The sequence below is a fragment of the Acidobacteriota bacterium genome (genome assembly GCA_028875725.1).
Lineage (GTDB): Bacteria > Acidobacteriota > Thermoanaerobaculia > Multivoradales > Multivoraceae > Multivorans.
In genome coordinates, this window is record JAPPCR010000023.1 from 399,941 (window position 1) to 457,611 (window position 57,671).

The following is a 57,671-nucleotide window of genomic DNA, read 5'->3' on the forward strand; positions in this document are numbered from 1 at the left end:
GTCCTGATCTCGACGAAGATCTACCCGGGCGAGTTCGATGACGAAACGGGGCTGGCGCGCGTTGAGCACGTTCCCGGACAGAGTCCGAACGAGCAGGGGCTGTCGCGCGCCGGCATCCTGAACGCCTGCGACGCCGCGCTACGCCGGCTGCAGACCGACCACATCGACCTGTACCAGACCCACCGGCCCGACTTCGGCATCCCGATCGACGAGACGTTGCGCGCGTTCGACGACCTCGTGCGGGCCGGCAAGGTCCGCTACATCGGCTGCTCGACCTACCCCGCCTGGGGCGTGATGGAAGCGCTCATGGTGAGCGAACTGAAGGGCTACGTTCGCTTCTCCTCGGAGCAGGCGCCCTACAACCTGCTCGACCGGCGGATCGAGAACGAGCTGATCCCGCTGTGTCGGAAGCACGGCCTCGGCATCCTCGCCTGGGCGCCGCTCGGAATGGGCGTGCTGGCCGGCCGGTACTCGGATGCCACGGAGTACCCGGAAGGCTCACGCGCCGAGCTGCTCGGAAAGTACTACGCCCGCCGGGTCACCGAGCGCGCCGTGAAGGTCGGCATCGAGTTCGCCAGACTCGCGGCGGAGGCCGGCATCACGCCGGCCCAGCTTGCGATCCTCTGGTGCAAGGACCAGTCGGGGATCACCGCTCCGTTGATCGGCCCCAGGAAGCTCGAACACGTCGACGAGCTCGTCGCGGTCCAGGAGATGACGCTCGACCCCGATATCGCCGCCGCCTGCGACGCGCTGGTCCCGCCCGGCAGCGCCGTGTCGGACTTCCACAACACGTCGGGCTGGATGAAGACGCGCCTCACCTGGTAACCGGCCCGCGCACCCTCGCCTGCTAGGCCCGCCGCTCAGGCAACCGCTCCCGAAGGCGCCGCACCTGGTCCGGCTGCCAGGAGGCCAGGTTCCGCGACTCCTCCGGGTCCGCCAGCAGGTCCCACAGCCGCCACTCCTGGTCGCGGTAGCCGCGGACCAGCTTGTAGCGGCCGTCCCAGGCCATCCGGAAGTCCCGCAGGCCCGAGAGGACGACCTCACGGTGGCTATCGGTCGCGCCTTCGAGCACGGGCCGGAGGGAGCGGCTGTCCATCTCACCCGGGACCTCTACGCCGCCGTAATCGAGGAAGGTTGCCGCGAGGTCCATGATCGAGACCGGAGTGCCAGTCCGAAAGCCGCGACGGACTCCGGGCCCGGCCACGAGCAGCGGCACGCCGACCGAGGCCCGGTAGGGCACGCCCTTGCCCCAGCGCCCGTGCTCACCGAGCATCTCGCCGTGGTCCGAGGAGTAGACGATGATCGTGTTCTCGAGTTGTCCCCTCTCCTCCAGCCAATCGATGTAGCGGCCGAGCCACATGTCGATGTTCTCGATCATCGCGGCGTAGTTCCGGCGTGAGCCCAGGTGCTGCTCAGCCGTGAACGAACCGGTGTAGTTGTGCGGCAAACCAAGTCCCTCGAGGACGCGGTCGGGGCCGCGCACCGTCCGGTCCATCTCCCGCGTGATGTCCATCGGCGGATGAGGACCGACGAAGTTCACGACCAGGTGCCAGGGCTCGTCTGCCGGCGCCTGTTCGAGCAGGTCGAGGCCGTTGCGAGCAATCCAGTTGTCGCAGTACGCCTCGGGGCCGAGGGGTGAGGGGGTCGTGTCTCCCCACCAACCCTCCGGCCTGCTCGCGTTCCGCCTCGTCATGTCCTCGGCGCAGATCCGCCCCTGCGGCGGTTCGAGAGAATCCAGGTAGGCGTAGTACGGGTCGCTCGGGCCGAACGGCTCCCGGAGGTAGTACATGCCGGCACCCTTGCCGGCGTTGTTGATCATCGCGGAGAAGCCCCAGGCGTCGGCGCGGTTCGTGCCGTCGAGGCCCCAGTCGCTGCTGCCCTTCGACAGGTCGAGCTTGCCGCAGGCCATCGTGTGGTAACCGGCCTCGCGGAGCAGACGATGGTAGGTCGGGCGGTCGGCCGGGTAGTCGTACCGGTTGTCCGGTACGCCGCAACGGTCGTACTCCATTCCAGAGGCCAGGCAGGACCGCGAGGGAGCGCAGGTCGGCGCCGCGACGACGGCGGAAGTGAAGTTGACGCCGGTGTGTGCCAACCGCGCCATGTTCGGCGTGGACAGCGGCACCGCGTAGTCGTCGAGGCCGATCCAGTCGTACCGGTGCTGATCGGGAAAGAAGAAAAGGAAGTTCGGCCGGCGTCCCGCCGCGTCGGCCGGCGTCCGCGAACTCGGACCCGCGCAAGCGCCAGCGAGGCCCGCCAGACTGCTTCCGGCGACCAGGCTCGACGACTGCCGCAGGAACTCGCGCCGAGTGCTCTTATCGGTCATGCTGCCTGCCTCCAGCAACGGCGCCGCACCTCCGCCAGACACGACCGCCGCCTGCTAACATTGTAGGAACTTCCAACAAGCATAGACAGGCCGCAGCGGTCGGGCAAGGAGCAGTCATGAACCGTCGAGACCACCTTCTCTCTCGCCGCGAGGTTCTCGTCTCCGGCGCCGCGGCGACAGCGGCGGCTCTCACCGGCTGCGGCGACGCCCAGATCCCCGGCCCGCGCGCGATCAGGCGGCCGAACATCCTGCTGCTCATCTCCGACCAGCACCGGTTCGACTGGGTGGGGCGGAACCCGGACATCCCGGTTCCAACGCCTCACCTGGACGCGTTGGCGGCGCGCGGCGCCGACTTCACCCGCGCGATCGTGTCATCGCCGGTGTGCGGCCCGTCGCGGTCGTGCCTGGCATCCGGCATGGAGTACGAGAACTGCACCGTCGCGAGGAACCGCGACGAGTACAACGCGGCGCTCCGGCCGACCTTCTACAAGCACCTCTACGACAGCGGCTACCACACGATGGCCTGCGGCAAGATCGACCTGCACAAGGGTCCGGCCGGCCGGCGGCCGGACGGCAAGCTCCACATGGAGGAGTGGGGCTTCTCCGACATGTTGATCACCGGCAGCAAGGGTGGCGACGACAGCGAGCCCTACGGGTTCTGGCTCGATTCGCTCGACCCGCCGCTCAAGGACATCCACAACGCGGACATCGAGGCGCGGCGAGAGCCCCGGCACGTCAACTGGTGGGGGATGACGCAGGCGACGCCAATCGGCGACCACGCCTACAAGGACAACTACACCGCTCGCACCGGAATGGAACTGCTCGACGGCGTGCCCGAAGGCAACCCCTGGTTCCTGATCGTCAACTTCAACGGCCCCCATCCGCCGATGGACATCACGGAGCGGATGGAGCGGGAGTATCGCGGGCCCGACCGGGTGATCGAGGACTTCCCGCAGCCGCACAACTACCACGGCATCGCGCGCGCCGGACAGATGCTCGCGCCACCGTCACCGTTCACGCCGGAGCATCACGTCCGCATTCGCCAGAACTACGCGGCGATGATCGAGAACATCGACCGCTGGATCGGCCTCTACGAGGAGCGGCTGGCGGAGCGGGGCGAGCTGGACGACACGATCGTCATCTACACCAGCGACCACGGCGAGATGCTCGGTGACCATGACTACTGGGGCAAGGGGCTTCCCCACGAAGCGTCATGGAAAGTGCCCCTGGTGATGGCCGGGCCGGGCATCGCCGCCGGCACACGCAGCGACGCCCTCGTCACGAACATGGACCTCGCCGCGACCAGTCTCGACTACGGCGAGACCGGCGTTCCCGAGGAGATGCAGAGCCGGTCGCTGCGGCCGCTGCTCGACTCCGGGGGCGGCGAGCACCGGGAGCACATGCGCTCGGCGCTCAACTCGGGGAGCGCGGCGAGCGGCCGCTTCCGGGTCGTCCAGGACCACCGCTACAAGCTGGTCGACGGCTTCCTGGAAGAGACGGAGCTGTACGACCTGGAAGTGGATCCGTGGGATGACGAGAACATCGCGGCCGCGAAGCCGGACGTGGTGGCGCGGCTGGAGAAGCTGCTGGTCTGATCAGCGAATCAGGATGAGTTCCCTCTGCGGCGGCGACAGGAACTCGATGCCGTCATCGCCTGCGAGCGCCTCCTCGTGGGCCCACCAGAACAGGTACTGGTCCTGGCCTTCCGGGCCCGGCGAGGGCAGGTAGAAGAAGTACTCGATGACGAAGTGGTGGTACGGCGCGAGGGGAATGTCCTTCGACCAGTCCGGGCCCAGCGAGCCGATCCGGGGGCCGAAATAGGTCTCGACCGACTGCGGCCGGGCGCCCTTCGTCTGTCCGTGGGAGTCCATGGAAATGTGGGTCTTCGTCGTGTCGAAGCCGGCGACGTAGGCCGGGAAGTCGTTCTTGGCTGACACCATGTGGAGCTGGTTGTCGCGGACGATGATGCCGACCTCCTCGAACCTGGCCGTGTAGTCCTCGATGATCTCGCGCGGAGTCCGGCCCGCCTTGATCGTCTCCGCCAGGATCGCGTCGACCTTCAGGTACTCGGCCCAGAGCTCCTGGATCTCGGGCGGCGGCTCCGTCTCGCCGTCGCGCAGCACGTAGGCATACATGCCGATGCTCGGGTTCGTGACGATGTCGCCGCCCTGAACGACGGCGTCCTCCCAACCCTCGCTGCGGCCGCGCTGCGACTGACCGGTTCGCATGCGGCGCATGATGGTCAGTTCGGTCTCGTCGATCCCGGTGACGCCAGGCTCGATCGCGTCCAGCGCGTCCTCGAACAGCCAGAGCTCGTCGCGCCGCAGCCGCTTGAGCAGTTCGACCTCGCTCGGCACCTGGTGGTTGATGTAGTCCATCATCAGCCACTCGGACGAGATCAGCCGGCTCGCGTACCTGTCGCCGAGCTCCTCGGAGAGCAAGAGGTAGTCGGTGTGCGAGAGGCCGTCGATCTCGCCCCGGTAGGTCGGCCACGGACCCAGCTCGTGCTTGAAGTTGACCGCGATGACGTCCGGGTCGCGCTCGGCGACGAAGTCTCTGAGCCCCTCGAAGCGGTAGTCGTACTCCGTCAGCGGGCCGCCGACCGGCTCCTGGACCCGGACCGCCGGGGCGACGATGTCGTAGGCGCCGCTCTCTTCGACGTACCGGTAGTCCGTCTCGCCCCAGCCGCGCTGGGTGGCGCCCCAGCGACGTCCGAGGATGGCCCGCTCGATCCGGTCGCCGCCCCGGTCCGTGAACACGAAGACGCCCGAGGCGCTGCCGAGTTCGTCGATGCCGAAGGCGTCGGGGATCGACTCCCTCATCACGTGGATCCACATGTCGACGCCGCGCTCCCTCATGATCTCCGGGAGAACGAGATCGAACTTGTCGCGGCGGACCTTCCGGTTCGCCGCTTCGTACGGAGAGCGCAAAGTGTACGGCTCGATCTCGAGCGACGCGCCCTCGTAGTTCCCGTCCGGGATGACCATGGGGATCCGGTACTCGGGATCGCTCAGGATCTCGTACAGGACCGGCTCCCCCTCCTGCAGCTTCTCCGGCGTGTTGAGCGGCCACTCGTGCCCAATCTGTTCCAGACGGCCCGGCAGGTCTTGCGCCCCGATCATCGACGTGTAGACCCAGTAGATGTACTCGGACGCCATGCAGCCGTAGTCGCAGGTCACGTCGTCGTAGGTGTACCAGGCGCCCTCCGGGTACTCGTCCGGCGGTCCGTCGAAGGCGCCGCCGCGAGCGATGTCCATCGCGTCGGTCAGGGCGGTGCCCGGTTCCGTACCGAACACGTCCGGGTAGGCCACGCCGTAGCCGTTGTCGGTGACCATGTGCCAGACCTCTTCGATTGCCGCGTCGAACACGCCGCGGGCGCGGGCGTCGAGTTCGGTCTCCTCGTCGTAGAGGCCCTGGCCCCGGGGCGCGTTGGCCCAGTCCATGTACTCGGCTTCTCGCTGGGTGCCGGTCATGACGATCGTGCCGCCGGTGTCGAGCATCGCCTGGTGGACCCTGGGGTTGTCGATCTCACCGTCCTCGTCGTTGTCGAGGAACTGGGCGAGGACGCCCGCCGCGTGGAGGAGCTTGTCGTCGCCGGTCGTGTTCGTGGCGTAGATCGGCACGCCGTGGACCATGACCTTCTTGACCCAGGCGATCTCGTTCGCCGGCTCGCCCGCGTCGGGCACGCCGGCGCAGGCGACGATGATCAGGCATCCCAGCGGCCCAAGAGCGGTCTTCATGGTTCGTCCTCCTGGCCGCCCCAATGCGGCGAACTCAGGGAGCCAGGAGTTCGCGCCGGACGGCGTCTTCGATCAGTTCCTCGGCGTAGCGCCAGAGCTCGGGCGCGCCGTCCTCGATGCAGCCGTTGATCTCGCGCACCTGGTCTGCCCGGACGCCGTGCTCCTGCCAGGGCCCGCCGCCGTTGATGTAGTTCAGGACCATCGGCTGCAAGCGGTCCAGGGCCCTCGCGAACTTCGCTTCGGGGCTCCGCCGGGCCTCGAACTCGTCCCAGATGGCGCGCAACTCGGCCCCGCTCTCGGCCGGCAGCAGTCCGAAGATCCGTTTCGCCGCCCGCTGTTCGCGCTCCTCCTGGTCCTTCAGACCGGCCTGGTCGTAGACGAAGGTATCGCCCGCGTCGATCTCGACCAGATCGTGCACGATCAACATCTTCAGCACCTTGAGTTGATCGAGCCCGGGGGCGGCCGCGTGCTCCGACAGAACCAGCGCCATCAAGCTCACATGCCACGAGTGCTCCGCGGAGTTCTCGAGGCGTTCGTTGCCGACGATGGACGTGCGCCGCAGCACCTGCTTGAGCTGGTCGACTTCGACCAGGAAGCGCATCTGCTGCGCCAGGCGTCCGTGCCGTTCCGCCGCCCGCGGCCGGGCGTCGGAACCCGTACGCGTCTGGCGCGCGGACGCGCCGTCCGGGTTCCGTTCCTGCATCATGCAACGGTATCCAACTCATCCGGTCGCTCTACTCTTCCGACTGGTCCAGTTGCACGACGCCGTCGCTGAACTGCAGGGACTCGACGCCGCTCAGCGTGTCGACTCCGTCCCGGTCCGGCTGCGAGTCCGTCACCGTCGCACCGTCGCCGTCCGGCGTCACCTCGTAGTCGGCCGCCGGGCCGCTGAACACCGCGGTGTCGTCGCCGTCGCCACCGTTAAGCGTGTCGTTGCCGCCGCCGCCCTCGAGCCGGTTCGCGCCGGCGTTGCCGGTCAGCACGTTGTCATGAGCGTTTCCGCGGAGGCCCGCGTCGCCGTCGCCGGTGAGCGCGACGTTTCGCAGATGCTGCGTCTTCATCGTGTAGCGCACGTCCGGGTCGAACGTCATGGAGAAAGTGCCGCTGAAATCGAGCGGCAGCTCCGGCGTGTAGGCCAGGTGCGGCGGCACGAACTTCCCGATCAGGGCGAAGCCGAGTGGGTCGTCGTCGAGCATGGCGGACCTGCTGCCTGCGAAGTAGCGCCCGAAGTGCGACTGCCCATCGGGAATCTCGCCGGGTTCGATGTCCACGGCCTCGTACATGGTCGGCGGCACGGTCCAGAGGTCGTAGTAGTTGTCGATCAGCACGCCGACGTACTCGTTCGGGTGCTCCTGCGGCTCGTCGTCGGGCCAGCCGCGCCAGCCGTTCGCCTCGGCGACGTCGTTCGCCGCCCGCATCTCGGCGATCATGTCCGGCAACGTCGGCTTGATCCCGTAGTCATGGATCAGGTGCCAGATCTCCTCGTACGAGGCATCGCGGGTGACGTGGGCCATGTAATCCGCGTCGCCCGGGGCCGGGCACTCGTTCGCCCGGAGGTCCTGCATGCTGAGATCGGTCGCCCCCGCCAGCCCGGATCGCATCGCGGCATTCAGTTCCTCTTCCGTGTTGAAGAAGACCATCGTCGCCTTGCGGTCCGCCATCGCGCTGGCGATGCCGCTCTTGTCGTCGCCGTACTCCGAGCCCGGGAAGTCGGTCAGCAGGTGCTCCATCACGTTCAGGCCGTGCTTGATCTGGTCGCGGGTCCAGATATCCGAGACCAGGAAGTGGATCCGCCTCCCGTCCGGCGTCGGCACGTAGGCGTAGCGGTTGAAGTGCTCGTGGAAGACCTCCGGCACGTCGGCCGGCAGGTCGACGATGCCATCAGGCGAACCCGACGTGTCGATGTCCGGCAGGGTGACGAGCTCTTTCGGAGCGCATGAGACCGCAAGCAGCGCTAGAACCGCAATCAGAACGCATGTACGAACCAATCTCACATCGGTCCGAGTCGACCTCACATAGGTCCGAGTCAACTTCATCTGTCTCTCCTACTGTTCCAGTTGGACCGTCCCGTCGCTGAACTGCAGAGACTCGACGCCCCGCAGCGTGTCGACGCCGTCCCGGTCCGCTTGCGAGTCGGTCACCGTCGTTCCGTCCGCGTCGGTGGTGACTTCGTAGTCGGCCGCCGGGCCCGAGAAGACCGCCGTGTCGCTGCCTTCGCCGCCGTCCAGGGTGTCGTTGCCGCCGCCGCCCTCCAGCACGTTCGCGCCCCCGTTGCCGGTGAGCACGTTGTCGTAGGCGTTGCCCTGCAGGTCCGCGTCGCCGTTGCCGGTCAGCGCAACGTTTCGCAGATGCTGCGTCTTCATCGTGTACCGCACCTCCGGATCGAACGTCATCGAGAACGTCCCGCTGAAGTCCAGCGGCAGTTCCGGCGTGTAGGTCAGATGCGGCCCGACGAACCCCGTGACCAGCGCGTAGCCGGGCGGGTCCTTCTCCGGCATGGCCGCCCGGCTGCCGGCGAAGTACTGCCCGAAGTGAGAGTAGCCCTCGGGAATCTCGTCCGGCTCGATGGGGCGCCCCTCGTACACGGTCGGCGGCACGGTCCAGAGGTCGTAGTAGTTGTCGATCAGCGCGCCGACGTACTCGTTCGGATGATCGTCCGTCACCTCCCGGGGCCACGCGTACCAGCCCTTCTCCGCGGCCGCATCGTTCGCGGTTCTCATCTCGGCGATCATCTCCGGCAGCGTCGGCTTGATCCCGTAGTCGTGAATCACGTGCCAGATCTCCTCGTAGGCGGCGTCCCTGGTGACGTGACCCATGTAGTCCGCGTCGCCCGGGGCGGGACACTCGTTCGCCCGCAGGTCCTGCATGCTGAGGTCCGTCGCCTCGGGCAACCCCTCGCTCATCGCCTGGCGCATGTCGGGTTCGGTGTCGAAGAAGACCATGGTCGCCTTGCGGTCCGCCATCGCGGCGGCAATTCCGCTCTTGTCGTCGCCGTAGACCGAGCCCGGGTGATCCGCCAGCAGGTGCTCCATGACGTTCAGGCCGTGCTTGATCTGGTCGCGGGTCCAGCCGGAAGAGACCAGGAAGTGGATTCGCCTGCCGTCCGGCGTCGGATGGTAGGCGTACCGGTCGAAGTACTTGTGGAACACCTCCGGCACGTCGGCCGGAAGGTCGACGATGCCGTCGGGCGAGCCCGAGGTGTCGATTTCCGGCAGGGTGACGAGTTCCTGCGGGGCGCAGGAGGCCAGCAGAAGGACCGCAACCGCGATCAGAGCCGACATCCGAATCAGCCTCATCTGCGCCTCCCCTTCAGTCCTGCAGGTACAGCTCCCAGAAGCTGGCCTGACCCTCGTCCTGCGAGCGGTTCACGACCTTGCCGTCCTTGATCACCATGGACAGGCTGCGCAGGTGCGAGATGTGCTCGAGCGGGTTCTTCTCGAGCACGATCAGGTCGGCGAGCTTGCCGACCTCGACCGTGCCCAGGTCGTCCAGCATGCCCATCATCTCGGCGCTATTGCGGGTCGCCGCCTGGATGGCGCCCATCGCCGGGATGCCGTGGAAGACGAACTGTTCGATCTCGAGAATCCCGATCTCCGAGATCGGGTTCGAGTCGCTGCCGGTGGTCAGGCGGATGCCCGCCGCGTATGCCTTGTTGATCACGTCGCGCGCGTGGTTCGCGTACTCCGGGCTCCGTTCGTCGGCGCGGGAGACCCGCACCCGGCCTTCGATGACTTCCGGTGGCGCAACGTACCCGGCCTCCGCGATCAGCCGTTCCCGCTCGACGATGAACTCGTCGCTCAGGTTGCACTGGATCGTCGGGTCGAGGAACATCCCCGCCTCAGCCATCATCCGGATCGTGTCGTCGGAGAGGTCGTTGCCGTGCTCCATGCTCTCGGCGCCGGCCATAGCGCCGATCCGGGCCGTCCTGTCCCCGCCATGGATGGTGACCGGAACGCCGTGTCGATGCGCTTCCTCGATCCCGGCGATCAACTCCTCGGCCGGCATCCGGCTGCCCAGGAACTTGATGAGCTGGACCCCGTTCGCGATGTTGTCGGCGACGACCGCCCGGATCCCCTCCGGCCCCTTGCCGGTCCGAACCAGCCAGTCCGTGTCGCCGTCGGTCGAGAGCGGCGGGCCGCCGGCGACGATCCGCGGCCCGACGAAGGCGCCGGAATCGAACGCCTCCTTCCAGGCGACGTCGATGAAATCGCGGTCGCCGGTGATCCGCAGCGTCGTGAAGCCGGCCTTCAGCGCGTCGATCGCATTGCGGCCGGCCCGAATCATGGCCCGCGGCAGCGGTTCGTCCTCGAGCAGGCCCTTCGGGTCCGGCAGCAGGTCGCCGAGATGGGAGTGGTTGTTCCACAGGCCCGGCAGGACGTAGGCGCCGCCGAGGTCGAGGACGCGGCCATCGTCGCCGGGGTTCGGCGCGGAGGACGACGGCGTGTGGATCGCGGCGATCCGGTTGCCCTCGATGACGACCGCGGCGTCGTCGATCGGCGGCGCGCCGGTAGCGTCGATGACGGTGGCGTTGGTGAGGACGGTCGTCTGGGCGGCGGCTGCGATGGGCAGCAGCAGAACGAGAGTTACCGGAAGAGCTCCGCGGGTCCTGTTTGTGTTCCGCTTCATCCCTTGCCCTCCTGCGATGTACCGATCGCGCTATTGATCCGATGCCGTGTTGCCGCGCTGGAAGCCGGCCGCCTCCTCGGACTCCGCCAGGAAACCCTCGGGCAGTTCCATCGATCCGTAGTAGTCCCAGTAGGTCGACGTTCCGAGCTGTGCGTCGAGGTCGACGATCACGCCGCCCTTGAGCACCATCACGGTCTCTCGGACGTTCGAGATGTTCTCGAGCGGGTTGGCCCCCAGGACGACCAGGTCCGCCAGCTTCCCCTCCTCCACCGTGCCGAGCACGTCGAGCACACCCTGTACCTCGGCCGCGTTTCGCGTTGCCGCGATGATCGTGTCCATTTCGCTGACTCCGGAGATGACGAACTGCTCCATCTCCAGGAATCCCATCTCGCCGACCGGCATGGAGTCCGAGCCGATCAGCAGCTTGACGCCCGCCTTGGCGGCCTTGGCCAGGATCCGCCGCTGTTCGAGCGCGAACTCCGGCGATCGTTCGTCCGCGAAGGCGACCATCGTGCGCAGCCGCACGATGTCCTCGTCCTCGGCGTAGCCCAACTCGGCCAGGCGCGCCTCGCGCTCGGCGATGTACCCGGCGCTCAGGTTGCAGATGATCGTCGGGGTGTAGAACGTTCCCTTCTCGGCCATCAGCTCGATCGTCTCGTCGGTGAGCCCGTAGCCGTGCTCGAGACAGTCCACCCCGGCCTTGACCGCGGCAAGCGCCCCCGGTTCGCGGACGTGCGAGGTGACGTGAACTCCGAGGCTGTGCGCCGTCTGGACCGCCGTCTCCAGCTCGTCCGGCAGCATCTCGACGCTGAACAGCTTGATCACCCTGGCGCCTTTCTGGACGCGTCTTCGCACCTCCTTGCGGATCGCTGCCACGCCGTCCGCGCCTTCCTCGACGTAACCGCGATGTCCCGCGGTCGGGCTCACCGGCTCGCCGCTGGCGAAGACCCGCGGACCGAGGAAGAAGCCATGGTCGAACGCCTGCTGCCAGGCGACGTCGATGTAGTCCTCCTCGCCCACCGAGCGCACGCTGGTGAAGCCGTGGCGCAGCCCGTCGATCGAGTTCAGCCCAGCGCGGATGACCTTGGACGGCATCCGTTCGCCGGCAAGGGCGGGGTTGTCCGGGAACATCACGCTCAGGTGGGCGTGCATGTTCCAGAACCCGGGCAGCACCCAGGCGCCGTCGAGATCGTGGACCTGGGCCGCGTCGTCGGCTCCTGATGACTCGTACGGTCCCTGCACGATCGACGCGATCCGCTGGCCCGCGATGACGATCGTCATCCCCTCCTGCACCGGACCGCCGTTGCCGTCGATGACGTTGACGTCCGTCAGGACGATCGTCTGCGCGGAGAGGCCGGCCGGCAGCAAGCCGGCAAGGAGTATCGCGATCGCCCGAATCAGACCGATGCGGAGCGTTTTCATCTCAGGGAGGTTGACCGTCTACTGTACACGGTCCAGTCGAGCTCAGACTGTCGGTGCGCCGGCTTTCTGGCCGGCTCCGCTAGTTCGAAGACCGATACGTCACTTCGACGACTCGGTCGAGCGCATCGACATCCACCACCTGCCTCGAACCGTCCGGCCACACGACGTCGACACGCGTCAGGTCGTCAACCGACGCCGCCTCGCCCAGGCCGATCGTCACGATCGGCTCGACCTGGCTCTGGTAGCTCCGGGTCGGCATGACCCGTCGACGCTGAACGACCGGTCCGGCCGCCGTTTCCTGCTCCACCTCGACCCAGGCGCCGATGGCGTCCCGGTTCACCCGCTCGCCGTCGCCGCGGAGCAGGAAGCGCAGCCAGCGGTGGCCCGTCTCCTGGTCGTTGCGCAGCAGCAGGGGCCGGTCGCCGGTCTGGAGCAGCAGCACGTCGAGGTCGCCGTCGCCGTCGATGTCGGCGTAGCTCGATCCGCGGCCCACGAGTTCCACGGTCAGGCCGTCCCCAGGCGCGGGCTCGACCGGCACGAAGGTCGACGCCGCGTCCGGTCCGGCGTTCCAGAACAACTGAGGCGCCTGGCGGTACTGCTGGCTGGGTTCGACGACCTCGATGTCGTCCTCGAGGTGGCCGTTCACCTGGAGGAGGTCGAGCCGTCCGTCCAGGTCGTAGTCGAAGAAGAACAGGCCGAAGCTGAGGACCCGGCGGCTCGGCGCGCCGATGCCGGCGGTGATCGCCTCGTCGCTCCACAGGGTCGGGTCTCCCTGGGAAACGTAGAGGGACGTCATCTCGTTCGCAAAGTTCGCGATGGCGAAACCGAGCTCGCCGTCGTTGCGGAAGTCGGCGGCGTCCGCGCCCATCGCACCGGTCGCGGCGCCGTCCCGGCCGTAGGCCAGTCCGTAGAGTTCCCCGTCCTCGGTGAACACGCCGCTGCCGTCGTTGACCAGCAGGAAGTTGCGCACGGTGTCGTTCGCGACCACCACGTCGATGTCGCCGTCTCCCTCGATGTCCACCGGCGCCAGTCCGAGGGTCTTCGCCACCGGCGTGTCCGTCGCCGGATTCAGGATGTGCAGGCCAGCCTCCTCCGAGACGTCGGTGAACACGCCCGAGCCGTCGTTCCGGTAGAGGTCCATCGTCGTGCCGCCGTAGTTGAGCGGCGGCCCGTAGGCGCGCCCGACGCCGGTCAACTGGTAGCCGACCTCGATGTCGATCTGCCGTGACCAGCGCACGTAGTTTCCGACCAGGAGATCGAGGTCGCCGTCACCGTCGGCGTCGAAGAAGGCGCTGCTGCTGCTCCACTCCCTGCCTGCGCCGGCGACGCCGGCCGTTGCCGTGACGTCCTCGAAGCCCCCGCCTTCCACATTGCGGAACAACCGGTTCGGGCCCACCGCCGAGACGAAGAGGTCCGTCCAGCCGTCACCGTCGACATCGCCCACCGCGACGCCCGTGCCGTAGAAGCTGACCTCCAGGCCCGAACCCGCTGTGCGGTCCGCGAACTTCCCGGGACCGTCGTTCTCATATAGTGACATCGTAGGCCCGGTACCCGACCCAGCCTCCGAGTCCGAGAGAACCGCGTCCCAGGTCGTCGAGTTGACGAGAAGCAGGTCCTGGTCGCCGTCGCGGTCGACATCGAAGAAGGCCCCGCCGGCGCCCATCGTCTCGGGCAGCAGGGCCTCCCCCGCGGCGCCGTTGACGTGGACGAAGTCGATGCCGGCCTCCGCTGTGATGTCCGTGAAGGCCACGACGGGTACGTCCCGCGGCGCCGCCTCTACCGCACGCGGCGCGGCCACGGGAATCTCGACCGCTTCCTCCGGCCCGGCCTGGAACACGTAGCGGAGCGCCACGACGATCAACGCGGCGGCCGCCAGCGCCGCCAGCACTTTGAGGGAGCGGGCGAAGACCCGGCCGATGACCGCGTCGTCCTCCGGCGCGAGTTCGCCTTCGGAAACCTCCGGGCCCTCGCCCGGGCGATCCGGCGTCAACCGCCGCCTCCGGCGACCGCCGCCCGGCTGCCTTCGAAGCGCTCCGGCCGGTGCAGGTCGTAGATGACGATCGCCTCCGCGGCGTGATCGGCCGCGGGGTCGGCGCGCCTGGCGATGGCGATCGCCCGGTCGCGGGCGTTGTCGTCCGGCTTGTAGCGCGCGTGGAGCTCGCGGTGCCGGACCGCGTTCTCCGAGTCGCCGAGCTGGGCGTGGATCAGCCCGAGGTTGTAGTGGGCCGTCACGTTCTCCGGATCGATGACGAGGGCCCGCTCGAACGACTCGCGGGCCTCGTGCAGGCGCTCGGCCCGGGCCTCGGCCCGGGCCGGGCCGCGCTCCCGCTTGGCGCGCTCGAACAGCGCCAGTCCGAGTTCGTTGTGCAGCCGCACGTCCCGGCTGAAGTCGAAGCCGCGCCGGCGCATCTCCTCGCTGTCCGCCTCGAGGATGGAGCGGAAGTTCGAGATCGCCTCGTCGACGGCGCCATTCTGCAGGTTGACAAGGCCCGAGAACCAGGCGACCGACCAGCTCGGCGCCGGCGGATCGAAGGCCGCCGCGCGCTCGAGCGCAGCGATGGCGCTATCCCGCACCGTGCCCTGGGCCAGGTAGACGCGCGCCAGGTTGAGGGGACCGTCCGGGCGACCCAGTTCCTCGACCCGCGTGAAGGCCTCGATCGCCTGGCGGAGCTCGCCGCGGCCGGTGCCGCCCTTGCGCAGCAGGCCGATGCCATAGTCGTTCCAGCGTTGCCACAGGGGCTTCCCGGGCTCGCGGACGGCCGCCGCGGGCAACTCGGCGGCACTGCCGGAAGCGGCGGCGCCGTTCACCTGGAACGTCACCGAGTCCCGGGCCAGGTCGAGGATCGGCAGCTCGTTCGCCGTTCCCGGACCATAGATGTGGCGCAGGTAGGTCGTGTCGAACTTCCGGTATCGAAGCGCCGCTTCCACTGTCAGCGCGGCGGCAACGCCCGCCGGCGGCACCTCCAGCCGGTAGTGGACCACTTCGCCCGCTCCCGGCGGGATCTGGTGGTCGTAGAGCGGCACGAAGATGTCTTCCGCGTTGCGGCGGTCGATCCGCTTGCCATCCCGGTCGAGCATGTAGACGTTGATGAAGTGCGACCAGGGATCGACCCGGTTGCCCTCGCCGAGGCCGCCGCTGCGGCCGACCAGGTTGCCCAACTCGTCGCGCACCTCGACATCGAGCCAGAGCTGGTTCGAGTCCGCGGTGCCCTGGGTCAGGTGGTGACCCAGGCCCAGGGTGCGCACGACGACCTCCAGCAGGTAGTCCTCCCCCGGCTCGAGCGCGGGGACCTCCGGCCGGAGCGGCGCGATCAGCCCGTCCTCGATCGTGCCGCCCGGCTTGACGCCGAAGACGTCGACATCGACCACGCCCTCGTTGAACTCGCGGTGCGCCTCGATCACCCAATCCGGGAAATCCAGCAGGTGGGGGATGCCCGTGTTCGCCGACGGAAACAGGTGATCGTGGACCTGGGTGACGTCCGGCTGCTCGCTCTCCGCGTAGCGCCGGGAGCCGAAGTCCTCCGACGGCAGCAGTTCCATGTGGCAGCCGTTGCAGTTCGGCTCCGCCTTCGGCGGGTAGTAGAAGCTCGCCACCCCGTGGCCGGAAACGCCCGAGAGCAGGTGCGAGTCGTAGTGGTTCTGTCCGCGCAGGAACTTGTAGTGGTTCAGCTCTTCCGGGAGGTGGACCTTGTGGCAGGAGCCGCAGAACTCGGGGGTCGCGTGCAGGGGCTTGAGGAACGTTCGCTTGTGCAGCTCCGGCTTGGCCTTGACGAGCTGATGGTTGACATAGCGGAGCATTGCGGAGTCCGAGAACGCGAACGGGTAGTGCTGGGGTTCCTCGATCGTGTAGTCGGCGTTGCCGCGCGGGCTGTTGATGTGGGTGATCGCGTGGCACGAGGTGCAGGTGATCCCCGCGTGGGCAGACGGCTGGTCCACATCGAACTCCGGATCGTCGAAGGCGCCCGAGAAGAAGACCACCGGGTCATGGCAACCGGCGCAGAAGCGGGACGCCTGCACGTCGCCGGAGCGCTCGTACGCCTTGTCGCGCGTCTGCTGCACCGAGAAGCTGTACGCCGGATTGTTGAAGGAGCTGAATCGGTGGGCGCTGTAGGCCCAGCGGCTGTGGACATCCGCGTGGCACTCCACGCAATACGCATCGTTGCTCAGCGCGTGTTCCGGGATGAAGCCGCCGCTCGCGGTGCGCGCCAGCGACGGGAAGAAGTACTGCTCGCCCGACGCCGGGCCCTCGACGTTCCAGGCCCTCGGATCCTGGAACTGAAGCACCAGGGCGACGCCGACCAGCACCACGGCCGCCGCGGCCACCCGTCCGCCGATCCGCCAGTTGATCCGCTTTCCCGCGAGCCGGTGGAGGACGAACAGCCAGACCGCAACCAGTGGCGCCAGCACGTGGAGCCAGTAGGCGACGCCGCGGACAGTGGGGTCGTTCACCGTGATCACGCCCTCGATCCGGGTCAGCACGATGCCGCTGAAGAGCAGGACGAGCGCCGTTCCAAACAGCGCGTAGCCGACCTTCACGGCGCGGCGATTGGGACGGTTCCGGGCATTGCGCATGTGGGCGAGACCGAACCAGATGACCGGCAGCACGAACAGGGCACCCACCGCCAGGTGCAGCAGGAACATCGAGATGTAGAACCAGTTCTGGTAAGTCTCGCCGGTCGCCACTTCCGCCGCGCGCACCCCGGACAGGTAGAAGGAGTTGACCGCGAGCAGGGCGAAGAGCCCGAAAACCACCCACAGCAGCGGTTTCAGCCTCGGGCCGATGGCTGGCCGGTAGCGCCGGCGAACGGGTCGTTTCCCGCCGCCCGCGTCCGTGGTCACGGTCCCGCTCCGGTCGCTCCCGTAAGCCGCAGCGAATCACGAGCAGCGGCGTCGATCTCGTCGCCGACCAGACCATCGAGGGCCCGCAGCAGACGATTCGTCACCGCATAGCCCGCGCGCCGAACGCGCGACGAGGTCGGTTGGCCGGTCACCCGGACCGCGAAGGCGAAGCGAGGCGGCTGCCCGCCGCCCGCGGGGAAGAAGCCGGCGTAATTCACGTGGAACGGCTTGTCCGGACCGCGCGCGGTGCCCGTCTTCATCGCCACCTGCAGCCGCCGCGGGGCGACCCGGTTCGCGGTACCGCCCGGCGACACGACGGCGCGCATCGACTCGTGGAGCGCCGGCAACCAGGACGGATCCAGGACCGGGACGGCCTGCGGGTCGTTGGCGACCGGCGTCCGCGGCGAGATGCCGAGCAGGCCGTCCGCCTGCAGGACGAACCGGGGCTCGCGGCGCAGCCCGTCAGAGAGCGTGGCGGCGAACACTGCGGCGCCGAGAGGCGTGATGGACGCCTCCTCCAGGCCGATCGAGAGATCGCCGAGCCGCTTGCCTGGATGGCGGTACTCGTGCACCACGCCGATGGCGTTCTTCGGCACGGCCTCACCCTGAGCGCCGCCGATCACGAAGCCGTAGCGCTCGTACTCCTCCACCAGGGCCCGGTCGCCAACGTCCATCGCGAGCCGGGCGAACGAGACGTTGCAACTGCTCGCCATCGCGTCGGTAAGCCCCCTGAGGCGCCCGCGGATAGCGGCGCAGTACAGACGCTCGCCGTCCATCAGCACCGAGCCCCGGCAGGTCATGCTGGCGATCTCCTCGTCCGGGTCGAGGCCGGCCCGCATCGCGGCCGTCGTGGTGATCAGCTTGGCGATCGAGGCCGGCTCGCGCGGGTCGAGCACGCTGTCGCCGCGCGCCCGCCAGCGGCTTCTTCGGTTCCGGTTGCTGACCGCCGTCAACACCGCACCCGACGGAAGCTCGAGGATCGTGATCGCTCCCTCCTCCCGTCCCAGCGCCCTGGCAGCCGCCTCGCTCCAGGCCCGGTCGATCGTCAGCCGCAGCGCCCTCGCGCCGGCCGTGGAAGTGGCCATCGCCCCCGGTCCCGCGGCGGCCAGACCGGGCGGCTGAAGAGCGGGGGGAAGCAGGTGCGTCGCCAGCTCGGGCGGAACGAGCCCCGCCGGCAGATCCTCTTCCAGGGTCAGGGAACGGTCATCGCCGATCGATCCCAACGGCCGGCCCCTACGGTCGAACAGCAGTTGCTGGACACCCGAGGCGTCGACCAACTGCGCCCGGCGCAGCCGCCGCTCGAAGGCCGACGCGGGCGGTTCGACCACGGACTCCGCCGCCGCCTCGCCAGAACCGGCCGCCGCATCCGCGGTAACCGGACGGTTCAACCCGAGTTCGACTTCGGCAGCCTCCAGCAGTGCCGGCGGCAGGTGCTCGGCGTACTCGTCGTAGAGATCCGCCACCTCCCGCCAGCGACTCTCTCCGGCCGCCTGCCGGGCGGCAAGGCCGAGCAGTTGCGGCGCCCTCTCGGCGAGCTCTGCGAAGTCCGCGCCCCCTATCGCCGCTTCCGCCATCCGCAGATCGACACGCGCCTGGCGCACGTCCTGCCGGACCCGGAACGAAAGGACGGCTGCCACCGCGAGCGCCAGGACCAGCACCGCCTGAACCCGACGGCGCGGAGGCCAGAGGACGCGCCACGTCTCTGCGGCGCCACGCCCAGCGTTCTTCCGGTTACCGCTCATCTCCTCGCCGCGAAAGGGCGACTCAGAATACCAACTGCACCCACTCTCCATCGATCTGGGTGATCGTCGAGCGCACGCCGGGGAGGATCTGCTCGTCGAGCAGCGTCCCGCGCCAGGAATCCAGCTCGGCCTCCAGCCGCGCGACGACGTCCGGTTGCTCCGCCGCCAGGTTGTTCAGTTCGCCCACGTCCGCGTCGAGGTCGTAGAGCAGCGTGAGCTGGCCGTGCGGCGAGTCGGTCGGCCAGCCGCCCTCCGGCGGCTGCAGGCGGCCGTCCCCGCGCAGGTTGTCGGGACGAAAGTCCGTGCGGTTGAGCTTGATCAGCTTGTACTGCGCGTCCCGGATCGCGACGCTCGCGCCGGCCCGCCAGTACAGGTACTCGTGCGGCGCGCCGTCGGCTTCGCCCGTCATGTAGGGCAGCAGGTTCACGCTGTCTTCGGTCTCCGCCTCTTCGCCCGCCGCCGCGGTGAACGTCGCCATGTAGTCGAGCGTGATCACCGGATGACTGATCTCCTGCCCGCCATCGACGGCCGCCGGCCAGCTCATGATGAACGGGATCCGGACGCCGCCCTCGTGGTGGTAGCGCTTGAAGCCGAACAGCGGACCGTTCGAGCAGGCGTTGCCGATGTAGCCGGCGCAGCCGTTGTCGCTGGCGAAGGCGATCAGCGTGTTCTCGTACACGCCCTGAGCCTTCAGCGTCTCGACCACCCGCCGCACGCTCTCGTCGAGCGAAGCGACCATCGCCGCGTAGACCCGCGTCCGCTGATCCTCGATGTGGCGGTACCCCTCCAGGTACTCGGCCGTCGCCTGCAGCGGCGTGTGCGGCGTCGTGTGGCTGAGGTAGAGGAAGAACGGCTCGTCCCCGGCCGCACTGCGCTCGATGAACTCGACCGCCTCGTCGGTGAAGACGTCCGTGAGATAACGCTCGACCTTCTCCTCCTCGAATCCGCGCAGGACCTTGTTCCGGCGCTCCGTCGGCCCCTCTTCGCCGCGACGCGAGCCGTACTCCACACCGGGCAGGCTGGAGTCGATGAAGATGCTGCCGCCTTCCAGGACGCCGAAGTACTCGTCGAAGCCGCGGCTCATCGGGTGGTGGGGCTCCTGGTGGCCGAGGTGCCACTTGCCGACCATGCCGGTCCGGTAGCCCAGGACCTTCAGACGGTCGGCCAACGTCGCCTCGTCGAGGCTCATACCGGCGTTGACGTCGCGGCCGGCCGGGTTGAACTCCCAGCCGTGGCGCTGCTGGTAGCGCCCGGTCACGAGGCCGGCCCGCGACGGGCTGCACACCGGGTGGCTGACGTAGCCGTCCGTGAACAGGACGCCGCTCGCGGCCAGCGCGTCGATGTGCGGCGTCGAGATGATCTCGCTGCCGTAGATGCCGATGTCGGCGTAGCCGAGATCGTCCGCGAGGATCAGCACGATGTTTGGCGGGCCGGCGCCTGAGTCCTCGGCCGGGGGATCGGCTTCGGGCGCGCCGCAGGCCCAGGCGAGCGCGGCGACCGCCCCTAACGCGATGATCCTGGAGTTCCGCGTCGTCATCCTCTTCATGGGACCTCCCTCCTGGTTCTCAACCCTCTCGAACCGAAGAGCGTACCGGACGCGGACCCCCCTGGGCCGGCCTCGTGGGCTACGCTCCGCGCTGCCATGACATCCGAAGCCGCAGGGACATCCGAAGCCGCAGGGACATCCGAAGCCGAAGGCCAATCGGCTGCAACCGAACTCCCGTCCTCGGTGCAGCGACTCGAGCTCGACGAGCGCGAGGTTTTCCTCGTCGGCACCGCCCACGTCTCGCCCCAGAGCGTGCGCGACACGAAAGAGACGATCGAAGCCGTCGAACCCGACACCGTCTGCGTCGAACTGTGCCCGGCCCGCTACGAGAACCTGGAGAACCAGGATTCCTGGCGCAAGCTCGACATCTTCCAGGTCATACGCGAGGGCAAGGCGGCGCTTCTCCTCAGTTCCTTCCTCATGCACTCGTTCCAGCGGCGCCTCGCCCAGCGATTCGGCATCGAGCCCGGCGCCGAAATGCGGGAAGCGATCGCCCGGGCCCGTGAACGCGGCGCCCGCCTCGAACTGATCGACCGCGACATCCAGATCTCCCTGAAGCGCACCTGGGCGTCGCTCGGCTTCTGGCAGCGGACGAAGGTGATGGGCCAGTTGGCCGGCAGCGCGCTGGTCGGCGACGACCTGAAGGAAGAGGACATCGAGAAGCTCCGCGACAGCGGCAACCTCACCGACCTGATGTCGGCCCTCGCCGAGGCCCTGCCCGGCGTCAAGGACACGTTGATCGACGAGCGCGACGCCTACATGGCCGAGAAGCTGCGCCAGTCGGCGGGCCCACGGACGGTCGCCGTCGTCGGCGCCGGGCACCTGCCCGGCATCGCCGGCCTCGCCGACTCCTCCTGCGACCTCGAGGAACTCGAGCAGGTGCCGGACCCGCCGATCTGGCCGCGCATCGTCGCCTGGCTCGTGCCGATCCTGATCATCGCCCTCTTCGCCTACGGCCTCGTCTGGGGCGACAGGGAGCGCGCCGTCGAATCCGTGTACATCTGGGTCGCGCTGAACGGCGGCCTCGCCGCTCTCGGCGCCGTCATCGCTCTGGCGCACCCGGTCACGATCCTCGCCGCCTTCGCCGCCGCGCCCCTGACCAGCCTGAATCCCCTGATGGCGGCCGGCTGGGTCGCCGGCCTGGTCCAGGCCGTGCTCCGCAAGCCCCTCGTCGCCGACATGGAGAACCTCGCCGACAGCCTGGGTTCCGTCCGCGGCTTCTGGAGCAACCGCCTCACCCGCATCCTGCTGGTCGTCGTTCTGTGCAACCTGGGCAGCGTCCTGGCTACCTTCATAGCCGGCGCCTGGATCGTCGGCCGCACGATTTGAACAAGCGCCGGGGGATTCCGGTCCACTTCCAGCTTTGGCCAATAGTTGATAGCGCTAGTCGGAGGCCGTGACTCCGCGCCGAAACTGGGTCAAGGAGCCAGGCAGATCAAGACCACGTTCCCAGTCTGCTCGCCGTCGCCGCGAGGGAGAGAGCGTCTCGACCTCAACACGAGACTCTGCCGCCAGGCTGGACAACTCGCCACAAGCCGTTTATTGTCGTAAATCTAACCTTTGAAGGTGAATATGCGACAATCTACAGCCAGACAACGTCTCCTCAACGCCGCTCTCTGGCGACTCTCCCAATCGCCGGTCACCGCTCTTCTGGGGGCCCGGCAGGTGGGAAAGACGACGCTCGCCCAGCAGATCGTGGCGGCGTGGGAGGGGCCTTCCACGGTCTACGACCTGGAGCTGCCAGCGGTGCGCGAGGCGTTCCACACGACCCCGGAGCGGTTGCTTCGAGGCGGCGAGGGCCTGGTCGTGATCGACGAGGTACAGCGCGTACCCGAGCTGTTCGAGATTCTGCGACCCATCTGCGACGACCCTGACCGAAAGGCGATCTTCCTGCTCCTGGGCAGCGCCTCCTGGGACCTGATCCGGGGCGTCTCCGAGACTCTGGCCGGACGGATCTCGTTCGTCGACGTCAGCGGCTTCTCTCTCGATGAGGTCGGAGTCGAGAGTCAGGACCGGCTCTGGATCCGCGGCGGCTTTCCACTCGCGTACCTCGCGGAGTCGGATGCCGCGTGCACGGTGTGGATGGAGTCGTTCACGCGCACCTTCCTGGAGCGGGACGTTCCGGGACTCGGGTCGAGGGTGTCGCCGGAGGCCCTCGGCCGCTTCTGGACCATGCTGGCGCACGTCCACTCACAGACCTGGAACGCGTCGGCGCTCGGCCGCTCGATGGGAGTCGGCGTCAACGCGGTGAACCACTATCGCGACCTGCTCGCGGGGACGTTCATGATCCGGGTGCTGCAGCCGTGGTTCGAGAACGTCGGCAAGCGCGTCGTCAAGGCGCCAAAGGTCTACCTGCGCGACTCAGGCATCCTCCACCATCTGCTGGGGCTGGGGTCGATGGACGATCTCGTCCGCCATCCGGCCTATGGCCCCAGTTGGGAGGGCTTCGCCCTGGAACAGACCCTGATCGCGTTCGGCTCCCGCCAGGCGTACTTCTGGGGCACTCATCGGGGCGCGGAACTCGACCTCCTGCTCCTCCGCGGCGGCAGACGCTGGGGCTTCGAGTTCAAGTGCGCGGACGCCCCCAGGACGACCAAGTCGATGCACACGGTCAGCAGGGACCTGGGGCTCCAACACCTGTGGGTGATCTACCCGGGCGACATGGAGTACCCGTTGACGGAGAAGATCACCGCGGTCCCGCTCAAGAAGATCCGCCAGATCAAGGTGACAAACTAGCGAAACGCCAAAGGAGCCGATGGATGACTGAACCGACCACCTACGAGCAGATCGGCGACGTGGCCCTGATCACGATGGACGACGGCAAGGCGAACGTCTTCGGACCGCCCATGATCGCCGCCGTGAACGCCCAGCTCGACCGTGCCGCGGACGATGCCAAAGCCGTCGTCCTGACCGGCCGGCCCGGCCTGTTCTCCGGCGGCTTCGACCTCAACGTGTTTCGCGATGCCGGCCCGGCGGAAGCCCGCGCGATGGGACTCGCCGGAGCGCGTCTGATGATGCGCCTGTACGGATGGCCGCAACCCCTGGTCGTCGCGGCCAGCGGCCACGCCATCGCGCTCGGCGCGCTCTGCGTGCTCACCGGCGACCACCGACTGGCCGCTGACGGCGACTTCCGGTTCGGGCTGAACGAGGTCGCGATCGGCAGAACGCTGCCGCCGTTCGCCTGGCTGCTGGCCAGGGATCGGCTCTCCAAGCGCGCCCTGACGCTAGCCGCCCTGACCGCGAGGATGTACGACGCCGAGGGCGCGCGCGATGCCGGTTTCGTCGACGCCGTAGCACCCGCCGGCGAGCTGCGCGACGCCGCCCTCGAGCGGGCCGCGCAGTTGGCCGAACTCGACGCCAACGCGTTCTCCGCAATGAAGCGGGGCCTGAGAGGCGACGGCATCGACGCCGTCGTGGCCGGTCTGGACGGAGGCTAGGAACGAATGGCTCTCGACGTTTACTTCAGCGCCACGCCCAACGGCTGGAAGATCTCGATCATGCTCGAGGAGCTGCGCGAGGCGGGAGTCGAACTGCCCGAGACGCGCATCCACATGGTCGACCTCTCGGCCGGCGACCAGTTCACGCCCGAGTTCACCGCGATCAACCCGAACCAGAAGATGCCGGCCCTGGTGGATGACGGCCGCGCCGTCATGGAGAGCTGCGCCATCCTGCAGTACCTCGGCGAGAAGTACCCGACCCCGCTCTTCCCGACGGACGAGCGGCGCTGGGACGTCCTTCCCTGGCTCTACTGGCAGGCCGCCAATCTCGGCCCGGCCTTCGGCAACAAGCTGAGCTACACGCGTTACATCGACATTCCCGATGAACAGAAGGCCCATCCGCTGGAACGATTCGGCAGGGAGTCGCTGCGGCTGGTGGCGATTCTCGGCCGCCGGTTCGAGAAGCACCCCTACATCTGCGGGGACGACTTCACGGTCGCCGATATCTCCGTCTTCCCCTGGATCCGGGCGTACAAGTGGGCGAAGGTCGACATCACGACCCAGCCCGCCGTGGTCGACTGGCTGAAGCGCGTTCGAGCCCGCCCGGGCGTGGATCGCGGAGTCGCCTACGGCGTGCCGAAGGACGAGGTCGACAGCTTCAGCAAGGAGCGCCGGGAACGCTACAAGGCACGCGGCGCGCAGATCGCCGCGAACGAGAATCTCCGGACGTCGGTCTGATCGCAGGCCGAGCAGCCCGAACCGCCTGCACCGCTAGAATTCCCGAAGTCTCGGAGATTGGAGCGATGAGCCAGGAAGCGACAGTCCAGCAGGTCCAGCTCATGGGCCACCGGATCCGACGCCTGCGGCGCAAGAACAAGCTGACGCAGCCGGCGCTGGCCGAGCGGGTCGGCATCCCGGCGTCCGATCTTTCCCGAATCGAGCGGGATGAGCTCCGCGTCAGCCTCGACGTCCTGATCCGCATCGTCGCCGAGTTCAACGTCGGGCTCGACGAGTTGATGGGCAAGCCGGCGGCCCGGCCACGCGGCCGCCGCTAACACTGGGTGCGCCGGCGCCCTCGCCGGCTGCCGCCGAAGGCGGCCGGGAAGACGGGCCGGCTCCGCTATCCGACGGCCTCAACGAGCCGTCGCAGCCCCGCTCCGACATCGCCGTCGAGGTGAACCGCGAGCACTCGGCGCTTTCGCTCCACCAACACCTCGTAGTCGCCCCACGCCTGAGCGAGCTGGACCTGGCCGAAGGTCAGGCTTTCCCCGGGGACCGGGATGTCCGCAGCCGGCGGCTCCGCAGTGATCTGGAGGAACAGGCCACGGTTCGGGCCGCCCTTGTGGGCCTGGCCCGTGGAGTGGAGAAAGCTCGGCCCGAAACCGAGAGCGGACGCGCCGCCTGTCGCACCGGCGATGCGCCGGCGCAGCGTCTGGAGCAACTCCTCGTTCGGGCCGCTCCGGTCCAGGTAGGCCGAGACGACGGCGTAGCCCCCCTCGGGAAACGTCGCGACGTGGGTACCCAAGACTTCGGCCAGGCCGAGCGCACTGACGTCCCCCAATCGGACGACGCCGCTGGGCTCGGTCGTGTCACCTGCCCTGATCCGCTCGACGTAGCGCCGGGTAACGACCTTGGACGACTCCACGTCCGGCTGGTCGAAGGGGTTGACGCCCAGCAGTGCGCCGGCCACCGCCGTGGCGAACTGCCAGCGGAAGAACTCGCCGCCGAGGTCGGCGGCGACGTCGGCCCCGATGTGTGCCTGCGGCGCGTGTGCCGGTGCACCGTGGCTCGCACCGCTTCCGAGCACGATGTCGAGTCGGTCGGCGCTCGGCTCCGCCGGCAAGCCGGCCGCCGCCACCGGCAGCAGCAGCACGTCACCCTTGCCGAGCGATTCCGCGAGGAGCTGCTCCACCCAACCGACCATCTCCGAGCAACCGTCCGGCGCGTGGAGGTAGAGCTTGTCGCGGCCGCAGTCGTGCGCCGCGGCGAGCAGCAGGCCCAGTTCGACGCCGGCGTTCGTCTCGTCACCATCGTCCGACCGGCGGCAGGCGGCGGCCATTCGCCGTGCGCTCGCGAGCAGCGGTTCGCTTTCGATCCCGGCAACCGCGGCCGGCACAAGACCGAACGCGGAGAGCACGGAGAACCGACCGCCGATGTCCGGGTGGCCGAAGACGACCCGCGCACCAGCGTCCCGGGCGCGCGTTTCCAGCGCCGAACCGGGATCGGTGATCGCCAGCGCGGAAACGGAAGCCGCATCGCCCAACCGGTCCAGCAGCAGTTCGAACGCCAGCTTCGTCTCGAGCGTGCCGCCCGACTTGGACGCGGCGATGACCCGAAGGTTCACCGGGTCGACTCCGTAGAGCGCGCGGGCGATCTCCCGAGGGTCCGTCGTGTCGAGGACGATGAACTCCGCGTCGACCTGCCCCGGCAGCGCCTGCCACAGCAGGTCGGCGCCGAGCGCCGAGCCGCCCATGCCGAGCAGCAGGCAGCGTTCGAATGGCGGGCCGGCGAGGTGCCCGGCGAGCTTCGCGGCCTCCGTATCGGCGCGTTTGCCACTGGCGTCGACGAGCGTCAGCCGGCCCAGCCGTTCAACGTCCAGCCAGCCGAGCCACTCCTCCTCGCCCGAATCGGTCCAGAGCGAGCCGTCGCGGGACCAGAGCCGAGCGGTGCCGTTGACGTCGCGCCACTGTCGGCGACGGCGCTCCAACGCTGCGATGAGACTGGAGTCCGCCTCGACTTGCATCACGTTGGCGGATGGTAGCGCCGCCGGCAAGACGGCGCATGCAGTCAGGGCTCGAACCGCTCGGCGTAGTTCTCCGGACCCTCCGCGCGGATGTCGCTGAGCCAGTCCCCCTCGTAGGGCCATGCCTCCGGGTCATCCTCGCTCGGGCCCTGCCAGAACCGCGCAAACGGACCCTCGGCGCCACCTTCGAGCGACCAGGCCTGCCTGCGGAACGACCAACTGTCGGGTACCAGGCGGTGCGCCTCGCGGAAGTGGCGAATCGCCGCGTCGTGGTGACCCTTGAGCTCCAGGTGCGAGGCGAGCTCGAAGTGGGCATGTCCGAGGGACACATCCGCGTCGCGCGGCCGCGATCGCTCAACGACTTCTTCCGGCGACAGCGCGAATCGACTCGCTGCGCCTTTCTCCACCCAATCGCGCAGCGCGAGGTGGTAGGCATCGGTGTCGGCCGGGATCTTCGCCGCTTCCTGCAGCATCTCGCCGAAGCGACCGGGAATCGGGGAGCGAGACCCCAGCTTCGGCGGGGCGCCCGCCGGCGGCGCCGGCGCGGCCTCCGCGGGCCGCACGATCGTGCCCGACTCGTCGATCCAGACCGAGCTGGGGATGTTGATCACGCCGAAGACCCTGGCCAGCAGGTGGTGGCGATCGACCAGGGAGGGATGCTTCGGCTTCGCGGCCTCGATGAAGGCGCGGCAGCCCTCGGCCCCCAACGTGTCGAGACCGACCGTGACCAGTTCGAAGCCCTGCGGATGAAGCTCGTCGCGCAACGCCTGCCACCCGGGCAGGTGGGCCGAGCACCCTCAGTAGGGCGCCCAGGCGTAGACAACGACCTTCCGCCCGCGCAGGCTCGAGAGCCTGAACGGCTTCCCGTCGAGATCCGGCAGTTCGAAGTCCGCGTCCTCGGCCGACACGATCGCCCGCGACCCGAGCGACTCGGGGCCCAGCGCCCACACGCCGTGCTCCTCGTCATGTACGACCGGCAGACCGATCGCCTCGGCAACGGCAAGCCCGTCGATCGGGCCCGACGACGCCGGAGCGCGATCGAAGAGAGGCACGCAGGCTGAACCTTTGCAGGCGCCCTCTGGTTTGAGAGCCCAGCCCGTGCCGGCCTCGAACGACGTCCTGGACACTCTCTTGTCTGTGAGGATCATGCGGCCAGTGTAGCCGGGGGCGGAACAACTCCTGCCCGCCGCCTGTTAGTTTTGTCCCATGGCCCGCGCACCCTCAGCCGGCCCCACCCAACGGCCGCGAATCGCCACGACGGCGGGCCTGCTCGTGCTGGCCGCTCTTGCCTTCCTGGTGGGCTCCCGCTGGCAGGGCAACGTGCTCCAGGCGGAGAGCCAGGGCCAGCCCCGGCGCGTGACGCCAAGTTCGGGGCTGCTCCCCGAGGAACGCGCGACGGTCAACCTGTTCCGCGAGACGCAGCCGTCGGTCGTCTACATCACGACACTGGCCAGGCAGAGTCGGGTCGACTTTCTGGGACGTCGCTTCGACCGCGTCCAGGACGGCACGGGAAGCGGCTTCCTGTGGGACGACAGAGGCCACGTCGTCACGAACTTCCACGTGATCGGGAACGCCGATACCTACCAGGTCACCCTCCACGACCAGACGACCTGGCCCGCCACGTTCGTCGGACAAGACGAGGAGATGGATCTCGCAGTGCTCCGAATCGAGGCGCCGGCGGAGACGCTGCGGCCCATCCCGGTCGGCTCGTCGAGCGACCTGCAGGTCGGCCAGTCGGTACTGGCGATCGGCAACCCGTTCGGCCTCGACTACACGCTGACCACCGGCGTGATCAGCGCACTCGACCGCGAGGTTCTGTCAATCGGCCGACGCGAGCTCCAGGGGGTCATCCAGACCGACGCCGCGATCAACCCGGGCAACTCCGGCGGTCCGCTCCTCGACTCGAGCGGACGGCTGATCGGCGTCAACACGCAGATCGTGTCGTCCGGCGGCGCCTGGGCCGGTATCGGCTTCGCGATTCCGGTCGACACGGTGAACTGGGTTGTGCCGGAGCTCATAGCCCACGGCCGCGTCAACCGTCCGCAGCTCGGGGTCTCCCTGGTGGAGGGTGCCCGTGTGCGGCCGCAAGTGGACGGTGTACTGGTCCTGGAAGTCGTCCGGAACTCCGGCGCAGACCGCGCGGGGCTCCGCCCCACCCGGCGCACGCGACAGGGCATCGTCCTCGGCGACGTGATCACCGCGATCGAAGGCCAGCCGGTTCAGTCGGTCAGCGACATCCGGGCGCTGCTGGAACGGCAGCAGCCGGGCGACTCGGTCACGGTGAGCCTGCTCCGCGGCGACGAGGAGGCCGAGGCGGAAGTGCGCCTCTCCGCACCGCGCTAGGACGGCCGACGCACTGGGTGCGCCGGCGCCTTCGCATGGAAGGACGAGAATCCGCGGCCGGGAAGCTTGACAAGAACTGAGAATCGATTATCGTCTCTCCCCATGCGAAGAGCCAGGCAGCAGCAGACCGTCCTCAGCGCCCTTGACGAAGCGGACGGTCCCCTGTCCGCCAGGGAACTGTGGAGCCGCCTGAGCGGAACGGGCGTCGGTCTCGCCACGGTGTACCGCGCTCTCCAACGGGGTGTTGAGGAAGGCACGCTGGAGGCGGTCGAGGTGCTGGGCGGCGGGCTGCGGTACGAGCCCAGGGACCGCGAGCACCACCATCACTTTCTCTGCTCGAGCTGCGACCGCGCGTTCGACCTCTTCGGTTGCGTCGAGGGCCTCGAGGACCTGCTTCCAGGCGGGTTTCAGATGACCGGACACGAGGTGGTGTTGCTCGGAACCTGCGATGGGTGTGCCGATGCGGCGTGACGGTCGCCCAGGAGCGGTGGAAGTCGCCACCGCCTGATCGCTCCCCTCCCGTCCTCCCCGCAGTGGTTGAAATCAACCCAACGCGGGGTTGCGCCGGGATCCGCGGCAAGTGCAAGACAACAAAACCAGATCAGAGGAGAAAGCCCTAGTGCAGCTAACACGTAACCCACTCGACCTGCTCCAGCTACTACCGGCGCTCTTGATCGCTACTTTGGCCACGACAGCAGGGCTCGGCGCCCAGGATGACGCCGCGTCCGGCGAGGGAGCGAGCGAGGGTGGTCGTGGAGAGGCCGAAGCCGAGGACAGCGTGAGTGATGAGATCACTGTCTACGGCAAGCCCCTCAACACCGCCAGCGAGACCGGCAGTCGGCTGGAGCTGACTGTCCTGGAAACTCCGGCAACAATCGACATCATTGACGGCGACGCGATTCGTGAGCGCCTCGATACGACCGTGATGGAGGCCGTGACTCGCTCCGCCGGTTTCACGAATGACGGGCACCCGGGCAACGGTGGCCAGAACATGGCCGCCAGGGGCTTTCGTGGTCAGGGGACTGTCACCAAGATGTTCGACGGCTCCAGCTACTACAACGCATTCAACACCATCACCTTTCCCTTCGACACCTGGGGCATCGAGCGAATCGAAGTACTGAAGGGACCCGCCTCCGTACTGTACGGTGAAGGCGGAATCGGCGGCGCGTACAACGTCATCCCCAAACGACCGCAGCAGGAACACGCCGGGGACATGCGTGTCTCTGTCGGTGAGAATGACACCCGTTTCCTCGGGCTCGGGCTGACCGGCGGTCTCGCCGACAACCTCGCTTACCGGCTTGACTACAGCAACAACCAGTCTGACAACTGGGTGGACAGGGGCGACAGCGAAGCCGAGATGATCTCCGCCTCGTTGCTGTGGCAGGTCACGGACGATTTCTCGCTAACAGGCCGATACGACCATGGCGACCAGGAGCCCATGCGGTACTTCGGGATACCCCTGGTCAACGGAGATGTGCCCACTGAACTGGTGACAAGCAACTACGACGTCAACGACGGGAGGATTCGCTACCAGGACAACTCTGCCCGGATCAAGGCCAACTGGAACATCAGCGAACGCCTGTCCATGCAGTCAGAGCTGTACCGTCTGAACAGCGATCGTCTCTGGAAGACGCTTGACTACTACCAGTACGATCGAGCCGCCGCCACGGTCAGACGGGAATCGCCTCTGGTGATCGCTCATGACATAGAGCATGACGGATTCCGCACCAACTTCGTGTTCGATGCCGGCAATGACGACCGCAAGATGAAGACCTCTGCGGGCTTCGAGACGAACGATCTGACCTTTGCGAGGGCAACCAACTTCGGCGGCGCGAACCCCAATGGAGTCGATTGGGTCAACGATTTTGACGTCGTTGACGCCTTCAACTTCGACCCCGGTGTGTTCACCGATATCACCGCGGCGATGCACCGGACGGAGATCATCTCCGACGTTGCCCAGATGGCGGTCTTTGCCGAGAGCCAGATCGGCCTCACCAGAGCACTGACACTGGTGGTGGGCCTGCGCCACGAGGATGTTGAAACGGACTACAACGACATCAGCAACCCGCCGGTTTTTGATCAGAGCGTGGACGCCTTGACAGGGCGGGCAGGACTGACCTTCGACGTTAGCGACAACACGGTGCTCTACGGCCAATACACTACCGGCGCGACCCACCCGAGCAACAGTATCGTGCAAACCAGGGTTAGCAACCGGGAGCTGGATTTCATCAGGAGTGAGCAGGTCGAGGTCGGCATCAAGCAACGACTCGCGGACGAGCGTTTGTCCTGGGGCGTGGCCCTGTTCGACATCGTCAAGAACAACCTGATCGAGGATGATCCGAGTTCCCTCAATCCCGATGACTTGATCATCATTCCGGAGCAGACTTCCCAGGGTGTGGAGTTCAACCTCACATATGGGCTGACCGATGACTTCACGTTGATGGCCACTGGGACCGTTCTGGATGCGGAGACCGATACCGGTGAGACACCAAGGGAGGTGCCCGAGGAGACCTTCAACCTGGGTCTCGTGTGGGCTCCTCTGGGCAAGCTGCAGCTATCGGCCGATGGCCGGTATGTCGGCGAACGCGCTCATCCCGACAACCCGATTCCCTCGTACACAGTCGTCGATGCGTCTGCCCGCTGGCGCTTCAACCCCGACCTTTCGGTTGCCCTGCGCCTCGACAACGTCTTCGATGAGCTTTACGCCGTTTCCGCGTACTACTGGCCAAACACCTGGCTTCTCGGCAAGCCCCGCACTGTCAGCCTGACGCTGGACTATGACTTCTTCTAGGCCGCGTTAGCGCGCGGTGCCCTTCAGGGCCGCCGATGAGCCTTAGAAGGCTGCTCTACGTCAGCCACCGGTGGCTGGGTATCGCCATGTGCGGTTTCCTCGCCATGTGGTGCATCAGCGGCGTCGTGATGATGTACGTCGGTTTCCCTGAACTGACCAGGGACGAGCACTACGCCGGGCTTGAACCACTCGTTGCCGACCGCATCAACGTTGCTCCTGAAGGGCCGCTCGCTCTCGCCGGTGCCGACGCCCAAATCGAGCGACTGCTACTGACCAGCAGCGCGGAGCGGCCCGTCTATCTGCTGAAGGTGGAAGGCGCCTCATGGAGGGGCATGTACGCCGATACCGGTGCGGCCATTGCCCGACTGCCCGCGGAGGCGGCCGTGGCGGCGGCAGTCGGCTTCTCCAGGGCGCAACGTTCCGGGCACGATTCCGGGAAAGCCGTAACGGGCGAGCATCTGGAGCAGCTGCACATGGACCAGTGGTCCGTGTCCGATGGCCTGCACCCCTACCGGCCACTGCACCGGGTGTCGGTCGACGACGGCATGGGCACTGAGCTGTACGTGTCGTCGTTGACCGGCCAGGTCGTACGCGACACCCGGCGCGGCGAGCGCATCTGGAACTGGATGGGCTCGAATCTGCACTGGATCTACCCGGTGCAGCTACGCGAGCACCGCGGCGTCTGGGAGCACGTCATCATCGTCCTTTCCCTGGCGGGCCTGATCTCGGTGATCACCGGCGCGATCATCGGTCTCACGCGCCTGCGACTGAGGCCCCGCTACCGGGACGGCTCCTGTTCGCCCTATCAGGGCATGACCAGGTATCACCACATCCTGGGCCTGCTGGCCTCGGTGGTCCTGCTGACATTCCTGCTGAGCGGCCTGATGTCGGTGGGGCCCTGGGGCGTATTCGAATCCAGCAGCAGTTTCTCCGAACAGAAACAGCGCTACCAGCAGCAGGAGGGCACCTCGCGGTCATCTCCCGCGTACTCCGAGGCCCAGGAGGTTCGGCAACTGATCCGACAGGGTGCGCCTTTTCCCGTCAAGGAGATCGCATGGCACTGGATTGGCGGCAAGTCCCATGTCTCTCTGCATGGCTCCAGACAGGAAGTCCAGTACGTGCCCGCTCCGGGCGAGACGGAATCGCTGGAACAGAAAGTCCATGGCCGCATCGCCAAGCTGATTCCCGGTAGCAGCATCCTGAATTGGCAGCAGTTGGACAGTTACGACGTCTACTACTACTCCCATCACAACCGGCACCGCCCGCTGCCAACTCTGCGAGTCGAGTTCGATGATCCTGAGTCCACATGGTTTCATATCGACCTGTCCACCGGCGAGATTCTCGATCGCCTCACCGACAGGCGCCGGCTGGAACGGTGGATATACAAGGGGATGCACACGTTGGACTTCACCTTGTTGATCAATAGCCGACCTTCCTGGGACCTAGTGATGATCTTCCTTTGTAGCGGTATCTTCATCTTCTCGGTGACATCCGTGGTCATTGCCGTGCAGTATCTGCGACGGAGAGCGCGTTCGCTTGGGACGTCAGTTCGACTCCAGGACCGGATGGCACGAGTCCCTGAGTGAGCCAGACAAGGACTTCGACGGCCATGAACGCTCAGACCCAACGCATCCGCGAGAAGCTCAACAGATGCGAACCACTGGGAACGGCCCGACGGCGTGTTCTCGGGCAGATCGTGTTATGCGAAGGCTGTTGCTGCGGTCAGACGGACAGGGGGTTCAAGCCGGTCCCTCGCGACTGGATCAAGCAGCAGTGGAAGGACGAAAAGCTCAACAAGTCGGTGCAACTGACGATCTCCGGCTGTGTGGGTCCGTGCGATCTCGCCAATGTCGTCTGTGTCGTCTCCGCAGAGGGGATGCAGTGGTTTGGAGGCCTTCAGGAGCAGCGGCAGTACGGCTTGCTCCTGGATTGGGCCAAAGCCTCGCGTGATGCGGGTGTCTTGCTCGAATTGCCCGCTGAACTGAATCGCCACCGGTTTGAGCGGTTCGCTGCTGCCGGGTGTGGCTCCGCGGAGCGAGCTGTCGCTCTCAGTCACGAAGGGCATGGCAGCGGACAGACCGTCTTCGGCGCGCGGTGAAGTTTCCGCGCTAGAGTCGCACCTTCCGTGACTCAGCGAGACCTCTTCCTGCGGACGGCACTCCTTGCCGCCCTTCTCATGACGGTGCCCGGCGCTCCCGGCGCCGAAGCCCAGCCGACTCAAGCATCCCAACGCGGCGAGTTCGTCCCGGTCACCGACGCCATGCTCCAGAACCCGAGCGACGACGACTGGCTGATGTGGCGCCGGACGCTCGACGGCTGGGGCTACAGCCCGCTCGACCAGGTCACGCCCGAGAACGTCGGCAAGCTGCGCATGGTCTGGTCCCGCGGCCTGAGCGAGGGCCGCCAGCAGGGGACGCCGCTCGCCTACGACGGCGTGCTGTACATGCCGAACCCCATCGACGTCATCCAGGCCATCGACGCGGTGAGCGGAGACCTCATCTGGGAGTACCGCCGGGAGCACCCGGCCAACATCCTCCAGCAGGTCGGCGGCCTCGCTGCGAACAACCGGAACATCGCGATCCACGGCGGCCTGATCATCGACACCAGCGTCGACGACTTCGTCTTCGCGCTCGACGCCGTGACGGGCGAGCTGGTCTGGGAGACGATGATCCTCGACTACAAGACGCAGCCGGCGATGCAGAGCTCCGGCCCGATCATCGCCGACGGCAAGGTCATCTCCGGCCGCAGTTGCCTGCCCCGCGGCGGTCCCGACGCCTGCGTCATCGTGGCTCACGACGCGGAGACCGGGGCCGAACTCTGGCGGCGCCGCACGGTGCCCGCTCCCGGCGAGCCGGGCGACGAGACCTGGGGCGACACGCCGTTCGAGGACCGTACTCACGTCGGTACCTGGATGGTGCCGAGCTACGACCCGGGCCTGGAACTGATCTACATCGGCACCTCGGTGACGTCGCCGGCGCCGAAGTTCCTGCTCGGCGGCAGGGATCTCAAGCACCTGTACCACAACTCCACGCTCGCGCTCGATGCGAACAGCGGCGAGATCGCCTGGCACTACCAGCATCTCAACGACCACTGGGACCTCGACCACCCCTTCGAGCGCCTCCTGGTCGACACTGCGGTCGCGCCCGACGCCGACGAAGTCGACTGGATCAACCCCCGCCTCGAACCGGGCGAGACGCGCAAGGTGATCACCGGCATCCCCGGCAAGACGGGCGTCGTCTACACCCTCGACCGCGAGACCGGCGAGTTCCTGTGGGCGCGGCCGACGATCCGCCAGAACGTGATCAGCATGATCGACGGCGCCACCGGCGCGGTCACCGAGAACTCGGAAGTCGTGTTCCGGGAACTTGGCCAGCAGGCCTACGTCTGCCCCACCTACATCGGCGGCAAGGACTGGCAGGCGGGCGCCTACAGTCCGCTGACCAACGCGATGTACGTGCCGATGCGCAACTCCTGCGCCCTGATGACGGCGACCCGCTCCGGCCGCCTCCAGATCTACGCCCTGGACGCCGAGCACCAGATCGCGCCCGGCACCGACCTGAGCGGATCCGTCCATGCCGTGTCCGCCGAAACGGGCAAGTCGCTATGGACGTACGAGCAGCGGGCCGGCCTGATGTCGCTCTTCGTGACCGGCGGCGGCCTGGTCTTCGTCGGCGACGGCAACGGCCGGTTCCGGTCCCTGGACGATGAGACCGGCGAGAGCCTCTGGGAGATCAACCTCGGCTCGCCCGTGACCGGCTTCCCGATCACCTACGCCGTCGACGGACGCCAGTACGTCGCGGCCAGCACGGGCAACCGGTCGGCGGCCCTGCTCTCCGGACTCACGCCGGAGCTACGGCCCAGCTCGGGCAACAACCTGTTCGTGTTCGCGCTACCCTGACACTCAACCCACGCCCAGGAGGCCCCACCATGGCTGGATACGCGATCATCAGTGTTCAAGTGAAAGATGAAGCCGCCTACAACCGCGCTCTGGAGGAGGTGCCGGCGGTCGTCGAGGCCCACGGCGGCCGCTACCTGGTGCGCGGCGGCGCCGCCGAGGCCATCCGTGGCGACTGGAAGCCCGATCGTCTCGTCATCGTCGAGTTCGACAGCGTCGAACAGGCCAAGGAATGGCAGGACGGGGCCGACTTCGCCGACCTGAGAGAGAAGCTCAGCCAGTCGACCAACACGGACGTCGTGATCGTCGAGGGCGTGTAGCGCTTCTCTTGACTACGTGAGCCTGCGGTAGCGGCGAGGCACGTCCATTCGAGCGTGCAGCACGCGAGCGATGCGAACGGTCGCTTTGCGCTGCACGTAGAAGACGACGTGAGCCTGGTACTCATGACGTCTCACTCCCGGCGCTATCCGGTCGGCGCGGCGGCCGAGCATCGGGTACTCCGCAAGAAGCTCGAAGCAGGAATGGAGGCCGTCGAGGTACTTCCTCGCAGCGGCAAGTCCGTGCTGCTCGATCGTGTAGGTGTAGATGTCCTCGATGTCGGAGGCGGCCTTGCGGGAGAGCCTATAGACGCCCATCGCTTCGAAGCCGCGCCTCGACTTCTTCCATGATGGAAGGCACCGTCTTCTCGCTTGGACCACTGTCGATGCCTTCCTGCACGGCTGCCTGAAGCGACTCGAAGTCGACCCGCCGTTCGCGGTCGCGGCGAATCAGATCGCGGATGTACTCGCTGTCGGTGGTGAAGTGGCCTGCGGCAATTCGCGCCTTGATCCACTGGTCCTGCAGGTCCGTCAGGGTGATCGTCTTTCGGATAGTGGCCATACTGCCTCCAGGAACGCTCTCAGTCATACTATTGGTGCAGAATAGCACTCCGCGCACCGGTTTAGGCGACCGCGGCGCGACCATCGCAGCAACTCCTCCACGCGGGAACTCCGGAGGACGGCGTGGTGGACCCGGTGATGAGAGGCGGCGACTCTTGTCTCCGTGTGCTGACGCGGGCGCTAGTGGCTGGGAGGCAGGGATTCGAACCCCGATTCTACGGTCCAGAGCCGCATGTCCTACCGTTAGACGACCTCCCAGCGGTAGCGGCCAAGCCGCGCAGTTTACCGCGAACGGCGACGATTGTCCGCCGGCTGCACTCGGATGCGCCCGGATGCAGATCAGTCGAAAGCGTCGTCCAAAGCCGGCCGGGACTGCATCTCTGGCTGCTCTCTCCCTTCGGCGAAGAAGTCGTCCGAGAACTTCCCAGCGACCCCCTGAAGCCCCGCCTTGTGCCGCGTGCCCGGCGCCGGCGGCGTCTCGGGCCCGCCGGCGAAGCACTGCGCCATGCTCATCCACTCGGTGGCGACCGGCCCCATAACGTCGAGCGACGTGTCGGCGATGTTGCGGACCTGCGTGACCACCTGGGCGAACTCGACCGCGGAGCCGCTGATCCGGTTCGTCGTTTCGTCCGCGTTCCAGGTCCAGACCTCGCCGGACGGCGCGGTCAGCTCGAGCGCCGGCACGACGCCAGGCACCTCCAGGCCGCGCACCGCGTAGGTCCAGCCGAAGGTGTTGAACCCCAGGAAGGCGATGTTCCGGATCCGGTCCGTCTCGTCACGGTCGAGTCCCAGCACGTCGAAGACCTCCTGGCCGTGTGCCCAGGTCTCCATCTGCCGGGCGGTGACCGAGCTGCGCACGCTCATCGGCGGGCCGAACCACTCCACGCGCTTCCTCGGATCGACCCCGTCCAGCCGATCGCACATCCGCGGGTAGTACTCGCGCCAGACGTCGTAGACCGCGCGGTTGCGCTTGCCCTCGAACCACTCGTCCGTCAGCTCGCGGAGGTTGAGCCGGCCGCGGCGCTCGGCCATGAACTGCTTGAAGCCGTCGAAGGCGGACTGATCGTGGTACGAGGCGTCAGCGGCGTAGTTGAAGATGTGGAGATGCGCGACGACGTCGTGGAGTGTCCACCCCTTGAACAGGGTGGCCCGCTCGAAGTCGGCGTCCGCGAGCGGATCCAGGACCTCGGCGAGGCAGTCGCACTCGTCCCGGAAATCGGCGATCTGCTGGAAGCTGCTCATGTCGCCGGCACGCTAGCACCGGAGTCTGCCGGCACTTGACCTCACCCCCCGTTTCATTCACTGTATGACCAGCCAGTAAGTCGCCGCCCCGCAACGGCCCTCGAGGAGAACGAACATGGCGATCGCCTTCACGCTGAATGGCAAGTCGACGACGGTCGATGCGCCGCCGGAGATGCCCCTGCTCTGGGTCCTCCGCGACGAACTCGACCTCAAGGGCACGAAGTTCGGCTGCGGCCGGTCCTTCTGCGGGGCCTGCACCGTGCATGTCGACGGCGAGCCGGAGCGCAGTTGCCGCATGCCGGTCTCGCGGGCCGAGGGCAAGGAGATCACGACGATCGAGGGCCTGTCCGAGGACGGCGCCCATCCCGTGCAGCTCGCCTGGCAGGAGATCGACGTACCGCAGTGCGGCTACTGCCAGGCCGGCCAGATCATGTCGGCGTCGGCGCTCCTCGCGAGCAACCCGCAGCCCACTGACGGCGACATCGACGAAGCGATGAGCGGGAACATCTGCCGCTGCGCGACCTACATCCGCATCCGCGCCGCCATCCACCGCGCCGCGGACATCGCGCAGGGTCCACCGGCCACCAGCCACGAGACGGCCACGGGAGCGGGAGGGAGTGAGGCATGAACGCCGTGGACAAGACAGGCAACCTCTCCCGGCGCGGCTTCCTTCACGTCACCGCCCTGGCCGGCGGCGGCATGCTCCTCGGAGCCCGCTTCCCGCTGGACGGCGCGCGCGGCGCCTTTGCCGCCACCGCCGATGCGGAGACGGCGCTCAACGCGTTCATCCGCCTGACGCCGGACGGCATCGCGACGATCATGGCCCAGAACCCCGAGATCGGTCAGGGCGTCAAGACGATGCTGCCGATGCTCATCGCCGAAGAGCTCGACATCCCCTGGAGCCAGGTGCGCGTCGAGCAGGCGGACTTCGACGCGACGAAGTACCGCGGCCAGATGGCCGGCGGCAGCATGGCCACGCCGATGCACTACGAGTCGATGCGCCGCGTGGGCGCCGCCGCCCGCGCCATGCTCGTCGAAGCCGCGGCGAAGGAGTGGAAGACGAAGCCCGAGAAGTGCACCACCGAGGCCGGCGCCGTCCACTTCAAGAACAAGTCGCTCTCCTACGGCGAGCTGGCGAGCGCCGCGGCCGGGATCGAGCCGCCGAATCCCCGGACCGTCCCGCTCAAGGACGCGAAGGACTTCAGGATCATCGGCCAGGAAGTCCCCGGCGTCGACAACCCGCAGATCGTCACCGGCAAGCCGCTCTTCGGCATCGACGTCACCGTGCCCGGCATGAAGTACGCCGTGTTCGAGAAGTGCCGGGTCCACGGCGGCAAGGTGAAGAGCGCCAATCTCGACGCGGTCAAGGCGTCGCCCGGTGTTGTTGACGCCTTCGTCGTCGACTCGACCGCTCAGGCCGCGCCCGCGCCCTCGATGTTTCAGGTCGGGCTGCCAAACGGCATCGCCATCGTCGGCGACTCCTGGTGGCTGATCAACGAGGCCCGAGGCAAGCTGGAGGTCACCTGGGACGAGGGCCCGACCGCGTCCCAGAGCACCGCAGCGTTCGACCGGCAGGCCGAGGAGCTGTCGAAGCAGGCGCCGGAACAGGATCTCAGGAACGACGGCGACGCGGCCGGCGCCCTGGCCTCCGCGGCGAAGACGGTCAAGGCCGCCTACCAGTACCCCTTCCTCGCCCATGCGCCGCTCGAGCCGCAGAACACGACCGCACACTTCCACGATGGCGGGCTCGAGATGTGGGCGCCGATCCAGACTCCACAGTTCGCGCGCGGAGACCTGGCCAAGGCGCTGGGCATTCCCGACGACAGGATCACGATCCACCTGACCCGGATGGGAGGGGGCTTCGGGAGGCGCCTGTACTGGGACTACATGCTCGAGGCGGCGCTGATCGCGCGGCAGGCGGGAGTTCCGGTCAAGCTGGTGTGGAACCGCGAGGACGACACGCGTTTCGACTACTTCCGCCCCGGCGGCTACCACTATCTGCAGGGCGGTCTCGACGAGGCCGGCAACCTGACAGCGTGGCGCGACCACTTCGTCAGCTTCGGCGAGGGCCGGCGGTTCGCCCCGAGCGCCGAGATGATGCCGAACGAGTTCCCGCAGGGCTTCGTACCGAACTTCGCGCTCCAGGCGTCGAAGATGCCGCTCGGCATCCCGACCGGGGCTCTGCGCGCTCCGACCAGCAACGCGATCTCCTTCGTCGTCCAGTCGTTCATCGACGAACTGGCGGCGGAGGCCGGCAAGGACCCGCTCCAGTTCCGGCTCGACCTGCTCGACTCGGCTCCGGCCGGGACCAGGACCGCGTTCGATCCGCAGAGGATGAAGGCCGTGCTCGAACTCGTGCGCGACAAGTCGGGTTGGGCCAAGGCGGACCTGCCCGAGGGCACCGGCCAGGGCGTCGCGTTCCACTTCAGCCACCGCGGCTACTTCGCCGAAGTCGTCCAGGCCACCGTCAGCAAGGAGGGTGAACTCGGCGTCGACAGGATCTGGGTCGCCGGCGACGTCGGCCGGCAGCTCGTCAACCCGAGCAACGCCGTCAACCAGGTCCAGGGGGCGGCGCTAGACGGCCTCGGCCAGGCGCTCGACCAGGAGATCACCTTCGACCGCGGCCGCACGAACGAGAGCAACTTCCACAACTTCAAGCTGCTCCGCATCGACCAGGCGCCGCCGGTGGAGGTGCACTGGGTGATGAGCGACAACCAGCCCACCGGCCTGGGTGAGCCCGCGCTGCCGCCGGTCCCGCCGGCCCTGTGCAACGCGATCTTCGCCGTCACCGGCAAGCGGATCCGGTCGCTGCCGATCTCGAAGCACGACCTGAGCTGGGCCTGACCGCCTGTGCGCAACATCGCCATCGCAGCAGCCCTCATCCTCCTGATCGCGGCCTTCGTCGCCGTTGCCCAACAGTCGGACGACGCCAAGCCGTCGCTAGACGGCATGGCCGTCCCCACGTACACCGCCGCCGGGGACCTCATCCGCCCCGACGGCTACCGCACCTGGATCTTCGTAGGCGCCTCCCTCGGCCTCAGCTACAACGAAGACGCCGCCGAGCGCGAAGGCCCGGGCGCCTTCACCAACGTCTACATCCAGCCGGAGGCCTACCGCTACTTCATGGCGACCGGCGAGTTCCCCGAGGGAACCATGCTCCCCATGGACATCTTCCGCCCCGGCTCCCGCGAGTCCATCAACCAGGCCGGCTACTTCGAGAAGGACTTCCTCGGGATGGAGGTCGCGGTCAAGGACAGCGAGCGCTACCCCGAAGGCTGGGCCTACCTCAGCTTCCGCGACCGGTCCGGAGGGCTGAGGGAGTCGGCGTCAGCGTTCCCGAAGGACCGGTGCTACGACTGTCACGCGGAGCATGCGGCGACCGACAATGTGTTCACGCAGTTCTATCCGGTGTTGCAGCGGGGGGAGTAGGCGGGAACGTCTACGATGCAAGCGGACTCCTTCGCCAGCCAGCGCGAGCCGCAACCCACATCGACAGCTCAGTCCTCCATATCCGTCGGATAGGTCAGCGGAGTCGCGGGAGACCACCCTTCCCGCTGCGGCGCGTCACCCGTCGAGCTACATAGCGTGCCTTCTGTCCGAAAAACACGCCGACCGCGGTGGATCATCGCGCGAACCACGGCCTTCTTCGGATGATCAGGGTCATTCCGATTTGCAGACACGATGGCGCGGTACTTCGGGGACTGGGCCTCCTCAGGGAGCTTAGCCCCGAGCCACTTGTCGAGCACATCCGACGACACGTTTCTCCGGGAGCCATGATGGGGTACCTGGAAGACGTTGAGCGACGTGACTGGCTTCCCAAGTTCCAGAGCCGCCTCATAGGCCTCCGTCAGCGCGCCAACGCCTGCATCCCCCGTAAGCAGGATCTTCCAATTGCACGTCTGAGCGAACTGGACGACACTACTCTCGTTCTCAGAGCTAGTTCCTTCGGTGTCCCCTTTCAGGTTCTCTTCACCCCAAGCGGCACTCAAGAGAACCCCGTCTGTCGCTGAAAGCGTCTTAGAAGCAGGAACGGGTGTCTTCTCCGATGCGACGACCAAGTCTAAGTACGTACCGTAGGCCGGCGCCAGGACGGTGAAGACTCCGACCTCCGTTTCCTGTAACGCATCCTGGATCAGGATTCCCCTCTCGATGGCAAGCGCTTCTAGCTTTGCAACGTTTGGGAAATCACGCCGAAGCCGGCCTATGAGCCGGTCCCTATCCTGGTAGCGCTCGAACTTCGGCATCAGAGCGTCGACATGCACCCACGGGCGGTTCATCCAAAGAGTTCCGACTTGGAGTTCTTCCAAGACTGTCTCGAGACCCGCAGCATGGTCCCTGTCCGGATGCGTGAGGACAACGTGATCTACGCGATCGGCGGTGTAGTACGTGCGGATGTGGCTGACAAGCTTCTCCCCATCCGCTTCGTAGCCACCGTCCACAACGTAGACGTAGTCGACACCATTCTGCCGGTGACGCACGGCTATCGCGTCACCGCTACCCTTGTCACCAACTTCGAGGAAGTCGATCTCAAGAAAATCACTCACGTCGCTGTTTCTCCTAGTTCCTAGCCACCCGTGCCACTTCCGACGAAGCCTTGCAGGCCAAGACTGTCTGCACTAGCCTGATCCCCGAGTTGCGCGCAGCGCTAGAGACTAGCAAGTACTGGAACAGTAGAGCCGACAGGTACCACAAGGCTGGCTGCAACCGCTCCGCCCGGAGTAGCGCCATTGGGCCACCCACGGCGAGAATCAATACTGCCGCCGAAGTCCAATCGCGAGAGAGAAGATACGTCCGGTGAATCTGCCTCACCCGATCATCGTCCTGTAACTCGTGGTACCAGCGATACCAAAGGGCGTTCTGCGCAGAGGGGTCGGTAGGCAGGGGACTTTGGTGTTCTAGCAACGCATCGCGGTCGATTCTGGGGTCGGCACCCATGTGCTTAGTGAACGCTCGACACCCCGGCAAGGCGTGCCGCCATCTCCAGAACACCAATCTCGTCTTTGTCTCGGTGCTTACGACTTCGCTCAACACTCCGACGAGTAGCACCAACACGCTGAGCGGTAGCAAGTCAGCCCGGGCCTCACTAAGCGTCTGCCATACCTCAGCCAAACTCCTCACCTCAAAGCTCGTGTACGCCACGAGAACGTACGCCAAGACGTTACCCAGCCAAACTGTGACTAGAGCGGGCGCGTTCCTGTCTTTGAGTGTAATCGGCACGGGTCGGTCGGTTGGCCAAAGGTCGGCAACCTACCATGTTGCCCACGCCAGCCGCACGTTCACCAGCAGCCGCAAGAAGCGAGTCACGGCGCGCGGCAGAGGCACTTCCGGTAGGCCGACGCCGGGTGGCGACTCTGAGGGCCTTGAACTCGTGGACCCGGCAGTTTCCACTCGGGCTTCGGCGCAGCTTGCGACCGACTACTCTGCCACTCACGGTTGCCCGTCCACTTGCTCGGTAGAAGGGCACCACCCTCACACCGCCGCGGCCGACACGCCATCTTGGTGAAGCCTCGCGGTCCGCCACTCCCACCGGCTGAAAACGGGGACGCTCCCCACGAGGACTAGCCGCGAACCGCTCACCGCTCCGCGACAGGGCGTAGCGTGTGTAAACGGCCATGCCGGGGCCGATGGCCGCCTGGGCGAGGTCGACAGGGGCGACGTTGCCGGATTGCAGGAGGCGAAGAGCACGGGGGAGTTCGGCGCGTAGTGCGGCCAGAAGCTCACGACGAGTGGCGAGCGGAGCATCGGCCGGGCGTGGCCGACAGACGAGGACGATGCTGGACGCGAGGAGGTTGGCACCCATTCCGATCTTGTTCAAGAGTTCCGTACGCACAGGCCAAGTGCCGGTGATGGCGAACCCGGAGCGCATCACCGCGTCTAGGAACGTCTCCCATCCCGTGCTGACGGTGCCGGTCTCCCTCTTCGTTTCGGACTGCTTGAAGGCGTAGTAGATCGTTACGGGGGAGCTGGGATGCGCCTGCTCGACGAGCCGCTTCATGGCCTGCGTCATGCCGTCGAGGAAGAACTCCTCCGCCTGCTGCTTGCCGCCGTGACGGTAGGGGCTAGCGATGAGCTCCTCGACCTTCGGCACAGCCATGGTCGAGAACAAGTCGGGGAAGATCGGTCCTAGTGAACGTCGGAGCCAGACATAGAAGAAGTCCGATAGGTCCGCGTAGCCGATGTTGTCGTAGTACGGCGGGTCCGTCGAGATCGTTCGGGCGGGCCCACCAAAGAGCGAGCTTGCTTGAGCGCTCCCCTGCTTCGCTGATCCTCTCCCAGAGGATGGCAGCCTCTCCAGCGCCTTGACCATGTTCTCGAGGCTGACCATGTAGTCACCTGCGAAGCCGCCAAAGACGTTGTTCTCGGCAAAGTCCCAGATCATGGGGATTGCTTGCCGTCCGAACAGATTTCGAACCTGGGTCTTCGTGACCTCCCAACGACATAGCGCATTGCAGATGTCCGAGAGCCGACTGAGCGCTACCCCAAGATACACCCCTACCGCCTCGGCATACGCGGTCGCACCGGTGCCGCCGTCGCGCAGTGGTCGGCCGTCGTTGGGAAGACCGGCGGCCGCCGCGTCGAGGCGAACGCGCTCCGTCGCCTCCCCGACTAGGTCGGAGAAAGTCGTCAGGGCGACGAGCTGGCGGGGGGTGAAGAGGTCCGCCCAAGTAGTTAGCCCGTAAGGTACGCACGTTCCTCCCGTTAGCCGAGCCGGGACATCACCCTCCGGGATCCACGCAGGGCGTGCCTTTGCCGGTGCTCCCACATGTTCCCCCATGGGTTTGAGGTAGACGCGGCCGCGGTCGCCTTCCGCGACCACAGCCATCAACCGGGCACCCATCCGGCCAGCCTGGCCTTCGGCCTTGATGTGGTCTCCACCGATCGGTGTGCCCGACATGAGGCAACGGAACGTCCCGCGGGAGAGTTTGGTCCCCGACTTCGTAGTCTCTCTGTCCGCCGGTAGCCCGGCTTTGACCGCGAAACGGTAGCCCCGGCCCTCGATCATGGGGTCGACGTACGCTTCCTTCCCCTTCTTCGTGGACAGCATGAACGTCGAGACGAGCGGCACCTCTTCGTCGGCGTATGCGGGGTTCGGACTCCTCACCGTTCGCGCCCACAGCCAAGCGATCACGTTCAGTCTTCGACCTTGGTACTGCACCAAGTCGGGCCGTTCCTGGACCACCTCCGATGTGATCTCAACCTGCGGATAGAGATGCCCAATCCGTTTCTGGGCCTCTTCCCGCATCCAGCGGCCGTAGTAGCGCACGTCCTCTGCCAGACCCTGCGCACCGGACCATTGACTCGCAACGAGCGTCGAATCACTCTTCGACTCGGGGTTCACCGGCGGCCAGGCGGCGAACTTCGGCGGGATCTCGAGCATCGCTTTGCAGATCAGCACGGCCACCGGGTTTAGGTCGCTTGCATGTGCCTCAAGGCCCAGCCGCTGGGCTTCCAGCGGTAGCGCACCTCCGCCGGCGAACGGATCGTGGAATGCCGGCAGCTTGTGGCGGTCGAACAGTTCCTTCGCCTGCGGATGATCTGCGTTCTCCGCGCAGGTGCGCCGCCAGCTCAGCCAGATCTCGCCCCTTGCCTGCTCCAAGAGCTCCTCGTTGGTCGTGTTCTCCCACTTCACGAGTTCTCTGAGAATCCCGAACAACCGCTCCCGTTCAAGCTCCGCCGCGACCTCGGCCAGTGCCAACTGGTCGGCGGCGGTGGGGGTCCCGCTGTCCGTCTGCCCACCCTTAGCCCGCCGCTTCTTCAGCTCTCTTCGGGCCGCGCGGCTCTTCGCCGGATCCGACAGCAGCACGTCAACGTACTCCGACGGGTCATCCACCATCTGCGCGAAGAGGACAGCCCGCGCCGCCGCCAAGGGCCGTCGCGCCCACCATAGATGCAAGGTTGACGGATGTCCGTGCCGTATCGACTTCTCCCGTGCGGAGGCTGCGTTGATTGCAGCCAGCGGCAACGCGACCTCGATCAGCTTCCTGCTCACGCCAGACCTGTAAACGACTTCTTCTTGAGGGGCGCTTCGGCGAGGCGTTGGGGCTTCGGCGTGGCGCGAGGTTGGCCATGCTAGCCCAACCGGTTTCGGCTTCAAGCCAGTCCTCCGGTGCCGGTCTTGATGTCTACTAGCCCGTTTGGGCTTGGGCTCTTGCCCTCGGTCCGCGAGTGAATGAAAGCAGGAGGACGTCAGAATGCAAGACCACCGATCAAGATCCCAGCGGGCGACCACGTCAGAGTCGCACCCGCAGAATCCGGGAGACCAATCCGCCCTTGGTTCCACTGCGCCCTTCAAAGTAGTCGCAGAAACGGTCTTTCGCCGCTACGGACGCTCCTGGAAGCCAGGGACGGCGGCTGTAAACCGCTCGTACCTCCGAAACCAGATCATGCCGTGGTTCAACCAGCGCCCCATCGCGGGCATCGCCCACGAGGACGTTCAGCTCTGGTTCTCTTCTCTGAGGTCGACGCCTGCGGCGGCGAATCGAGCGCTGCCCGTCCTCTCGGTGATCATGCGTCAGGCCGAGATCTACGGTTACCGACCGGAGAACAGCAATCCTTGCTCGGGTATCCGGCGCTATCGGTGCCCTAGTCGGGAGCGGTTCCTTACTCTGCCGGAAGTTCGGCGCCTTGGCGGAGCGCTGGCTGATCTAGAAGCCTCGGTGCTTCGACCCGCCGCGGCAATCCGTCTGCTGCTCCTGACCGGCTGCCGACAAGGAGAAATCAGGACTCTCCAATGGGGTGACTACCGAGCAGGCCACCTCTTCCTGCGCGACGGTAAGGCGGGACCCAGGATGGTCTGGCTGTCTTCGCCGGCGCGCCAGGTGCTGGGCCGCCTTCCGCGCAGCGATCGTTGGGTGTTCCCTGCCCTGCGCCGCCCAGGGCCCATGCGTTCTGACGCGCTTCATCGCTACTGGCGGGCACTTCGCGAGATGGCGGATCTCCGGGACGTGCGGCTGCACGACCTGCGCCACAGCTACGCGAGCATCGCCCTCCAGCAGGGTGAGACCATTCCAACGATCGGCCGCCTCTTGGGGCATCGCGACCCGGTAACGACACTTCGTTACACGCACTTCGCCGACGCCTCGGTCCTTGAGGCGGTCGAGGCCGTGGGCAACGTGCTGGGGGTCTGATGCTGATGCCGACTTTCCGGGACTTCGTGCAGGGCCCCTGGAGGGAAGCCTGCTACGAGCGCTGCAAAGCGTCCACAAAGGCGCGGGTGGACAGCGCCCTGGGCGCACAGCTGTTGCCGACCTTCGGCCACTTACCCCTGGACGCGATAACGGCGGGAGATGTACACGCTTGGTTCGATCGCTACAGCGAGAGAGCGCCCGGCGGCGCAAACCGCACGCTCGATGTCCTACGACAGATCCTGAACCACGCTGTCGCGTGTGGGCACCAAGACGCTAACCCCGCCCGTGGCATCGTGCGCAACGCGAGCCCGCTACGTACCCGCTTCCTCTCGCGAACCGAGGTTGCGCGCTTGCGCGCGGCACTCAGTGCGCATCGGGGGCGAGAGTCCGGCCGGCAACAGGCCGACATCATTCGCCTGCTGCTGCTTACAGGTTGCAGAAAGGGAGAGCTCGTTGGGCTCAGGTGGTCGGAGGTGAGCGAGGGCACACTGCGGCTACATGACAGCAAGACGGGCCCACGCTTGGTGTACCTGAACGACCAAGCGCAGCGCATACTCAGCCGCCAGCCGCGCAACGGCAGCCCGTTCGTCTTCCCATCGCTTTCCGACTCGTCGAAGCCCCGCTCCTCGGAGTTGTCCCTTTGGCGCAAGGTAAGGCGGGAAGCCCGGATCGAGGAGGTGCGTCTACACGATCTCCGTCACACGTTCGCGAGCCACGCTGTCATGCAGGGAGTGCCCTTGCCGGTCGTGTCGCGGCTGCTCGGCCACAGCCGCTCTCGAATGAGCCTTCGCTACGCACATGCGGGTGACCGGGAAACCGAGGCCGCCGCCGAGCGCATCGGCACCGCCCTTGCCTCGGTTCTTGGCGTGCCGACCGACGAGGAGAAAGTCGGGCTCGTGCCGGGGGAGAAGATTGGAACGTCTATCAGAACGGAGGCTCCCAATGCGCGCCCGGGTCGCGCGGCGACCGCTGCTAGGATCTCCTCCCCACTCGCACGCCGACAAGACCGCGCTGCCAACACGCTGGCTAGGGCGGTCGAGCGGAAGTGGCCGCACGACTCCCGCATGCACTCCTTGATCGAATCCCACCGGACTGAGATACGAGCCGTTGCTGGCCGCCACGGTTTCGAGGACGTGCGCGTGTTCGGCTCCATGGCCCGAGGGGACGCAGACGAGGGGAGCGACGTGGATCTGCTCGTGACCCTGCCGAAGGGCCAGAGCGGCTTGGCCCTGGGAGCGTTGCTGATGGACGTCCAGGACCTGTTGGGGCGGCGAGTAGACGTGGTAACGGAGCGTAGTCTGCACCCCGATCTTCGGCACCGGATTCTGGAAGAAGCCCAGATCCTGTGAAGGCGGACAGGGGGACCGACCTGGTGCTCCTAGAGCACATCCGCGACCGCATCTCGCGCATCGGGGAGTACACCGGCGGCGATAGCTCGAAGTTCTTCGGTTCGACTCTCGTTCAGGATGCCGTAGTACGGAACCTGCAGACCATTGCCGAGTCGACCCAGCGGCTCAGTGAGACTCTCCGGGCCACGGAGCCGGAGATCCCTTGGCGCGCCATCGCGGGCTTCCGCAACGTTCTTGTGCACGACTACTTCGGAATCGACGTTGAGGCCGTGTGGACGGTCGTTGAACAGGATCTTCCGTCATTGGCGGCGGCCGTCGAACGCATGGCAGCCCTTGCTGCCGGGACGGCCCGCTAGCCGAAGTGAGCGTTCCGGCAGTTGCCAGTGTCGTCATGTAGGGCAGCCGTCTTGTCGTGCACCGACTGCGGGAGTGACCGCTTCTGGATTCCGACCGCCTAAATTGGTCATCGCCGCCAGAATCAAGGAGAATGGAGTTGCGTAAGAAGCTGATCGAGGTGGCGTTGCCGTTGGATGCAATCAACGCGGCTTCAGCGAGGGAGAAGTCGATTCGGCACGGACATCCGTCGACCTTGCACCTGTGGTGGGCTCGAAGGCCGTTGGCCGCCGCTCGGGCGGTCATCTTCGCGCAGATGGTGGACGATCCGTCGGAGTACGTCGACGTGCTGCTGTCGGACCCGGCTAAGAAGCGAGCCGTGCATGGAGAGTTGAAGAAGCGCCGCGCGAAGGCAAGGTCAAGTGTCGGCACGGACTCCGGCGCTTCGGACGATCGGCAGGCTCTGGCCGATGTCGCAGCGGAGCTTGAACGTGAGCGGCTGTTCGGGATTCTCAGGGAGCTCGTGAAGTGGGAGAACACGACCAATGAAGAGCTGCTGGACCAGGCCACGACCGAGATCTGGCGGAGCTGGCGGCGCGCCTGCGCCGAGAACGCCGACCACCCGCACGCGAAGGAACTGTTCGACCGTCACAAGCTCCCCGCCTTCCACGATCCCTTCGCCGGGGGCGGAGCATTGCCGCTCGAAGCGCAACGGCTGGGTCTGGAGGCGCATTCCAGCGACCTGAACCCGGTAGCGGTCTTGATCAACAAGGCAATGATCGAGATTCCGCCGATGTTTGGCGGTCGGGAGCCGGTGAATCTGGAGTCTCGGAAGGAGCCAGCCGTCGTAGCTCGGCGGTGGCGCGGCGCGCAGGGCCTGGCCGAGGACGTCCGCTACTACGGTCGTTGGATGCGGGACGAAGCTCAGAGGCGGGTCGGCCATCTCTATCCGCAGGTTGAGGTTACCCCTGCGATGGTCCGGGAGCGCTCCGACCTGAAGCAGTACGAGGGCCTGCGTTTGACCGTGATCGCTTGGCTCTGGGCGCGTACCGTGAAGAGCCCGAATCCGGCATTTGCCAACGTGAACGTGCCACTCGTCTCGACGTTCATGTTGTCAACGAAGAGGGGCAAGGAGGCGTATGTCGAGCCGGTGATTCAGGGCCGTGCCTACCGGTTCGAGGTCCGGGCGGGGCAGCCACCAGACGTGGCGACCGCGAAGCAAGGTACAACGGCAGGGAAACGACGAGCGTTTCGGTGCCTTATGTCCGGGCTTCCCGGCACTCCTGTCTCTTACGAGCACATTCGCGCACAAGGGCGAGCAGGCGCCATGGCTGAACGTCTAATGGCCATCGTGGCCGAGGGTGACCGAGAGCGTGTCTACCTCAGCCCAACGCCAGAGCACGAAGGCGTAGCGGGCGCCATCGCTGCGTCCTGGAAGCCCGACATGCCACTACCGGACAACCCGAGGGACTTCAAGACTCCAAACTACGGACTAACGTCCTTCGGCGATCTCTTCACTCCGCGTCAACTCGTGGCCTTGACGACCTTCTCCGACTTGGTGGGGGAGGCAACGGAGCGCGTTCGCCTCGACGCGGCGGCCGCCGGTCTTTCCGACGACGGCCGACCACTGCGCGACGGCGGCACCGGTGCGACCGCGTATGCCGAGGCGGTAGGGGTGTATCTGGCGTTTGCAGTGGACTACGCTTCGAACTACTGGTCGACCATCGCTACACCCGCAGAAGGCTTCATCCGTGGCACGTTCGCACGGCAAGCCCTTCCGATGACATGGGACTACGCCGAGGCTCCTCCCTTTGGAGCGACTAGCGGTAACTGGCTTGCGGGGGTGGAGTGGATCTCGAAGGCGCTGGATTCCCTGCCAGGGGCGACGTCCACGCAAACCGGTTGCGCGGTCCAGGCTGATGCAGCGCGGCAGACTATTGCGCGTCAGGCCCTCGTCTCCACAGACCCTCCCTACTACGACAACATCGGCTATGCGGACCTGTCGGATTACTTCTACGTCTGGCTCCGCCGCTCTCTCAAGTCGGTCTTTCCCGAGCTGTTCGCCACGCTGGCGGTTCCGAAGGCCGAGGAGCTTGTTGCCACGCCCTATCGTCACGGGAGCAAGGCAGCTGCTGAGTCGTTCTTCCTTGAGGGCATGACAGAGGCGATTGGGCGGCTCGCAGGGCAAGCGCATTCGGGGTTTCCGGTCACGATCTACTACGCCTTCAAGCAGTCGGAGAGGAAGGGAAGCATCGGAACGGCTAGCACGGGGTGGGAGACGTTCCTCGGCGCCGTCATCCGATCAGGCTTTGCGATCACCGGTACTTGGCCAATACGTACGGAGAGAGGGGCAAGATCGATAAGCATCGGCACCAACGCCCTCGCCTCTAGCATCGTCCTCGTCTGCCGGCCGCGCCCGGCCGATGCTCCGCTCGCCACTCGTCGTGAGCTTCTGGCCGCACTCCGCGCCCAACTCCCCCACGCTCTTCGCCTTCTTCAATCCGGCAACGTCGCCCCTGTCGACCTCGCCCAGGCGGCCATCGGCCCCGGCATGGCCGTTTACACACGCTACGCGAAGGTGCTCGACGCATCGGGAGAGGTCGTGCCGGTCAGGGAAGCGCTCGCGCTGATCAACCAGGTCCTCGATGAAGTGCTGGCCGAGCAGGAAGGCGATTTCGACGCCGACAGCCGATGGGCACTGGCGTGGTTCGAGCAGCATGGCTTCGCCGAGGGGGACTACGGCGTTGCGGAGACGCTCTCCAAGGCCAAGAACACGGCCGTAGCGGGGATGGTCGAGGCCGGGATCCTCGACTCCCGCGGCGGAAAGGTCCGCCTGTTGTCGCCCAAGGAGCTACCCGACACCTGGGATCCCATCACGGACGCGCGCCTCACCACCTGGGAGGCGGTCCACCACCTGATCCGCGTTCTTGAGTCCGACGGCGAAACGGGTGCAGCAGATTTGGTCGCCAAGCTGGGCGGGTTCGCGGATACGGCCCGTGAACTCTGCTACCGCCTGTACACGGTGTGCGAACGGAAGAAGCGTGCCGGCGACGCCTTGTCCTACAACGGCCTAGTGCAAAGCTGGCCGGAGATCATGCGACTGGCCCAATCTCGCGAGCCCGAACCCGAGCCCGAACAGATGGAACTCTGACCGCCGTCGTTTCGTGGCTCTCGATCTCGACGCGGCAAACCGCCTGCTCACTGAACTCCCGGAGGGAGTCCAATTCTCACGACGTCCTGATGGCGCCTGGATGCTCCGCACTCAGTTCGCGTTCCCCGACGGGGACAGGCTTCCCATAACGGCGACCGAGACGGAAGACGGCTACTTGCGTCTCTCCGACCGCGGCCACACCGTCATGCACGCCAGCTATGACAACGATGTCGACGTGCTCTTTGTGGGAGAACACCGAACGCGCCTGGAAGAAATCCTCCGCAAAGCCGGCGTCGAACAGCATCATGGCGCTCTCCGCATCGACACACGCGCGAAGGACCTGGCCGACGCTGTGCTCCGTCTTGGCCAAGCCGCCATGAGCGTCTTCGAACTGGCCAGCGTCCGTCAAGGCCCCCGACCGTCGTAGATGCTGGGCGGAACCCGCGCCGCCTCGACGCTAAGGCTGTGTCCCAGTGGCTCCCGGGGCGCGGCGACCCTCCGACTACTCCCGCTCGAAACCGTGACTGTTGAACTTCAGCGTTTGGCTGTTCTCCGTCACGGTGCGGACGACATGGTCCGGCGCCCCTTCCGGTATGTCGGCCTCGATCTCCAAGGTCACCGTCACGTTCGCCCCGACGAGGCCTGAGAGATGGGTGATCACTTCCTCTGCGATTCGACTCGCGTCGAGACCGGCGCGAGTCGCGTCGAGCGAGACGCTGCCATGGAAGCGCTTGGGGCCGAGGTCAAGTGACGGGATCGGGTCGGGAGTTGGGGGCTCGTCGGAACCGACTGGATCGCCGCCCTTGGGGGGCTGAGGCGCAACTGGTTCTTCTTCCGCGTCAAGCTGCTGCCGGGCGGCGGCTGGTCTGACCAGAATCCCCGGAGCCGCCGGATCCGTCAGCGGGACAATTTGGCCGGCACGGAGTCCTCGATACCGGCCCAACTCCTCGTCGAAGCTATCCGCGAAAGCGAACGTGTCTTTCTCCCAGGTCAGCAGCACCACGCCGTCCGCTGCGGCCCCTAGCAACACAGCCGGATCCTGGAGACGCGGCAGATAGAGATACTGCGCGAAGTCCTCGATGAGCTGCGTTATCGATACATGCTCGCCACGCCACAGCGGAACCCGCTCAAGTTCGATCTTCAGGCGGGTGCCGGAGAACGTGGAGGCAAGTACGTCGTCGCTCTTCAGACGGTTGGCGGCTCGAACCGCGAGGGCGCCGTGGCCAGAGAGCCGGGTCGTCTCCCAAGACACCGGCGCAGCGGGGTCCTTCTGCACCGGCGCGAGCAACCATTGGTACGTCTCGGGCAGCCGGGCCGTGACGGCCTCGGCGGCGGCTCGGCGCTGGGTCTCCGCCTGCTTGACCTGGTGCGGGGAAAGATCGAGTGCTTCTCGCTCCGCGAGTACGGACTCCCACGCCAAGTCACGGCGAACCGCTTCGTCGAGGTCCTGTAACCGGGTTTGGTCGGGCGCCAGAAAGACAAGGGTGTTGCGATACAGCCGCGGCGAGGCGCCCCGAGATTCGAGGATGGCTGCAGCGGCTGTTTCCGCGGGGGATCCCGGTTCCTTCCGGTACCCGTGATCGATGCCGAGGACCACGAGGCGGACCTCACGTTCGTCCGGCACTTCGTGGCCAGACTGTGGAGCCGTGTGAATGCGGCTGAAGCCGGCGGTCTCTCGCAGGGCCGTGCGCAGACTCGCGACGATCGCCTGCGCAACCTTGTCCGGCTCTCGACGCAACTGCTCGGCGCGGTCTTCGGCCAGCTTCGTGACGGTAGCCCGCGTGTCGTACCAGTAGCGGCTTCCGTCCTGGTAGAGGTAGGTCGCGTTGGCCGCGAGCCGCCGCAAGGCGTCCCCGAAGACCGCCGACGACTCCCCAGGAAACACGCAGCCCAGCTTGATTCTGCGGTCCTCGAGGCCGCGCTGGGCTGAGCCCGCACTGGGAGCAGAGCCCAGGTACACGGTCCGCGCCACGCGCCGGCAGGCGGAGAACTTGCCCAGGTTCGCTACGTCGCCATCGATCCGCTGCGGAAGGGCCTGCTGTCCGTCGACATCCTTCTCGATCACGGGAACCCAGTTCTCCGGCAGGTAGCGCGTCAGCTCGAACTGCACCCGTGGATCGTCGATCGAGAGATTGGCCGGCAGGATGAGCGGGCTGCTGTCGCCCTTTTGCCAGAGGCTGTGGATGACCGCCGCCATCAATCGCAGCACGCCGCGGGTCCGCTGGAAGGTCACCAAGGTCGACCAGTCCGAGTAGAGGCGGTCGAAGATCTCAGGATGAATGGGATAGGCCGCCTTCAGACGTTGTTCGTAGTCCGCGTTTCGACACTCGGGTGGAAACTCATGTTGCTGGCCTCGGTAGAGATCGGCAAACGCCCGCGCAACTACATCGCGGTCTGTGAACTGCGCTGAGTCGGCGAAAGGCTCGAACAACCGCCGGCGAACAATCTCGAACCCCTCCTCGGCGCTCGCGGGCCGCCAGGACGACTCGATGCGGCCGATCACGTTGCGCAGCCGGTCAAGAGCTTCACGGCCGCGCTGGCCACCTACCTCGACATCGTCGGCCTGAGTGTGCGGGGAGGCAGAGGTGTCCGATGCTGGCAGGCTGACCACGAGAAGACAGTTGCCGGCCAGCTTCGCGGACTCGGTCAGCGCCTGCGCGAACGTGAACTGCGTCTCGAAGCTGCCAGCGGGGAGATCGCTCTGATCGTGAAGCTGTCGCGCGTAGGCGACCCACTCGTCAATCAGGATCAGGCAAGGGCCGTGCTCGACCAGGAGCTTCCGCAGAACATCACCTGGGCTCGTGGCGTGCTCGTCGTCCTTGGCGATGCGGGCATACGCCTCTGCACCACCGAGTTGCCAAGCGAGTTCACCCCATAGCGTCCTCACGACTGTGCCATCCGGCTTGGTGTCGGGATTGCCGGGCGAGATGCGGTTGCCGACCAGCACGACACGCTTGACGGTCGGCAGATCCGGCGCCTCGACCTCCCGCATAACTGCCTCGACACCGGACAGGTCGTTTAAGGGAACGCCAGAACAAAGGTGGTAGAGGGCGAGCATCGAGTGGGTCTTGCCGCCACCGAAGTTCGTCTGTAGCTGCACTACCGGGTCGCCCCCCAGGCCGGCTAGCCTCTGCACGGCACCAGCCAGCATTCTCTTGAGGCTCTCGGTCAGGTATGTGCGGCGGAAGAACTCCACCGGGTCCCGGTACTCCTCGCTCCCTTCGCCAAGATAGGTCTGCCAGAGGTCGGCGGCAAACTCGGCCTGCTGATAGCGGCCGCTGGCCACGTCCTGGTGCGGCGTCACGACCTGCCGCCACGGCTTGAGGTTCTTGGCTGCGCTCTCGACGGCCAGGCTCGCCTGTCGCCGCCGTTGACCACGCGCCTGCTCATCGAACCGGACCCGGAGCAGTTCCATCTTCAGCTTGTCGAGTTCGGCCGCCTCCTTTGCGGATACAGCCGTCAGCAAGCGATTCGCCGTGTCGAGCGCCCGGTAGGCGTCGTCGCTGGAGAAGAACTCCTGGTGCGCCCAGCGGTTCCTGTGCCCGCGTAGTTCGCCCACAAAGCCGCGTTCGGCGGGCCCCAGGACATCCTGGAAGACCATTCTCCAGTTGTCCCACATCAGCTTGAGCAGGGCGGCGACGTCCCACTCCGTCAGGGGCCGCTTGCGCAGGTTCGGATCGTCGAACCAGTTCAGGACGCCGGCGTCGACACGCTTGTTCTTGATCGCGCGCTTCAGCTCGCGGTCGACGAACGGGCCAAGGCCCGCCTTCAGGAGATCGAGCGCCTTACCGACGCGCTCGTGATTCGTTGTGGCCATAAGGGCGCGAGTCTAGTGCCGTCCGGTGTCCAATGCACTTGACGCAGACGCAGGGGCGACGCAGCTACCGCGGATCCTCGGCCTTGGCGAGGAGGTCGCGCAGGGTGTAGTTGACGCTGGCGGCACCGAAGTCGGGCTCACGCTGGAACGGCTGTCTCACGTAGCGAACGGGTGGACGATCTCTGCCGTCGAAGAGGACGATGGCGAGGATGAAGTCGTCCGGCTTGTTCAACGAGTAGAGGATCTCGTTCTTGGTGACCGTGACTGTCGAGGCATCGCTCTCCCGGCCCTTGACTTCAATGAACCGCAGCCTTCCGGTGGCCGGGTCCCTGCTCTCGATGTCGTAGCCGAGCTTCTCGACCTCACGGTCGACTGGTTTGAAGCCGAGTCCGCGCTCGGTCTCCATCACGAGTCTGCGCGCCTCGGCGGCAGCCTTCTGCGTATCCCGTCGCTCGACCGTCGGGCTCGGGCCTTCTGACATCGCTTCGATGAGACCGCGGGGCACGACCAGCAGGCCACCGAGTACGAGGGGAGGTCGGGGAGAGATCTGTCGATCTCGGTTCAGTTCCTGGAATCGCTTCTGGAGACGGCCCTGCAGCATGTCTGCCCGCCGGCGCGCTTCGCCCGAGTTGAGCCGGGCGCCGGTCTTCCCAGCCTCTTCGGCCTGCTTGAGTTGCGCGGCTCGATGGTCCCAGTGGTTGATCTCCTTGGTCAGACGCTCCTTCACCGCAGCCTCGGTCTTGGCGATCAACTCGAGTCGAGCATCCCGAATCTCCTTGAGATGTTCGGGGACGACGTTCGCGACCGCGTACGCCTGGGCTTTCTGCTCGAGGTCCCGGTCGATCCACTGGCACTCGGGCCGGTCGAGAAGTTCATCAACCGTCGGCTCGCCGTCATCCAGCGGCCGATAGTCGAGATACGGCGCGTAGTGCAGATGGCGCGCGACTCCACCGGCGTTGAGTTCGACGTAGAGAACTCGCTTGGAGATGACCTGCCGGTCACCGCTACGGGTGGTGTTGCCGTCTTGCAGGGAGTGCTCGATGGAGAACAGCACGCGTGGTTCCGTACCGTCGTCTCTCTCATCCACGAGGACCGCACCACGCCGCAGGAGGTCGCGGTGGCGTTCAAGCGTCAGATCGATGACTGAGTCGAGCAGCGGATGGCCCGGACAGACGAAGTTCGCAAGCGGCTGGTCGGGTGGCGCCACAAGCGGCTTCTCGAACACGATCCGTTCGTATCGCGGCAGTACCGGAGCGCCAATCCCGATCATTCGATCGCGGTGCCGGACAGACGCTGGCACGTTCGTCACCTCGAAGCGGCCCGGCTCCCTTTGCCAGAGTTTGCCTCCTAGCCGCTTGAACGCCTCCTGGAAGAACGACCGGATGTAGTGAGGCTGCAGGCGTCGCGCTTCGGCACGCTCCATGTCCTCCCGGACCCGCTGCACGCGAGAAGCGTCCATCGCGTCGTGCGCCAACTGGCGCTCTTCCAGCAACTCCTGCAGCGCATCGTGGTCGAGGGCGTGGTCCACGGCGGTGTCGAGCCGGGCGCGCACTTCCGGCTGTTCCCCATAGCGGATCGCTCGAAGCAGCAGGTCGCGCAAGGGACGCCCTTCAAACTCCAACTTGCCTAGTACGTCGAAGACCTGCCCACCGAGCGCCTCTCGCGCCTGGTCCAGCTTCTCCAGCAACCGCCGGTAGACATCGCCCTCGCGGGTGTCCTGAGCGACCAGATTCCAGAGGTGGCAAACCTCCGTCTGACCAATCCGATGGATGCGGCCGAAGCGCTGCTCCAGGCGATTCGGGTTCCACGGAAGGTCGTAGTTGACCATCAGATGCGCCCGTTGCAGATTGATCCCCTCGCCAGCGGCATCGGTCGCCAGCAGCACCTGGACCTCCGGGTCGTACTGGAAGGCCGCTTGGACCTCCAGGCGCTTCTCGCGGCCGACGCCACCGTGGATCACGACCACCGAGCCTTCACGTCCCAGGAGGGTGCTGATCCGCTCGTACAGGTAACTCAGCGTGTCGCGATGCTCCGTGAAGAGCACGAGCTTCTGGCCCGGCGAGGACAGAGGCGGCGGTACTGGACCCGACCCGCGGGGCGTCGTCCGTTCACCGATCTGATCCGCGCGGCCCGAGGGTGTGAAGATCGCGGCCAGCAGGGCGGCCAGTTCTCGCCATTTCGTGTCCTGGCCGGCGCGGCGCACCTTCAGAGCCAGCGCCTCGAGTTCCTTCAGAGTCTCGATCTCAGCCTTCAGTTCTGCAATCGACTGAGCCGCCGTGGCCTGGTCGAGAATCTGCGCCTCGGCGTCTTCAGCTTCCTCCTCGGG

At 66.6% G+C, this 57,671-nt stretch carries 42 protein-coding genes and 1 tRNA gene (2 of these 43 running past the window's edge); 22 read left to right on the top strand and 21 right to left on the bottom strand.

Annotated elements, in window-relative coordinates; genetic code table 11:
- On the top strand, positions 1 to 825 hold the 3' portion of the coding sequence (locus tag OXI49_17305; GenBank protein MDE2692259.1) for an aldo/keto reductase. 222 nt of this gene lie to the left of the window's left edge; only the last 825 of its 1,047 coding nucleotides appear in the window; its start codon lies beyond the left edge, outside the window; its stop codon occupies positions 823 to 825.
- Between the two features lie 22 nt (positions 826 to 847).
- On the opposite strand, the gene OXI49_17310 is transcribed toward OXI49_17305, so the two are convergent.
- A complete protein-coding gene (locus OXI49_17310) occupies positions 848 to 2,323 on the bottom strand; it encodes a sulfatase-like hydrolase/transferase (protein ID MDE2692260.1) in 1,476 nt (491 codons plus the stop codon).
- A 116-nt stretch (positions 2,324 to 2,439) separates the two neighbouring features.
- On the opposite strand from OXI49_17310, the gene OXI49_17315 reads away from it, so the two are divergent.
- A complete protein-coding gene (locus OXI49_17315; protein MDE2692261.1) occupies positions 2,440 to 3,918 on the top strand; it encodes a sulfatase-like hydrolase/transferase in 1,479 nt (492 codons plus the stop codon).
- Here the strand turns inward: OXI49_17315 and OXI49_17320 are convergent, their stop codons facing one another.
- The 10 genes from OXI49_17320 to OXI49_17365 form a co-directional block, all read right to left on the bottom strand.
- Complete coding sequence (locus OXI49_17320; GenBank protein MDE2692262.1) at positions 3,919 to 6,063, bottom strand: hypothetical protein; 2,145 nt, start codon at positions 6,061 to 6,063, stop codon at positions 3,919 to 3,921.
- A gap of 34 nt (positions 6,064 to 6,097) precedes the next feature.
- The gene (locus tag OXI49_17325) at positions 6,098 to 6,664 is read right to left on the bottom strand and encodes an HD domain-containing protein (protein ID MDE2692263.1); all 567 of its coding nucleotides are present in this window, start codon (positions 6,662 to 6,664) and stop codon (positions 6,098 to 6,100) included.
- Positions 6,665 to 6,797: 133 nt separating this feature from the next.
- On the bottom strand, positions 6,798 to 8,051 hold the full coding sequence (locus OXI49_17330) for a hypothetical protein (GenBank protein MDE2692264.1): 1,254 nt from the start codon (positions 8,049 to 8,051) through the stop codon (positions 6,798 to 6,800).
- A 57-nt stretch (positions 8,052 to 8,108) separates the two neighbouring features.
- The gene (locus tag OXI49_17335) at positions 8,109 to 9,359 is read right to left on the bottom strand and encodes a hypothetical protein (protein MDE2692265.1); all 1,251 of its coding nucleotides are present in this window, start codon (positions 9,357 to 9,359) and stop codon (positions 8,109 to 8,111) included.
- Between the two features lie 13 nt (positions 9,360 to 9,372).
- A complete protein-coding gene (locus OXI49_17340; protein MDE2692266.1) occupies positions 9,373 to 10,689 on the bottom strand; it encodes an amidohydrolase family protein in 1,317 nt (438 codons plus the stop codon).
- 30 nt (positions 10,690 to 10,719) lie between these two features.
- Positions 10,720 to 12,111 (bottom strand): amidohydrolase family protein, encoded by a 1,392-nt coding sequence (locus OXI49_17345; protein MDE2692267.1) that lies wholly within the window; start codon positions 12,109 to 12,111, stop codon positions 10,720 to 10,722.
- Positions 12,112 to 12,190: 79 nt separating this feature from the next.
- Positions 12,191 to 14,101 (bottom strand): CRTAC1 family protein, encoded by a 1,911-nt coding sequence (locus OXI49_17350; protein MDE2692268.1) that lies wholly within the window; start codon positions 14,099 to 14,101, stop codon positions 12,191 to 12,193.
- Positions 14,098 to 16,950: a tetratricopeptide repeat protein gene (locus OXI49_17355; GenBank protein ID MDE2692269.1), complete on the bottom strand. Its 2,853-nt coding sequence runs from the start codon at positions 16,948 to 16,950 to the stop codon at positions 14,098 to 14,100. Before OXI49_17355 ends, OXI49_17350 begins: the two co-directional genes overlap by 4 nt.
- A complete protein-coding gene (locus tag OXI49_17360; GenBank protein MDE2692270.1) occupies positions 16,947 to 18,608 on the bottom strand; it encodes a penicillin-binding transpeptidase domain-containing protein in 1,662 nt (553 codons plus the stop codon). The genes OXI49_17355 and OXI49_17360 overlap by 4 nt, the downstream gene beginning before the upstream one ends.
- A gap of 106 nt (positions 18,609 to 18,714) precedes the next feature.
- Positions 18,715 to 20,238 carry a sulfatase-like hydrolase/transferase gene (locus OXI49_17365; GenBank protein ID MDE2692271.1) on the bottom strand — a complete coding sequence of 508 codons (1,524 nt, stop codon included), beginning with the start codon at positions 20,236 to 20,238 and terminating at the stop codon, positions 18,715 to 18,717.
- Between the two features lie 183 nt (positions 20,239 to 20,421).
- Between OXI49_17365 and OXI49_17370 the strand changes: the two genes are divergently transcribed.
- From OXI49_17370 to OXI49_17390, 5 genes are all read left to right on the top strand, one after another.
- Positions 20,422 to 21,567, top strand: a complete 1,146-nt coding sequence (locus OXI49_17370; GenBank protein MDE2692272.1) for a TraB/GumN family protein — start codon at positions 20,422 to 20,424, stop codon at positions 21,565 to 21,567.
- A gap of 243 nt (positions 21,568 to 21,810) precedes the next feature.
- On the top strand, positions 21,811 to 22,974 hold the full coding sequence (locus OXI49_17375; protein MDE2692273.1) for an ATP-binding protein: 1,164 nt from the start codon (positions 21,811 to 21,813) through the stop codon (positions 22,972 to 22,974).
- Positions 22,975 to 22,997: 23 nt separating this feature from the next.
- Positions 22,998 to 23,675 (top strand): crotonase/enoyl-CoA hydratase family protein, encoded by a 678-nt coding sequence (locus OXI49_17380; GenBank protein MDE2692274.1) that lies wholly within the window; start codon positions 22,998 to 23,000, stop codon positions 23,673 to 23,675.
- A gap of 6 nt (positions 23,676 to 23,681) precedes the next feature.
- Positions 23,682 to 24,413 (top strand): glutathione S-transferase N-terminal domain-containing protein, encoded by a 732-nt coding sequence (locus tag OXI49_17385; protein ID MDE2692275.1) that lies wholly within the window; start codon positions 23,682 to 23,684, stop codon positions 24,411 to 24,413.
- Positions 24,414 to 24,478: 65 nt separating this feature from the next.
- Positions 24,479 to 24,730 (top strand): helix-turn-helix transcriptional regulator, encoded by a 252-nt coding sequence (locus OXI49_17390; protein ID MDE2692276.1) that lies wholly within the window; start codon positions 24,479 to 24,481, stop codon positions 24,728 to 24,730.
- Positions 24,731 to 24,795: 65 nt separating this feature from the next.
- Here the strand turns inward: OXI49_17390 and OXI49_17395 are convergent, their stop codons facing one another.
- Complete coding sequence (locus OXI49_17395; protein MDE2692277.1) at positions 24,796 to 26,418, bottom strand: hypothetical protein; 1,623 nt, start codon at positions 26,416 to 26,418, stop codon at positions 24,796 to 24,798.
- 44 nt (positions 26,419 to 26,462) lie between these two features.
- Entirely contained in the window at positions 26,463 to 27,566 is a 1,104-nt protein-coding gene (locus OXI49_17400; protein ID MDE2692278.1) for a ResA-like WAxxUGC motif-containing protein, read from the bottom strand.
- A gap of 58 nt (positions 27,567 to 27,624) precedes the next feature.
- On the opposite strand from OXI49_17400, the gene OXI49_17405 reads away from it, so the two are divergent.
- The 7 genes from OXI49_17405 (at position 27,625) to OXI49_17435 (ending at position 35,767) form a co-directional block, all read left to right on the top strand.
- Positions 27,625 to 28,761, top strand: a complete 1,137-nt coding sequence (locus OXI49_17405; GenBank protein MDE2692279.1) for a trypsin-like peptidase domain-containing protein — start codon at positions 27,625 to 27,627, stop codon at positions 28,759 to 28,761.
- Between the two features lie 102 nt (positions 28,762 to 28,863).
- Complete coding sequence (locus OXI49_17410; GenBank protein ID MDE2692280.1) at positions 28,864 to 29,232, top strand: transcriptional repressor; 369 nt, start codon at positions 28,864 to 28,866, stop codon at positions 29,230 to 29,232.
- A gap of 148 nt (positions 29,233 to 29,380) precedes the next feature.
- On the top strand, positions 29,381 to 31,552 hold the full coding sequence (locus OXI49_17415; GenBank protein MDE2692281.1) for a TonB-dependent receptor: 2,172 nt from the start codon (positions 29,381 to 29,383) through the stop codon (positions 31,550 to 31,552).
- Between the two features lie 35 nt (positions 31,553 to 31,587).
- Positions 31,588 to 33,138, top strand: a complete 1,551-nt coding sequence (locus tag OXI49_17420; GenBank protein ID MDE2692282.1) for a PepSY domain-containing protein — start codon at positions 31,588 to 31,590, stop codon at positions 33,136 to 33,138.
- Positions 33,139 to 33,161: 23 nt separating this feature from the next.
- Positions 33,162 to 33,650, top strand: coding sequence for a (2Fe-2S) ferredoxin domain-containing protein (locus tag OXI49_17425; protein ID MDE2692283.1), 489 nt, complete (start codon positions 33,162 to 33,164; stop codon positions 33,648 to 33,650).
- Between the two features lie 27 nt (positions 33,651 to 33,677).
- The gene (locus tag OXI49_17430) at positions 33,678 to 35,450 is read left to right on the top strand and encodes a PQQ-binding-like beta-propeller repeat protein (GenBank protein ID MDE2692284.1); all 1,773 of its coding nucleotides are present in this window, start codon (positions 33,678 to 33,680) and stop codon (positions 35,448 to 35,450) included.
- Between the two features lie 29 nt (positions 35,451 to 35,479).
- Positions 35,480 to 35,767 carry a DUF1330 domain-containing protein gene (locus tag OXI49_17435; protein ID MDE2692285.1) on the top strand — a complete coding sequence of 96 codons (288 nt, stop codon included), beginning with the start codon at positions 35,480 to 35,482 and terminating at the stop codon, positions 35,765 to 35,767.
- A gap of 12 nt (positions 35,768 to 35,779) precedes the next feature.
- Here the strand turns inward: OXI49_17435 and OXI49_17440 are convergent, their stop codons facing one another.
- The 4 genes from OXI49_17440 to OXI49_17455 all read right to left on the bottom strand — a co-directional run bounded on the left by OXI49_17440 (position 35,780) and on the right by OXI49_17455 (position 37,567).
- Positions 35,780 to 36,082, bottom strand: a complete 303-nt coding sequence (locus OXI49_17440) for a type II toxin-antitoxin system RelE/ParE family toxin (GenBank protein MDE2692286.1) — start codon at positions 36,080 to 36,082, stop codon at positions 35,780 to 35,782.
- The gene (locus OXI49_17445) at positions 36,069 to 36,326 is read right to left on the bottom strand and encodes a type II toxin-antitoxin system ParD family antitoxin (GenBank protein ID MDE2692287.1); all 258 of its coding nucleotides are present in this window, start codon (positions 36,324 to 36,326) and stop codon (positions 36,069 to 36,071) included. Before OXI49_17445 ends, OXI49_17440 begins: the two co-directional genes overlap by 14 nt.
- Positions 36,327 to 36,509: 183 nt before the next feature.
- Positions 36,510 to 36,583 (bottom strand) — tRNA-Gln (locus OXI49_17450).
- Between the two features lie 81 nt (positions 36,584 to 36,664).
- Positions 36,665 to 37,567: a TIGR03084 family metal-binding protein gene (locus tag OXI49_17455; GenBank protein MDE2692288.1), complete on the bottom strand. Its 903-nt coding sequence runs from the start codon at positions 37,565 to 37,567 to the stop codon at positions 36,665 to 36,667.
- A gap of 115 nt (positions 37,568 to 37,682) precedes the next feature.
- Between OXI49_17455 and OXI49_17460 the strand changes: the two genes are divergently transcribed.
- From OXI49_17460 to OXI49_17470, 3 genes are read left to right on the top strand one after another with little or no spacing between them, the layout of a single operon-like run.
- A complete protein-coding gene (locus tag OXI49_17460) occupies positions 37,683 to 38,195 on the top strand; it encodes a (2Fe-2S)-binding protein (GenBank protein ID MDE2692289.1) in 513 nt (170 codons plus the stop codon).
- Positions 38,192 to 40,411 (top strand): molybdopterin-dependent oxidoreductase, encoded by a 2,220-nt coding sequence (locus OXI49_17465; protein ID MDE2692290.1) that lies wholly within the window; start codon positions 38,192 to 38,194, stop codon positions 40,409 to 40,411. The genes OXI49_17460 and OXI49_17465 overlap by 4 nt, the downstream gene beginning before the upstream one ends.
- Before the next feature lie 6 nt (positions 40,412 to 40,417).
- Positions 40,418 to 40,996, top strand: a complete 579-nt coding sequence (locus OXI49_17470) for a cytochrome P460 family protein (protein MDE2692291.1) — start codon at positions 40,418 to 40,420, stop codon at positions 40,994 to 40,996.
- Positions 40,997 to 41,064: 68 nt separating this feature from the next.
- Here the strand turns inward: OXI49_17470 and OXI49_17475 are convergent, their stop codons facing one another.
- Both OXI49_17475 and OXI49_17480 read right to left on the bottom strand, forming a co-directional pair.
- Complete coding sequence (locus tag OXI49_17475) at positions 41,065 to 42,111, bottom strand: MBL fold metallo-hydrolase (GenBank protein ID MDE2692292.1); 1,047 nt, start codon at positions 42,109 to 42,111, stop codon at positions 41,065 to 41,067.
- A gap of 614 nt (positions 42,112 to 42,725) precedes the next feature.
- A complete protein-coding gene (locus tag OXI49_17480; GenBank protein MDE2692293.1) occupies positions 42,726 to 45,557 on the bottom strand; it encodes a DUF1156 domain-containing protein in 2,832 nt (943 codons plus the stop codon).
- Positions 45,558 to 46,074: 517 nt separating this feature from the next.
- Here OXI49_17480 and OXI49_17485 point away from each other — a divergent pair.
- The 5 genes from OXI49_17485 (at position 46,075) to OXI49_17505 (ending at position 51,955) form a co-directional block, all read left to right on the top strand.
- Entirely contained in the window at positions 46,075 to 46,695 is a 621-nt protein-coding gene (locus tag OXI49_17485; protein ID MDE2692294.1) for a site-specific integrase, read from the top strand.
- Between the two features lie 5 nt (positions 46,696 to 46,700).
- Positions 46,701 to 48,044: a tyrosine-type recombinase/integrase gene (locus tag OXI49_17490; protein ID MDE2692295.1), complete on the top strand. Its 1,344-nt coding sequence runs from the start codon at positions 46,701 to 46,703 to the stop codon at positions 48,042 to 48,044.
- Positions 48,041 to 48,400: a DUF86 domain-containing protein gene (locus OXI49_17495; protein ID MDE2692296.1), complete on the top strand. Its 360-nt coding sequence runs from the start codon at positions 48,041 to 48,043 to the stop codon at positions 48,398 to 48,400. The genes OXI49_17490 and OXI49_17495 overlap by 4 nt, the downstream gene beginning before the upstream one ends.
- 137 nt (positions 48,401 to 48,537) lie before the next feature.
- Positions 48,538 to 51,528: a DUF1156 domain-containing protein gene (locus tag OXI49_17500; GenBank protein ID MDE2692297.1), complete on the top strand. Its 2,991-nt coding sequence runs from the start codon at positions 48,538 to 48,540 to the stop codon at positions 51,526 to 51,528.
- Positions 51,529 to 51,541: 13 nt separating this feature from the next.
- A complete protein-coding gene (locus OXI49_17505) occupies positions 51,542 to 51,955 on the top strand; it encodes a DUF1828 domain-containing protein (GenBank protein MDE2692298.1) in 414 nt (137 codons plus the stop codon).
- Positions 51,956 to 52,030: 75 nt separating this feature from the next.
- Here the strand turns inward: OXI49_17505 and OXI49_17510 are convergent, their stop codons facing one another.
- Together OXI49_17510 and OXI49_17515 are read right to left on the bottom strand one after the other, a co-directional pair.
- The gene (locus OXI49_17510) at positions 52,031 to 55,345 is read right to left on the bottom strand and encodes a Swt1 family HEPN domain-containing protein (GenBank protein ID MDE2692299.1); all 3,315 of its coding nucleotides are present in this window, start codon (positions 55,343 to 55,345) and stop codon (positions 52,031 to 52,033) included.
- A 64-nt stretch (positions 55,346 to 55,409) separates the two neighbouring features.
- A protein-coding gene (locus tag OXI49_17515; GenBank protein ID MDE2692300.1) for a helicase-related protein crosses the window boundary here: on the bottom strand, positions 55,410 to 57,671 show its 3' portion. Its footprint extends 1,314 nt past the window's final position; the window shows 2,262 of its 3,576 coding nt (coding positions 1,315-3,576); the start codon falls outside the window, past its right edge — the gene reads right to left on this strand; its stop codon occupies positions 55,410 to 55,412.

Excerpts from the sequence above, each read along its gene's own strand:
- OXI49_17420 (MDE2692282.1), top strand. The coding sequence starts at position 31,588 with ATGAGCCTTAGAAGGCTGCTCTACGTCAGCCACCGGTGGCTGGGTATC.
- OXI49_17390 (MDE2692276.1), top strand. The coding sequence starts at position 24,479 with ATGAGCCAGGAAGCGACAGTCCAGCAGGTCCAGCTCATGGGCCACCGG.
- OXI49_17315 (MDE2692261.1), top strand. The coding sequence starts at position 2,440 with ATGAACCGTCGAGACCACCTTCTCTCTCGCCGCGAGGTTCTCGTCTCC.
- OXI49_17510 (MDE2692299.1), bottom strand. The coding sequence starts at position 55,345 with ATGGCCACAACGAATCACGAGCGCGTCGGTAAGGCGCTCGATCTCCTG.
- OXI49_17320 (MDE2692262.1), bottom strand. The coding sequence starts at position 6,063 with ATGAAGACCGCTCTTGGGCCGCTGGGATGCCTGATCATCGTCGCCTGC.
- OXI49_17405 (MDE2692279.1), top strand. The coding sequence starts at position 27,625 with ATGGCCCGCGCACCCTCAGCCGGCCCCACCCAACGGCCGCGAATCGCC.
- OXI49_17435 (MDE2692285.1), top strand. The coding sequence starts at position 35,480 with ATGGCTGGATACGCGATCATCAGTGTTCAAGTGAAAGATGAAGCCGCC.
- OXI49_17365 (MDE2692271.1), bottom strand. The coding sequence starts at position 20,238 with ATGAAGAGGATGACGACGCGGAACTCCAGGATCATCGCGTTAGGGGCG.
- OXI49_17345 (MDE2692267.1), bottom strand. The coding sequence starts at position 12,111 with ATGAAAACGCTCCGCATCGGTCTGATTCGGGCGATCGCGATACTCCTT.
- OXI49_17410 (MDE2692280.1), top strand. The coding sequence starts at position 28,864 with ATGCGAAGAGCCAGGCAGCAGCAGACCGTCCTCAGCGCCCTTGACGAA.
- OXI49_17385 (MDE2692275.1), top strand. The coding sequence starts at position 23,682 with ATGGCTCTCGACGTTTACTTCAGCGCCACGCCCAACGGCTGGAAGATC.
- OXI49_17425 (MDE2692283.1), top strand. The coding sequence starts at position 33,162 with ATGAACGCTCAGACCCAACGCATCCGCGAGAAGCTCAACAGATGCGAA.
- OXI49_17340 (MDE2692266.1), bottom strand. The coding sequence starts at position 10,689 with ATGAAGCGGAACACAAACAGGACCCGCGGAGCTCTTCCGGTAACTCTC.
- OXI49_17380 (MDE2692274.1), top strand. The coding sequence starts at position 22,998 with ATGACTGAACCGACCACCTACGAGCAGATCGGCGACGTGGCCCTGATC.
- OXI49_17485 (MDE2692294.1), top strand. The coding sequence starts at position 46,075 with ATGCGTCAGGCCGAGATCTACGGTTACCGACCGGAGAACAGCAATCCT.
- OXI49_17440 (MDE2692286.1), bottom strand. The coding sequence starts at position 36,082 with ATGGGCGTCTATAGGCTCTCCCGCAAGGCCGCCTCCGACATCGAGGAC.
- OXI49_17455 (MDE2692288.1), bottom strand. The coding sequence starts at position 37,567 with ATGAGCAGCTTCCAGCAGATCGCCGATTTCCGGGACGAGTGCGACTGC.
- OXI49_17335 (MDE2692265.1), bottom strand. The coding sequence starts at position 9,359 with ATGAGGCTGATTCGGATGTCGGCTCTGATCGCGGTTGCGGTCCTTCTG.
- OXI49_17445 (MDE2692287.1), bottom strand. The coding sequence starts at position 36,326 with ATGGCCACTATCCGAAAGACGATCACCCTGACGGACCTGCAGGACCAG.
- OXI49_17375 (MDE2692273.1), top strand. The coding sequence starts at position 21,811 with ATGCGACAATCTACAGCCAGACAACGTCTCCTCAACGCCGCTCTCTGG.
- OXI49_17310 (MDE2692260.1), bottom strand. The coding sequence starts at position 2,323 with ATGACCGATAAGAGCACTCGGCGCGAGTTCCTGCGGCAGTCGTCGAGC.
- OXI49_17460 (MDE2692289.1), top strand. The coding sequence starts at position 37,683 with ATGGCGATCGCCTTCACGCTGAATGGCAAGTCGACGACGGTCGATGCG.
- OXI49_17395 (MDE2692277.1), bottom strand. The coding sequence starts at position 26,418 with ATGCAAGTCGAGGCGGACTCCAGTCTCATCGCAGCGTTGGAGCGCCGT.
- OXI49_17490 (MDE2692295.1), top strand. The coding sequence starts at position 46,701 with ATGCCGACTTTCCGGGACTTCGTGCAGGGCCCCTGGAGGGAAGCCTGC.
- OXI49_17325 (MDE2692263.1), bottom strand. The coding sequence starts at position 6,664 with ATGCGCTTCCTGGTCGAAGTCGACCAGCTCAAGCAGGTGCTGCGGCGC.
- OXI49_17465 (MDE2692290.1), top strand. The coding sequence starts at position 38,192 with ATGAACGCCGTGGACAAGACAGGCAACCTCTCCCGGCGCGGCTTCCTT.